The organism is Corynebacterium sp. LK2590, from assembly GCF_040946105.1.
Lineage (GTDB): Bacteria > Actinomycetota > Actinomycetes > Mycobacteriales > Mycobacteriaceae > Corynebacterium.
This window is the reverse complement of sequence record NZ_JAYWMH010000002.1, coordinates 1-55,818: the sequence shown is the minus strand read 5'-3', so window position 1 is coordinate 55,818 and position 55,818 is coordinate 1. Positions and strand designations below refer to the sequence as shown.

52 protein-coding genes and 1 tRNA gene (1 of these 53 only partly in view) are annotated in these 55,818 nt (G+C 66.5%); 30 read left to right on the top strand and 23 right to left on the bottom strand.

Annotated features, from left to right (window positions below):
- The 6 genes from rpmB to VVR85_RS02925 all read left to right on the top strand — a co-directional run.
- Positions 1 to 151, top strand: the 3' portion of a protein-coding gene (gene rpmB, locus VVR85_RS02950) for a 50S ribosomal protein L28 (RefSeq protein WP_070767892.1). It extends 86 nt beyond the left edge of the window; only the last 151 of its 237 coding nucleotides appear in the window; its start codon lies off the left edge, out of view; the stop codon is at positions 149 to 151.
- Between the two features lie 2 nt (positions 152 to 153).
- A complete protein-coding gene (rpmG, locus tag VVR85_RS02945; protein ID WP_005279910.1) occupies positions 154 to 318 on the top strand; it encodes a 50S ribosomal protein L33 in 165 nt (54 codons plus the stop codon).
- 3 nt (positions 319 to 321) lie between these two features.
- Complete coding sequence (rpsN, locus tag VVR85_RS02940) at positions 322 to 627, top strand: 30S ribosomal protein S14 (protein ID WP_070767893.1); 306 nt, start codon at positions 322 to 324, stop codon at positions 625 to 627.
- A 15-nt stretch (positions 628 to 642) separates the two neighbouring features.
- Complete coding sequence (gene rpsR, locus VVR85_RS02935) at positions 643 to 891, top strand: 30S ribosomal protein S18 (RefSeq protein ID WP_070767894.1); 249 nt, start codon at positions 643 to 645, stop codon at positions 889 to 891.
- Positions 892 to 1,132: 241 nt separating this feature from the next.
- Positions 1,133 to 1,906 (top strand): putative nucleotidyltransferase substrate binding domain-containing protein, encoded by a 774-nt coding sequence (locus VVR85_RS02930; RefSeq protein ID WP_368519477.1) that lies wholly within the window; start codon positions 1,133 to 1,135, stop codon positions 1,904 to 1,906.
- 87 nt (positions 1,907 to 1,993) lie between these two features.
- Positions 1,994 to 2,719, top strand: coding sequence for a TetR/AcrR family transcriptional regulator (locus VVR85_RS02925; RefSeq protein ID WP_368519476.1), 726 nt, complete (start codon positions 1,994 to 1,996; stop codon positions 2,717 to 2,719).
- Positions 2,720 to 2,766: 47 nt separating this feature from the next.
- Here VVR85_RS02925 and VVR85_RS02920 read toward each other — a convergent pair whose 3' ends face one another.
- The 6 genes from VVR85_RS02920 to VVR85_RS02895 all read right to left on the bottom strand — a co-directional run bounded on the left by VVR85_RS02920 (position 2,767) and on the right by VVR85_RS02895 (position 9,314).
- Positions 2,767 to 3,570: a hypothetical protein gene (locus VVR85_RS02920; RefSeq protein WP_368519475.1), complete on the bottom strand. Its 804-nt coding sequence runs from the start codon at positions 3,568 to 3,570 to the stop codon at positions 2,767 to 2,769.
- 87 nt (positions 3,571 to 3,657) lie between these two features.
- Positions 3,658 to 4,515 (bottom strand): hypothetical protein, encoded by an 858-nt coding sequence (locus VVR85_RS02915; protein WP_368519474.1) that lies wholly within the window; start codon positions 4,513 to 4,515, stop codon positions 3,658 to 3,660.
- On the bottom strand, positions 4,512 to 5,195 hold the full coding sequence (locus VVR85_RS02910) for a hypothetical protein (RefSeq protein ID WP_368519473.1): 684 nt from the start codon (positions 5,193 to 5,195) through the stop codon (positions 4,512 to 4,514). Before VVR85_RS02910 ends, VVR85_RS02915 begins: the two co-directional genes overlap by 4 nt.
- 110 nt (positions 5,196 to 5,305) lie before the next feature.
- Positions 5,306 to 6,847 carry a bifunctional phosphoribosylaminoimidazolecarboxamide formyltransferase/IMP cyclohydrolase gene (purH, locus tag VVR85_RS02905; RefSeq protein WP_368519472.1) on the bottom strand — a complete coding sequence of 514 codons (1,542 nt, stop codon included), beginning with the start codon at positions 6,845 to 6,847 and terminating at the stop codon, positions 5,306 to 5,308.
- 42 nt (positions 6,848 to 6,889) lie between these two features.
- Positions 6,890 to 7,558 (bottom strand): phosphoribosylglycinamide formyltransferase, encoded by a 669-nt coding sequence (gene purN, locus VVR85_RS02900; protein ID WP_409338175.1) that lies wholly within the window; start codon positions 7,556 to 7,558, stop codon positions 6,890 to 6,892.
- 40 nt (positions 7,559 to 7,598) lie between these two features.
- A complete protein-coding gene (locus tag VVR85_RS02895) occupies positions 7,599 to 9,314 on the bottom strand; it encodes a DUF6350 family protein (RefSeq protein WP_368519471.1) in 1,716 nt (571 codons plus the stop codon).
- 511 nt (positions 9,315 to 9,825) lie between these two features.
- Here VVR85_RS02895 and VVR85_RS02890 point away from each other — a divergent pair.
- A complete protein-coding gene (locus tag VVR85_RS02890; RefSeq protein WP_368519470.1) occupies positions 9,826 to 10,584 on the top strand; it encodes a M23 family metallopeptidase in 759 nt (252 codons plus the stop codon).
- 344 nt (positions 10,585 to 10,928) lie between these two features.
- Entirely contained in the window at positions 10,929 to 11,690 is a 762-nt protein-coding gene (locus VVR85_RS02885) for a M23 family metallopeptidase (protein WP_368519469.1), read from the top strand.
- On the opposite strand, the gene pcrA is transcribed toward VVR85_RS02885, so the two are convergent.
- Positions 11,687 to 14,218 (bottom strand): DNA helicase PcrA, encoded by a 2,532-nt coding sequence (pcrA, locus tag VVR85_RS02880; RefSeq protein WP_368519468.1) that lies wholly within the window; start codon positions 14,216 to 14,218, stop codon positions 11,687 to 11,689. The two genes, VVR85_RS02885 and pcrA, sit on opposite strands and share 4 nt — an antisense overlap.
- Positions 14,219 to 14,300: 82 nt before the next feature.
- Here pcrA and VVR85_RS02875 point away from each other — a divergent pair, with 82 nt between their 5' ends.
- From VVR85_RS02875 to pgi, 3 genes are all read left to right on the top strand, one after another.
- Entirely contained in the window at positions 14,301 to 14,618 is a 318-nt protein-coding gene (locus tag VVR85_RS02875; protein WP_368519467.1) for a chorismate mutase, read from the top strand.
- A 52-nt stretch (positions 14,619 to 14,670) separates the two neighbouring features.
- On the top strand, positions 14,671 to 16,023 hold the full coding sequence (locus tag VVR85_RS02870) for a Na+/H+ antiporter family protein (protein ID WP_368519466.1): 1,353 nt from the start codon (positions 14,671 to 14,673) through the stop codon (positions 16,021 to 16,023).
- An 89-nt stretch (positions 16,024 to 16,112) separates the two neighbouring features.
- On the top strand, positions 16,113 to 17,783 hold the full coding sequence (gene pgi, locus VVR85_RS02865) for a glucose-6-phosphate isomerase (RefSeq protein WP_368519465.1): 1,671 nt from the start codon (positions 16,113 to 16,115) through the stop codon (positions 17,781 to 17,783).
- A gap of 8 nt (positions 17,784 to 17,791) precedes the next feature.
- Here pgi and VVR85_RS02860 read toward each other — a convergent pair whose 3' ends face one another.
- The 3 genes from VVR85_RS02860 to VVR85_RS02850 are packed head-to-tail and all read right to left on the bottom strand — an operon-like array spanning position 17,792 to position 23,876.
- Positions 17,792 to 18,205 carry a YccF domain-containing protein gene (locus tag VVR85_RS02860; protein WP_368519464.1) on the bottom strand — a complete coding sequence of 138 codons (414 nt, stop codon included), beginning with the start codon at positions 18,203 to 18,205 and terminating at the stop codon, positions 17,792 to 17,794.
- A gap of 60 nt (positions 18,206 to 18,265) precedes the next feature.
- Positions 18,266 to 19,087, bottom strand: coding sequence for a DNA-formamidopyrimidine glycosylase family protein (locus tag VVR85_RS02855; protein ID WP_368519463.1), 822 nt, complete (start codon positions 19,085 to 19,087; stop codon positions 18,266 to 18,268).
- A gap of 13 nt (positions 19,088 to 19,100) precedes the next feature.
- A complete protein-coding gene (locus VVR85_RS02850; protein WP_368519462.1) occupies positions 19,101 to 23,876 on the bottom strand; it encodes an ATP-dependent helicase in 4,776 nt (1,591 codons plus the stop codon).
- Between the two features lie 35 nt (positions 23,877 to 23,911).
- On the opposite strand from VVR85_RS02850, the gene VVR85_RS02845 reads away from it, so the two are divergent.
- The 4 genes from VVR85_RS02845 to VVR85_RS02830 are packed head-to-tail and all read left to right on the top strand — an operon-like array spanning position 23,912 to position 26,312.
- On the top strand, positions 23,912 to 24,670 hold the full coding sequence (locus VVR85_RS02845; RefSeq protein WP_368519461.1) for a 3'(2'),5'-bisphosphate nucleotidase CysQ: 759 nt from the start codon (positions 23,912 to 23,914) through the stop codon (positions 24,668 to 24,670).
- Between the two features lie 9 nt (positions 24,671 to 24,679).
- Complete coding sequence (locus VVR85_RS02840) at positions 24,680 to 25,477, top strand: thymidylate synthase (protein ID WP_368519460.1); 798 nt, start codon at positions 24,680 to 24,682, stop codon at positions 25,475 to 25,477.
- Positions 25,478 to 26,023 carry a dihydrofolate reductase gene (locus tag VVR85_RS02835; protein WP_368519459.1) on the top strand — a complete coding sequence of 182 codons (546 nt, stop codon included), beginning with the start codon at positions 25,478 to 25,480 and terminating at the stop codon, positions 26,021 to 26,023.
- A 1-nt stretch (position 26,024) separates the two neighbouring features.
- On the top strand, positions 26,025 to 26,312 hold the full coding sequence (locus VVR85_RS02830) for a glutaredoxin domain-containing protein (RefSeq protein WP_368519458.1): 288 nt from the start codon (positions 26,025 to 26,027) through the stop codon (positions 26,310 to 26,312).
- A gap of 19 nt (positions 26,313 to 26,331) precedes the next feature.
- Here the strand turns inward: VVR85_RS02830 and VVR85_RS02825 are convergent, their stop codons facing one another.
- Positions 26,332 to 26,640, bottom strand: a complete 309-nt coding sequence (locus tag VVR85_RS02825; protein ID WP_368519457.1) for a hypothetical protein — start codon at positions 26,638 to 26,640, stop codon at positions 26,332 to 26,334.
- Positions 26,641 to 26,699: 59 nt separating this feature from the next.
- Here VVR85_RS02825 and VVR85_RS02820 point away from each other — a divergent pair.
- The 3 genes from VVR85_RS02820 to VVR85_RS02810 all read left to right on the top strand — a co-directional run bounded on the left by VVR85_RS02820 (position 26,700) and on the right by VVR85_RS02810 (position 28,837).
- A tRNA-Arg gene (locus VVR85_RS02820) sits at positions 26,700 to 26,772 on the top strand.
- Between the two features lie 74 nt (positions 26,773 to 26,846).
- Positions 26,847 to 27,752, top strand: a complete 906-nt coding sequence (locus VVR85_RS02815; protein ID WP_368519456.1) for an ornithine cyclodeaminase family protein — start codon at positions 26,847 to 26,849, stop codon at positions 27,750 to 27,752.
- 86 nt (positions 27,753 to 27,838) lie between these two features.
- Positions 27,839 to 28,837, top strand: a complete 999-nt coding sequence (locus VVR85_RS02810) for a DUF1906 domain-containing protein (protein WP_368519455.1) — start codon at positions 27,839 to 27,841, stop codon at positions 28,835 to 28,837.
- Positions 28,838 to 28,906: 69 nt separating this feature from the next.
- Here the strand turns inward: VVR85_RS02810 and VVR85_RS02805 are convergent, their stop codons facing one another.
- The 6 genes from VVR85_RS02805 to VVR85_RS02780 form a co-directional block, all read right to left on the bottom strand.
- Complete coding sequence (locus tag VVR85_RS02805) at positions 28,907 to 30,367, bottom strand: hypothetical protein (protein ID WP_368519454.1); 1,461 nt, start codon at positions 30,365 to 30,367, stop codon at positions 28,907 to 28,909.
- 75 nt (positions 30,368 to 30,442) lie between these two features.
- Positions 30,443 to 32,077, bottom strand: coding sequence for a cation acetate symporter (locus tag VVR85_RS02800; protein WP_368519782.1), 1,635 nt, complete (start codon positions 32,075 to 32,077; stop codon positions 30,443 to 30,445).
- 15 nt (positions 32,078 to 32,092) lie between these two features.
- The gene (locus tag VVR85_RS02795) at positions 32,093 to 32,374 is read right to left on the bottom strand and encodes a DUF485 domain-containing protein (protein ID WP_368519781.1); all 282 of its coding nucleotides are present in this window, start codon (positions 32,372 to 32,374) and stop codon (positions 32,093 to 32,095) included.
- Positions 32,375 to 32,732: 358 nt separating this feature from the next.
- On the bottom strand, positions 32,733 to 33,596 hold the full coding sequence (locus VVR85_RS02790; protein ID WP_368519453.1) for an aldo/keto reductase: 864 nt from the start codon (positions 33,594 to 33,596) through the stop codon (positions 32,733 to 32,735).
- A gap of 109 nt (positions 33,597 to 33,705) precedes the next feature.
- Entirely contained in the window at positions 33,706 to 34,065 is a 360-nt protein-coding gene (locus VVR85_RS02785; protein ID WP_070769354.1) for an FKBP-type peptidyl-prolyl cis-trans isomerase, read from the bottom strand.
- Positions 34,066 to 34,203: 138 nt separating this feature from the next.
- Complete coding sequence (locus tag VVR85_RS02780; protein ID WP_409338176.1) at positions 34,204 to 35,520, bottom strand: citrate synthase; 1,317 nt, start codon at positions 35,518 to 35,520, stop codon at positions 34,204 to 34,206.
- Between the two features lie 237 nt (positions 35,521 to 35,757).
- Between VVR85_RS02780 and serC the strand changes: the two genes are divergently transcribed.
- From serC to VVR85_RS02765, 3 genes are all read left to right on the top strand, one after another.
- Positions 35,758 to 36,912, top strand: a complete 1,155-nt coding sequence (gene serC, locus VVR85_RS02775; protein WP_368519451.1) for a phosphoserine transaminase — start codon at positions 35,758 to 35,760, stop codon at positions 36,910 to 36,912.
- A 72-nt stretch (positions 36,913 to 36,984) separates the two neighbouring features.
- Positions 36,985 to 38,115 carry a septation protein SepH gene (gene sepH / locus VVR85_RS02770; RefSeq protein WP_368519450.1) on the top strand — a complete coding sequence of 377 codons (1,131 nt, stop codon included), beginning with the start codon at positions 36,985 to 36,987 and terminating at the stop codon, positions 38,113 to 38,115.
- A gap of 15 nt (positions 38,116 to 38,130) precedes the next feature.
- Positions 38,131 to 39,003 (top strand): DUF6928 family protein, encoded by an 873-nt coding sequence (locus VVR85_RS02765; RefSeq protein ID WP_409338177.1) that lies wholly within the window; start codon positions 38,131 to 38,133, stop codon positions 39,001 to 39,003.
- Here VVR85_RS02765 and VVR85_RS02760 read toward each other — a convergent pair.
- The 3 genes from VVR85_RS02760 to VVR85_RS02750 form a co-directional block, all read right to left on the bottom strand.
- Positions 38,973 to 39,776, bottom strand: coding sequence for a TrmH family RNA methyltransferase (locus VVR85_RS02760; protein ID WP_368519448.1), 804 nt, complete (start codon positions 39,774 to 39,776; stop codon positions 38,973 to 38,975). The two genes, VVR85_RS02765 and VVR85_RS02760, sit on opposite strands and share 31 nt — an antisense overlap.
- 20 nt (positions 39,777 to 39,796) lie before the next feature.
- A complete protein-coding gene (locus VVR85_RS02755) occupies positions 39,797 to 41,221 on the bottom strand; it encodes an NCS2 family permease (RefSeq protein WP_368519447.1) in 1,425 nt (474 codons plus the stop codon).
- A 191-nt stretch (positions 41,222 to 41,412) separates the two neighbouring features.
- Complete coding sequence (locus VVR85_RS02750) at positions 41,413 to 42,075, bottom strand: DUF3027 domain-containing protein (RefSeq protein ID WP_368519446.1); 663 nt, start codon at positions 42,073 to 42,075, stop codon at positions 41,413 to 41,415.
- Between the two features lie 39 nt (positions 42,076 to 42,114).
- Between VVR85_RS02750 and VVR85_RS02745 the strand changes: the two genes are divergently transcribed.
- The gene (locus VVR85_RS02745) at positions 42,115 to 42,996 is read left to right on the top strand and encodes a glutaminyl-peptide cyclotransferase (protein WP_368519445.1); all 882 of its coding nucleotides are present in this window, start codon (positions 42,115 to 42,117) and stop codon (positions 42,994 to 42,996) included.
- Between the two features lie 11 nt (positions 42,997 to 43,007).
- Entirely contained in the window at positions 43,008 to 43,583 is a 576-nt protein-coding gene (locus VVR85_RS02740) for a DUF2771 domain-containing protein (RefSeq protein ID WP_368519444.1), read from the top strand.
- A 35-nt stretch (positions 43,584 to 43,618) separates the two neighbouring features.
- Here the strand turns inward: VVR85_RS02740 and VVR85_RS02735 are convergent, their stop codons facing one another.
- The gene (locus VVR85_RS02735) at positions 43,619 to 43,999 is read right to left on the bottom strand and encodes a cold-shock protein (protein ID WP_368519443.1); all 381 of its coding nucleotides are present in this window, start codon (positions 43,997 to 43,999) and stop codon (positions 43,619 to 43,621) included.
- Between the two features lie 380 nt (positions 44,000 to 44,379).
- Here VVR85_RS02735 and VVR85_RS02730 point away from each other — a divergent pair, with 380 nt between their 5' ends.
- Positions 44,380 to 45,000 carry a resuscitation-promoting factor Rpf1 domain-containing protein gene (locus tag VVR85_RS02730; protein WP_368519442.1) on the top strand — a complete coding sequence of 207 codons (621 nt, stop codon included), beginning with the start codon at positions 44,380 to 44,382 and terminating at the stop codon, positions 44,998 to 45,000.
- 205 nt (positions 45,001 to 45,205) lie between these two features.
- Here VVR85_RS02730 and VVR85_RS02725 read toward each other — a convergent pair whose 3' ends face one another.
- Positions 45,206 to 45,397: a hypothetical protein gene (locus VVR85_RS02725; RefSeq protein ID WP_070769344.1), complete on the bottom strand. Its 192-nt coding sequence runs from the start codon at positions 45,395 to 45,397 to the stop codon at positions 45,206 to 45,208.
- 65 nt (positions 45,398 to 45,462) lie between these two features.
- On the opposite strand from VVR85_RS02725, the gene VVR85_RS02720 reads away from it, so the two are divergent.
- The 6 genes from VVR85_RS02720 (at position 45,463) to VVR85_RS02695 (ending at position 54,222) form a co-directional block, all read left to right on the top strand.
- Positions 45,463 to 47,547, top strand: coding sequence for a helicase-associated domain-containing protein (locus VVR85_RS02720; protein ID WP_368519441.1), 2,085 nt, complete (start codon positions 45,463 to 45,465; stop codon positions 47,545 to 47,547).
- A gap of 134 nt (positions 47,548 to 47,681) precedes the next feature.
- A complete protein-coding gene (locus tag VVR85_RS02715; RefSeq protein WP_368519440.1) occupies positions 47,682 to 48,575 on the top strand; it encodes an ABC transporter ATP-binding protein in 894 nt (297 codons plus the stop codon).
- A gap of 4 nt (positions 48,576 to 48,579) precedes the next feature.
- Positions 48,580 to 49,758, top strand: a complete 1,179-nt coding sequence (locus VVR85_RS02710; protein WP_368519439.1) for an ABC transporter permease — start codon at positions 48,580 to 48,582, stop codon at positions 49,756 to 49,758.
- 46 nt (positions 49,759 to 49,804) lie between these two features.
- Positions 49,805 to 51,454 carry a DNA repair helicase XPB gene (locus VVR85_RS02705; RefSeq protein WP_368519438.1) on the top strand — a complete coding sequence of 550 codons (1,650 nt, stop codon included), beginning with the start codon at positions 49,805 to 49,807 and terminating at the stop codon, positions 51,452 to 51,454.
- On the top strand, positions 51,441 to 52,079 hold the full coding sequence (locus tag VVR85_RS02700) for a DUF3239 domain-containing protein (RefSeq protein WP_368519437.1): 639 nt from the start codon (positions 51,441 to 51,443) through the stop codon (positions 52,077 to 52,079). Before VVR85_RS02705 ends, VVR85_RS02700 begins: the two co-directional genes overlap by 14 nt.
- A gap of 178 nt (positions 52,080 to 52,257) precedes the next feature.
- Positions 52,258 to 54,222, top strand: coding sequence for a VWA domain-containing protein (locus tag VVR85_RS02695; RefSeq protein WP_368519436.1), 1,965 nt, complete (start codon positions 52,258 to 52,260; stop codon positions 54,220 to 54,222).
- 28 nt (positions 54,223 to 54,250) lie between these two features.
- Here VVR85_RS02695 and VVR85_RS02690 read toward each other — a convergent pair whose 3' ends face one another.
- Positions 54,251 to 55,576 (bottom strand): lyase family protein, encoded by a 1,326-nt coding sequence (locus VVR85_RS02690; RefSeq protein WP_368519435.1) that lies wholly within the window; start codon positions 55,574 to 55,576, stop codon positions 54,251 to 54,253.
- Between the last annotated feature and the right edge of the window lie 242 nt (positions 55,577 to 55,818).

Below are 55,818 nucleotides of genomic sequence, written 5' to 3'. Positions count from 1 at the left end.
GAACCCCAACGTGCAGCGTCGTCGGTACTACCTGCCCTCTGAGGGCCGTACCATCACCCTGAATGTCTCTACCAAGGGTATGAAGATCATCGACCGCGACGGCATCGAGTCCGTCGTCGCCAAGATCCGAGCACGTGGGGAGAAGATCTAAAGATGGCACGTAACGATATTCGCCCGATCATCAAGCTTAAGTCCACCGCGGGCACCGGTTACACCTACGTGACCCGTAAGAACAAGCGCAACAACCCGGATCGCATCACTCTGAAGAAGTTCGATCCGATCGCCCGCAAGCACGTCGAATTCCGCGAGGAGCGATAATCAATGGCTAAGAAGTCCAAGATCGCTAAGAACGAGCAGCGCAAGGAAATCGTCGCCCGCTACGCGGAGCGTCGCGCTGAGCTCAAGGCAATCATCAAGAACCCGAACACCTCGGACGAGGACCGTTTGGAGGCACAGTTCGAGCTGAACCGTCAGCCGCGCGACGCTTCCAAGTCCCGCATCCGTAACCGCGACGCCCACGATGGTCGTCCGCGCGGTTACCTCCGCAAGTTCGGCCTGTCCCGTGTCCGCATGCGCGGCATGGCTCACCGCGGTGAGCTGCCGGGCGTTCGTAAGTCCAGCTGGTAAAGGGGAATTGCAACAATGAAGCGCAATAACCACAAGAAGTTCCGGATGGAGCAGACCCGCCGTCCGAAGAAGAACCCGTTGAAGGCAGAGGGCATCGAGAAGGTGGACTACAAGGACACCAAGACCCTCCGTCTGTTCATCTCTGACCGCCACAAGATTCGTTCGCGTCGCGTCACCGGTCTGACCCCGCAGCAGCAGCGTCAGGTTGCTACCGCGGTCAAGAACGCTCGCGAAATGGCTCTCCTGCCGTTCACCACCCGCTAAACACTAAGTAGCAGGGTTTCAACAGCGCACTTTTGCCGCTGGCAAGTGTGACACGGTAAAAGAATCTAACCAACGCCGTCGCCGGCACCCCGCCCCTCGTGGGCCTGGGGTCGCCGCGGCGGCGTTTGGTTTTTCTCCAGCCCCGAGCCAACGCCGGGCCGGCCCCGCTACCCGTTAGACTGGAGCGTAATTGACCCTGCCCGCACTAGAGACAGTCCCTGTAAAGGAAGGCGCGTTGCTTATGGCCTTGCACCCCTCACTTACCGAGCTCGCCGAAGAGGCGGGGCGCTGCGAGTCACTGCCCGCCGCCCGCGGCATCTTGGCGGAGTCCCACGAGCTGGCCCGCAACGCCCTCCATCACCGCGAGGACGGCCAGGAGCTGGCCGCGTGGTATTCCCGCGTCGTCCACGGCGTGGTCTACTCCCCCGCGGTCGATTCCCCGGTGCGGCTGACCGGCCCCATCGCCCGCGGCGATGGCCTACCCGGCCTGCCGGTGGACTACCTGGGCCCCGCCAACGCGGACTTGGACGGCCTGCTGTCTTCCGTAGGCATCGAGCCGCGTGCCGTGGAGGACGCGGCTATCTACCGCGCCGACGCGGGCCTGCCGTTGCCGGAGGAGGCATCGGCAGCGCTGCTGCGGCAGGCACTGGGCACGCAGCCGCCGGCGCTGCAGTTGGTCAACGGGCTGCCGGACCCGGATGCCGCCGTGGACATCCACAACTTCCTGCTCGTGCCCATCGCCTCCCTCGCCCGCTGGGCCGCCCCCGCGCCCCGGCCGACGGCGGACCGGCTGGCCATCGGCGCGGAAAAGCAGCTGATTACTCCCGCCGAGGGCGAGGCGCTGTCGCTGGCGTGGCGCACCGGCCTGGAACTCTACCTGCGGGCCTGGCTCAACCACGCGGGCACCGCACAGCAGCGCCTGGCGGACCTGCCGCCGTTGGATCGCACGGCCTACGGTTCGGCGTGCCGCACGGTGTCGGCAATATTACAGGGCATCGCCGCCCGCGCGACTTAGCGCGATGGCCTCTAAGATATAAGGTTGATATGTTCTTTGGTTCTTTGATGTCCGACCCTCAGGCGAACAGGAAGGTGTGGTAGGTCTATGGCTGGTGCAGTTGGCAGGCCGCGGAAGAATTCTCCGCGTCGTCGGGGTAGCACCGCGCGCGAAGAGATCCTGGACGCCTCCTCCGAGCTGTTTACCACCCAGGGCTTCGCCACGACCTCGACGCACCAGATCGCCGAGGCCGTGGGCATCCGCCAAGCCTCACTCTACTACCACTTCCCGTCCAAGACCGAGATCTTTCTAACGCTGCTGAATTCGACCATCGAGCCTTCCCTCGACTTGGCCGACGACCTGGCCCAGCTGGAGACCACCCCGGAGCTGCGCCTGTGGGCGCTGGTGGCCGCGGAGTCCCGCCTGCTGCTGACCAGCGGGTGGAACGTCGGCCGGCTGTACCAGCTGCCGGTGGCGAACTCGGAGGAATTCGCCGAGTACCACCAGTCCCGCGCCCGCCTGGAGCACCATTTCCAGACCTTCGCCGCGGCGCTGGTCGGCGACGACGACCCGCGCACCACCTTGCCGTTCCACATCGCGCTCTCCGTTATTGAAATGCGCGGCAACGACGGCACTCCCCCGTTCCTGGCCTCCGACCAGACCATCCCGGACACCGCCGTCATGCTTGCCGATGCCTCCCTGGCAGTCCTCGACGCCGCCCTCCCCGACGACCGCGTCGCGGCCACCCTCAAACTGCTCGAGTCCCGCTCGGACTCCATCTCCGCGGCCGCCGCGGCTGCAGCCGACCGCCGCAAGAAGAAAAAGAAGCGCTAGGCCGCAGCTTCCTCGACGACCCGGCGGGTCTGGATCTCCCCCTGGAACTAACGGCCCACGAAGCCGGAAAACAGCAGGCTGCCCACCGCGGTGTGCGCCAGGAACGGCAGGGCGAACATCACCCAGTCCGCGGCGCCGACGCCTACCATCACGAAAAGCTCCACCACCGCGAAGCCGAGGGCGGCCACTGCCAGCACGACGTTCTGTCCGCCGCGCTGCGGGTAGAGCACGTCCTGGATAACGCGCAGAGACCACAGGATGTTGACCAGCACGAAGACGGCCAGCACCAGCAGGTAGAAGCTGGTCAAGGAGCTGTCGAGGACCGTCGCGAACTCGTCCAGAAAACCGCCGCCGGAATAGGCGCTGCTGCGGGCGCTATCGACGGCCGAGACAATCGCCATCAGCACAAAGCCCAGCGTCATCACCGCCGGCACCACGGCCGCTATCCCCAGCACGGTCTTCACCACGCCCGGCGCCAGCTTGAGGCGGGCCAGCGGACGGCCCGTGGGCTCGAGTTCTTCGACCTTGCGGGTCTCGATGGCGAAGGTCGCCGGCCGCGGTGCGGGATGCTGCGGCTGCGGGAACTCGCCGTGCTGCGCGAGGTAGATAAGGTCGCCGATGCGCATGGGCTGGGCCGCGCTATCCGCGAGCCGGGCGTCGTACTTGGCGCGCAGGCGCTCCTGGCCCAGAATGGTCCGGGCGGTGGCGGCCTCGTGATAGCGGGGATTGGACATGCTGGCGCCCTGCTCCTCGAGCGCCTGCAGCGCGGCGCTGAACTCGGCGGCCAGCTGGTCCGAGGACTCGGTGTTGTTCAGACCCAGGCTTTCGTAAAAATTGTAATGCTGCGTCATGCTCGTGGTGCGTCCTTCCCTAGCGGTAGTTCTTAGTCCAGACTAAGGGTGCTACCCGCCGCCGCCCTAACCCGGGCCGTGCCAGGCCTAGGAAGCTTGGGCGGCCGAGTCGGTCTTCTCACCGGTCAGCTCGTAGACCAGATGGTCGAGCTGCTGCTGGGCGGTTTCATAGGTGCCGTCCTCGGGCCGCGAGAAGATCGCCATGCCCAGCTCCTGCCCGTCCACCTTCACGTGGCCGAGCTGCACGACGCTGTAGAAGCCGTCATCGTCCGGGCCCCATCCGCCTTTGATGGCCGCGCCCGGGAGGGCGCGCAGCCCGTAGTCCTGCAGCGGGTCCGGGGTTTCCATGGCCTCGATGACCGCGTCGGCATCGTCCAGGCGCGGCAGCTGCGCCGCGAAGGCGGCCTGCTGCTTGAGCCCCCACTCGGTCTGGCCGAAGGGCGTGAACCCCTCCTTAGTCATCTTGCCCTGGACCTCCGTGACGGTGTCGCCGCCCTCGCGCAGCACCGTCTGGGTGCTGTCCACGGCGGTCTCGGCGACGCCCAGGCTGACCCAGAGCGCCTGCGCGGAGTCATTGTCGGAAAACGTAATGGCCGCCTCCACCAGGGCCGGATCCGCGGTGCCGGCCTGGCAGGCGGCGATGGCGATGGGTACCTTGGCCGTCGACCAGGCAGGAAAGCCCGTGGTCGTGCCGGCGCTGATGACCTCTTTGCGGGTAGCCACGGCGACCCCGGCGTCGCCGCCGTATTTCTTGGTGGCGGAGGCCACCGCGCGCTTCAGTGCCTTCTGGTTGATGCCGTCCGGGAATTTCTCGACGCGGGCCGTCGTCGTGACCCGCGTCTTCGTCGGCGGGGCCGAGTTTTCTCCCCCGCCGGTGCTGCTGCAGCCGCCCAGCAGGGCGCTGGCGACGAGCGCGCAGACGGGAACGGCCCAGTGCTTGGTCATGAGATATTCACCACCGCGCCGTTACCGCCGCGGCAGGTCACCGCGTTTGAGTTGCCCGTGCACTGCATCTTGTACCACTGCCCCGTGACCGGGCTGTAGGCCTCCACCGGGGTGTTCGGGTTGCCGGACTGGGAGTAGGCAGAGGTGAAAGCGGAATAGACGGAATCCGCGAAGGCGGCGGAGGTCTCCTCACTGCCGGGCGCGGCAGAGCTGTACTGCCGCGGCGCCGGCACCTCCTGGGTCGGTTCACTGTCACGGGGAGTCGGGTCCGCCGCGGCCGCCCGCGTGCTGGAGCGGCTAGAGGAAGGCTCCGACTGCGCGGAGGAGCGCGCCGAGGAGCTAGCAGAAGAGCTGGCGGACGAGGTCGCGGACTTCGTCGACGACGCCGAGCTGCTCGTTTCCGCGGAATCCTCTGCCTCAGTCGATGAGCTGGCCGCGGGCGCGGGGGCGGGCTCGTCCTCGTCGGTGGAGGACATGCCCAGCCACCCGCGCTGGAGGCTCAGCGCGGCCACGACCGCCACCGCGATGATGACCGCGAGTATGCCGAAGGCGCCGACAAGGGCGCCCCGGCCCGGGGTGCGGCGCGGCTTGTCCTCCGCGCCGACCACCGGTAGCTCCGCGGTGACCGGCTCGGCGGGGTTATTCCCCGCGCCCGGCCCCGCGCCTTGCGTGTGCGCCATGTTTCTCCCTTGTCTAGGTCTGCGATTAGTAAATCTAACACGTACCTAGCGCCCGGGCCTGGCTTGTCGACACAACAGGCCGCGGGCGCGGTGGGAGTAGGCGGCGCGGCCTAGTGGGCGAAGTGGCGGGTGCCGGTGAAGTACATCGTCACGCCGGCCTCCTGGGCGGCGGCGATGACTTCCTCGTCGCGGATGGAGCCGCCCGGCTGGACCACGGCGGTCACGCCGGCATCGATGAGCACCTGCAGGCCGTCGGCGAACGGGAAGAAGGCATCGGAGGCAGCGAAGGAACCGCGGGCGCGCTCCTCCCCGTCCTCGCTCAAGGTGTTGGCGCGCTCGACGGCCAGCTTGGCCGAGTCCACGCGGTTGACCTGGCCCATGCCCACGCCGACGGTGGCGTTGTCGCGAGCCAGCAGGATGGCGTTCGACTTGACCGCGCGAACGCTGCGCCAGGCGAACTCCAGCTGGGACAGGGCCTCGGAGTCGAGCTCCTCACCGGCGGCCAGGGTCCAGTTCTCGGCCTGGTCGCCCTCGGCTTGGTAGGCGTCGACGTCTTGGACGAGCACGCCGCCGGAAATCGGGCGCTCCTCCTCGGCGGCCTCGTCGCGCTCGGCGCGCAGGATGCGCAGGTTCTTCTTGGTCTGCAGCAGCTCCAGGGCATCGTCCGCGTAGCTGGGGGCGATGACGACCTCGGTGAAGACCGGCTTGATCTGCTCTGCCATCTCCAGGGTGACCTCGCGGTTGGCGGCGATGACCCCACCGTAGGCGGACATCGGGTCGCAGGCGTTGGCGGCCTTGTGCGCGGCGGCGATGTTCTCATCGTCGGCGCCGATGCCGCAGGGGTTGGCGTGCTTGATGATGGCCACGCACGGGCGATCGTGGTCCCAGGCGGCGCGCCAGGCGGCGTTGGCGTCCTGGTAGTTGTTGTAGCTCATCTCCTTGCCGCCGAGCTGCTCGGCGTTGGCCAGGCCCTTGCCGTCGCGGTTGCGCACCACGCGGGCGGCCTGGTGCGGGTTCTCGCCGTAGCGCAGGGCGGTCGTGCCGGAATCCGCGTCCGCGCCCTGGGCGCGGAACCAGCCGGAAACGTCCGCGTCGTACTGGGCGGTGTGGGAGAAGGCCTCGGCGGCGAGCTGGAAGCGCTCCTGCTGATCGAAGCCGCCGTTGGACAGCGCGTCGATGACGGAGTCGTAGCGGTTCGGGTTGACCACGACGGCGACCGAGGCGTGGTTCTTCGCCGCGGCGCGCACCATGGACGGGCCGCCGATGTCGATTTTTTCGACGCAGGCGTCGTAATCCGCGCCGGAGGCCACCGTCTCCGCGAACGGGTACAGGTTCACCACGACCAGCTGGAAGGGCTCGATGTCCAGGTCCTTGATCTGGGCGAGGTGGTCTTCCTTGCGGGTGTCGGCCAGGATGCCGGCGTGCACGCGCGGGTGCAGCGTCTTCACGCGACCTTCCAGGCACTCCGGGAAGCCGGTCAGCTTCTCGACCGGGGTCACGTCGATGCCCAGGTCCGCGATCCGGCTGGCGGTGGAGCCGGTGGAGACAATCTCCACGCCGGCGTCGGCTAGGGCGCGAGCCAGGTCTTCCAGCCCGGTCTTGTCGTAGACGCTAATCAGCGCGCGTTTGATGGGCTTGCGTTCATCGCTCATGGATTAGTCTTGCCTTCCTGACAGAAAAATAGACACCAAAATCTAGCAATCAAAGGTTATGCCGCCGGCGGCGGCGTCCGCGTCACGCACCGCAGCGCGCAGCACGCGGACGATCAGCTGCCGTTCCACGACCTTGATCCTCTCGTGGAGGCTAGCCTCGTCATCGTCGGCCAGCACCCGCACGGGCTCCTGGGCGATGATCGGGCCGGTGTCCACGCCAGCATCAACGTAGTGAACGGTGGAGCCGGTGACTTTCACCCCATACGCCAACGCATCCCTAACACCGTGCGCGCCTGGGAAGGCGGGCAAGAGTGCGGGATGCGTATTAATAATGCGGCCGGCAAACTGGTCGAGGAATTCCTTCCCCAGAATCTTCATGAAGCCGGCGGAGACCACCACGTCGGGCTGGCCCACCGCCGCGGCGAGCGCCTCGTTCCAGGCCGCGCGGTCCTCGCCCAGCGAGACAACCTCGCTAGCGATGCCGGCCGCCTCCGCGCGTTCCAGGCCCGGACAGGGCTTGTCAGCGACAACCTTGTCCACGCGGTAGGACTCGTCCTGGGAGTCCAGAATCGCCTGGAGCAAAGAACCGGTACCGGAGACCAGCACCACGACGCGCAGGGGCCCCGATGCCGCGGCGTCAGTCACGCCCGCCGGCTGGGCCCGATTGTCGGAGTCAATGAAATCAACAGAAGCATCTGCGGGTGAAGTCACGCCTAACAGACTAGCCCCAAAGGGTAGGCTCGCGGAACTTTCAGTCCTTTTGACTTCCCCCGCGCGTCACCCCATCAACGGACTCGGCGGCCGTATCCTGCGAGCCCGCGGCCTCTTCTTCCCCAGCCTCGGCCGCCTCAACCGGTTCCGCAACCTGCTCGTCCGCACCCTGCCCGGACTCAACCTGCCCGGACTCAACCTGCTCGGCACCCGGGTCCTCGGCGTCGATGACCTCGACGGCATCGTCGAGCTGGGCCGGGTCCGCCGCGGCCGCTGCGTCTTCGACGTCGCCGTCCTCCTCGGCCGCCTCGGAGGCTTCGACTACCTCGGCTTCTTCGTCCTCCCCGGCAACCTCGGCCGTGGCGGCAGGCTCTTCAGCGTCGTCCGCCCCGGCAGCGTCCACAGCGTCCGCGTCGGCAGGTTCCACGTCGACAGCGTCTGCGTCCGGGGTGGCGGCGGCATCGGCAGCCGGCGTGGCAGCCGGTGCGCTAGCCGGGCCGGCGGTGGCGCGGCGGTTTTGCCACAGCGCGATGCCCCAGGCGGCCAGGCCGATGGCCAGGACCCAGACGACGGCCAGGGCGCCGGCCATGGCGACCATGATGCCGGTGGAGCCGTAGACGCCGACTTCGCCGGTGCTAAACGCGGCGAGCAGGGCCACGGCAAGGCCGGCCAGGACGGAGGCCTCCACCGCGGTCCGCGGGCTGGGGTTCTTGCCCCGCCACGCCCACGCGGCAGCTCCGCCGGCCAGGACCGGCAAAACCAGGGCCCAGGCGGGCGCGCTGCCCGGGATAACACCCAGCAGCGGCAGCGGCGGCAACGGCACCAGGTGGATGCTAAACAGCGAAACGCTGGCCTGGCCCATGTGGAACTCCGCGCCCAGCAGGTTTGCCCCGGCCGCCAGGGCGGCGTTGGGCAGGTAGAGCAGGCTCAGGCCGTAGAGGGCGGCCGCGCCGGCAGCGGGCAGATCCGGGTAGGAGTTTAGGATTTCCCCCTGGCGCTGCCAGCCGAACAGGCCGACGACCAGCAGCACGGCCAGGCCGGCCACGAGCAGCGCCCCGATAAAACGGAAGGCGACCTGGGCGCTAGCCACCACCGTGACCGGCAGGCCGTAGCGCTTGAGCAGCGCGGTCCACAGGCGCGGGCCCATGCCGAGTGCGAGCGCTACCAGGTGGATGACCGCGACCCGCAGCACCGCGACGGCCACGTTCGGGGCGGACAGGTCGTAGACCTTGCTCGCGTCCCAGAGCATGAACCAGGCCACGAGCGTTATTAGGACCGGCACGCCCACGGCGCAGGCCAGCAGCAGCAATAGGTCGTTGACACTGACCTTGTGTTTAACCGCGCGGTGGATGCGCCCGGCCAGCAACCACACCAGGCCGATGGTGGGCAGGAAGGGCAGCACGGAGATGGTGTTGCCGCCGGCGTGTACCGGCACGAGGTTAATGACCATCCAGGCCCCGCCGATGATGGAGGGCAACCAGGCCAGCGGCGCGCTCGAGAGCAGGACCGCGGCCAGCGCGATGACCACGATGGTGCCGACCACGGCCAGGTTCGGCACGCCGACGGTTAGCAGCATGCGGATGAGGCGGGCCTTGGTGCCCGTCGCCTTGGGCGCGGTGCGGGACCGAGCTTGCGCACCAGCGCGGGAAGCCACGCGGGCAGCCGGCTGGGTGGCGCTGGAGGGGCTGGTGCGTCCGCGGGCCTGGCTGCGCGGGCCCGACGACGACCGCGAGTGGGGGCTGGTGTTCTTATTCATCGCCTCTACCTTGCCACGCCACCGGCGCCTTTTCGGGTTGGCACGGCCCACCGCTGGCGAATCACCCGCCCCGGCGAATCCCCTACCCCGGCGGGCCCGCACCGGAGGATGCAGCGGGGTTCCTATATATACTGTATTAACCCTCATGTTGAACTTTAGAGATTTCCGTATCTATCAGGTTTCCCCGCGTTCCTGAAAAGGTGGGAAGGAAAGCTAAATACCGCCCCAGTTTCCGTGCGCCTGACGGCACCGGTAGTGTTACGGGAGGGACGGAAGTCATCTGCGCCAAGAACGCACCCCCGCCAGTGTGACCTAGAAATTTACTGCACTGACGTGTGAAAACCCCCTCACGGCGGTTTTATAACATCGATTTAGCTTGCTTGGCCTTGTACGAACCGCTATTGTTACCAGACGTTGGTAACAAGAAGGTCACAATCGTGTAACCTTGAGCGAGATTAAGTAACGCGGAAGCAGCGTTGCGCGATTTAAGACAAGTACGGGAAGAAGTTTAATGCGAAGCAAGACCCAGCGAGCTGACGTGGGACGCCACCGCAAGACCACTACCTCGCAGACTGCCAAGGGCCGTATCGCCCTGGTGACCGTGGCTGCCGGCGCGGCCTCCACTGCGGGCGTAGGTGGCGCCGCAGCTGCCCAGCTGCAGGCTAACGCCGATCAGGAGACCAAGGCGCAGAGCGTCGACTACGACCTGACCACGGATTCCAACGAGCTGGCCGAAAACGGCGCAGCCGCCGTGGAAAACGCCGCCCCGCAGATCCTGGCTATCGCCGAGTCCAAGCCGGTCGACAACCTGTCGGAGCAGCTCAACAAGGCCATCGAGGCCGCCGACGCCCGCATCGCCGCGGACGCCGCCTCCCGCGCCCCGTCCATCGTGAAGCCGGCCGAAGGTGCCTACACCTCCGGCTTCGGCGCCCGCTGGGGCGCCATGCACAACGGCATCGACCTGGCCAACGCCATCGGTACCCCGATCGTCGCAGCCATGGACGGCATCGTCATCGACTCCGGTCCGGCCTCCGGCTTCGGCAACTGGATTCGCATCAAGCACGAGGACGGCTCCATCGCTGTCTACGGCCACATGGAAACCCTCGACGTCGCCGTCGGCGACCAGGTCCACGCCGGCCAGAAGATCGCCGGCATGGGTTCCCGCGGCTTCTCCACCGGCTCCCACCTGCACTTCGAGATCCACCCGGACGGCAACACCCCGGTCGACCCGATCCCGTGGTTCGCTGAGCACGGCATCAACATCTCCTAAAAGCCGCTAACTTCTTTCCAACCCGAGGCCCCTCGCTGCAACGCGCAGCGAGGGGCCTTTGCGCTACCCCCAGGCACCACCCCCACGTTCGCCACATTAAAAACATTTGCAACTTTAGTCCCAATTACAACACGCGTAACACGCTGGCATGTTCGACTATTTTCGAACAGAGTTGGCCTTCTACCTGCTCTTTTTGGCGTTGCGCTCCCCCGCCAACCGGGCTAACTTTTACTTCGTTGCCATTCGGCGGCCGCGCCGGCCTCAAGCGCCGGGCGGGCCCTAGCGGTACTGCCCGCTGACTGGCTTGCCACCACTTACCCTCATGTTGTTAAAGGACGTAGTCTATGAAGCGCACTCATCGCGCCCGCCGGGCGGCTGTGGCCGGTGCCCTGGCACTGACCACTGGCCTGGCTGCCACGCTTGGTGCCACGGCCGCCAACGCCGCTCCTGCGGCGACGGTGAACGTGTCGGACGGTTCCTCCGAACCGACCGTTAGCGACGTCAACCACGACGCCCTCACCGATGCCCTCTTCGGCCTTGCTAAATCCACTACCCAGTTGTTCAACGGCACGATCACCCCGTCCGTCAACCAGACCGAGGCAGGGCTCAACATCGTCCTCGACCCCGCGGCCGTGCCGGGCCTCGAGGACGCCTTCGCTCCCGAGGGCGACCACTCCGGCCTGAGCGCCACCCACTCGCAGGACGCCAACGGCAACACCGTCGTGTTCCCGACCACCGGCACCCTGACGTCTGGCTTCGGCTCCCGCTGGGGCGCGATGCACAACGGCATCGACATCGCCAACCCGGTCGGCACCCCGATTTACGCCGTCATGGACGGCACGGTGATTTCCTCCGGCCCGGCGCAGGGCTTCGGCAACTGGATCCGCATCCAGCACGACGACGGCACCGTGAGCGTCTACGGCCACATGGCCGCCAGCTCCCTGCTGGTGGGCGTCGGCGAGCGCGTCACCGCCGGCCAGCAAATCGCCTCCATCGGTAACGAAGGCGTGTCCACCGGCCCGCACCTGCACTTCGAGGTGCACCCGGGCGGCGGCGCCCCCGTGGACCCGATTACCTGGTTCGCGGAGCGCGGTATTTCCGTCTAGAGCTTTTCCATGGGAAGTCCGCCAATCAGCATCAGGCGGACTTTCCCGGCAGAGCCAAAATCCACGGTGACGGTCGCCCGCGCGCCCGAACCGTCGGAACTAATGACCGTTCCCAGGCCATACTTGGCGTGGTTGACGCGGTCGCCCACGGCCAAATTCAGGTTCTTGTTCTTCGGCATGGACGTAGCAGCCGCCGGCTTTTTCCGTTGCGATGGGGAAGACGCAGCGGAGCCGGACTTGCGCGACCAGCCGGACCAGGACGAACCGAAATTGCGCCCGTACTGATAGCTATCATCACCCCACGCGGAGTTGAGGGAGCTATCGTTTTCCTCCCGCCGCCAGTCGATGAGATCCTCCGGGATCTCGGCGAGGAAGCGACTGGCGGGGTTGGTCATCGGGTTGCCCCACGAGGAACGGATGATGGCGCGGGTGACGTAGAGCTGCTCCCGCGCGCGGGTAATGCCCACATAGGCCAAGCGCCGCTCTTCGCTCAGCTCCTTCGGGTCGCCCAGCGAGCGCATGTGCGGGAACTGCCCGTCCTCCCAGCCGGTGAGGAAGACGACCGGGAATTCCAGCCCCTTGGCCGTGTGCAGAGTCATCAACGTGACCACGCCGGAGTCTTCGTCCGGGATCTGGTCGGCGTCGGCGACCAGGGAGACCTTCTCCAAAAACGCCTGCAGGGAACCCGGCGCGGCCTGCCCGTCGTCGGCCGGGTCGGCCTCCGGCGCGGCATCGGAGCCGTCGAAGGCCATCTGATTGGCCGCCTCCGAGGAAAACTCCCGCGCGACGGAGACCAACTCGTTGAGGTTGTCCAGGCGCGCGCCGTCCTGCGGGTCGTTGGAGTTTTCCAGCTCGGCCCGGTAGCCCGTGGCATCGAGCAGCAAGGAAATCAGCTCGCCCAGGTCCGGCTGCCCGGTGACCTGGTTGGTCATGCCCGGCAGCTGGGCCTGGATGCCGTCCATCATCTCGGTGAACTTACCCACCGCGTTGACCGCGCGGGTGCCCAGGCCGTTTACCTGGCCGCCCGCCCCGTCGAGCAGGGCCTTGCCGAAGCTGACCCCGAGGTTCTCCGCGTGCAGCGCGATCTGGGCCTGGGCCTTGTCCCCGATGGCGCGCTTGGGCACATTGATAATGCGCCGCAGGCTCACCGTGTCATCCGGGTTGTCCAGGATGCGCAGGTAGGCCACGATGTCGCGGATCTCCTTGCGCTCGTAGAAGCGCGTGCCGCCCACCACGCGATAGGCGATCCCGGAGCGGATGAAGATATCCTCCAGCGCGCGGGAGGCGTTGTTGGTGCGGTACATGATGGCGATGTCGTTGAGGTTGCGGCCGCCGTCGACCAGCTTGTCGATCTCCGCGGCGATGAAGCGGGCCTCATCGTGCTCGTTGTCCGCGACGTAGCCGATGATCTTCTCGCCCTCACCGTGGGCGGTCCACAGGTTCTTCTCCCGCCGGTTTTCGTTCTTGGCGATGACCGCGTTCGCCGCGTTCAGGATGGTCTGCGTCGACCGGTAGTTCTGCTCCAGCAGAATGGTCCTAGCCTGCGGGTAGTCCCGCTCGAATTCCTGGATGTTGCGGATGGTGGCCCCACGGAAGGCGTAGATGGACTGATCCGAGTCACCGACCACGCACAGCTCCGGCGCCGGGACCGCCTGCTCCGGGGTATCCTGCCCGTCGCCCGTGGCGGCGCCGTTGCCCTGACCGACCAACGCGGCAACGAGCGCGTACTGGGCGTGGTTGGTGTCTTGGTACTCATCAATGAGCACGTGCCGGAAGCGGCGGCGGTAGAACTGCACCACCTGCGGGTGCTGCTGGAAGATCCGCACGACCTCCCCGATGAGATCGTCGAAGTCGACCGCGTTCGCCGCGCGCAGGCGGCGCTGGTATTCCGCGTAGACCCCGACCACGGTCGTGTCGAAGGGGTTCTTGGTGGCCGCGGCCTGCTCCGCGGCGCGCTGCGGGCCGACGAGCTCGTTCTTGTAATTCGAAATCTGGTTGGCCAGCACCCGCGGGGTGAACTTCTTAATATCCAGCTGCTGGTCCTTGGCAATCATGGACAGCAGGCGGCGGGAATCATCCCCGTCGTAGATGGTGAAGTTGGTATTCAGCCCGGGCACCAGCTGCGCCTGGGCGCGCAGGATCCGCACGCAGATGGAGTGGAAGGTGGCCACCCACATCCGCTCCGCGACGGGGCCGACCAGCTGGCCGACGCGCTCCTTCATCTCCGCGGCGGCCTTGTTGGTAAAGGTAATGGCCAAAATCTCCCACGGCGCCACGTTCCGCGAGCGCATCAGGAAGGCGATCCGGCGGGTCAGCACCGCGGTCTTGCCGGAACCGGCGCCCGCGACGATAAGCAGCGGCGAGCCGGTATGAGTCACCGCCGCGGCCTGCTGCGGGTTCAGGCCCTCGACGAGCGGGTCTACGTCAGGCTGCGGGGCCTGGCCGGGCTGGGACGCGGCCGCGGACGCGGCGGGCCGGCCGAAGGGGTTGCGGTCTGCGGGCTGGGAAAAAGGCGAGGAATCATTCATGATGACTACCAACCTACTAGCCGGCCCCGACACACAGCCGAGCGGAGTTACTTTTTGGCTGCCCAGGTGGCACAATTGGGTTATGTCAGACGCGGTACACAACGAGCTAGCCAACATTGAGGTCCGGACGCCCTCCGGCACGGACGATCCCCTCTCGGATCAGGAAATCCAGAAATACCGGGAAGAGATCAACCGCATGGACCAGATCATCCTGGAGGCCATCAAGCACCGCACTGCGGTCTCCCAGGCCATCGGCCGGACCCGTATGGGCTCCGGCGGCACCCGGCTGGTGCACACGCGGGAGATTGCCATCCTCAACCAGTTCCGCGACGAGCTGGGCGAAGAAGGCCCCGCCATCGCTTCCGCGCTGCTGCGCATGGGCCGCGGCCGCCTGGGATAATACTGCCTACCCCCGCGCCCGATTTGGGCTATCCGTACAGTAATCTATACGCATGAACGCCGTCTTAATAGCCGTCCTCGTCATGCTCGTCCTCGCGCTCCTGCGAGTCCATGTGGTCGTTGCGCTGTTCCTCGGCGCCCTCACCGGCGGGCTTATGGCCGGCATGGGGCTGGACGACACCATGCTCGCCTTCCAGGACGGGCTCGGCGGCGGCGCCAAGATCGCCCTAAGCTACGCCCTGCTGGGTGCCTTCGCCATGGGCGTGGCCTCGGCCGGGCTCCCCCACCTACTGGCTAACTTCCTGGTCAAGCGCCTGGGCAACCAGGACGGCGAGCTCAACAAGGCCGCCGTGGCCACCACCAAGTGGATCCTGGTGCTGGGCCTTATCGCCATGGCCGTGATGAGCCAGAACCTCATCCCGGTCCACATCGCCTTCATCCCGCTTTTGGTCCCGCCGCTGCTGACCGTCATGAACAAGCTGCGCCTCGACCGCCGCCTGATCACCTGCTGCCTGACCTTCGGCCTGGTGACCACCTATTTCTTCGTGCCGGTGGGCTTCGGCTCCATCTACCTCAACGACATCCTGCTGTTTAACATCTCCGAGGCCGGCCTGGACACCAGCAACCTGTCCATCATGCCCATCATGGCCATCCCGGCCGCGGGCATGCTGGTCGGCCTGCTCATCGCCATCTTTATTTCCTACCGGAAGCCGCGCGATTACGCCGATACCCCGATTTCGGACGACGCCCCGGCCTCCACGGAGATCTCGCCCTACCGGGTGACCGTCTCCGTCATCGCGATCATCGCGACCTTCGCCGTACAGGTCATCATGCAGGCGCTCGACTTCGAAGCCGACGGCCTCCTGGTCGGCTCCCTGATCGGCCTGGGCATCCTGCTCATTTCCGGCACGGTCAACTGGCGCCAGGCCGACGACGTCTTCTCCCAGGGCATGAAGATGATGGCGCTCATCGGCTTCATCATGATTACCGCCCAGGGCTTCGCCTCGGTAATGACCGCCACCGGTGAGGTCGAGACCCTGGTCGACGCCACCGCCGAAATCTTCGGCGAGCACCAGTTCTGGGCCGCCGGCGGCATGCTCCTGGTGGGCCTGGTCGTCACCCTGGGCATCGGTTCCTCCTTCTCTACCCTGCCCATCATCTCCGTCATCTACGTCCCGCTGTGCATGTCGCTGGGCTTCAGCCCCGCCGCGACCGTTGCCATCATCGGCACCGCCGGCGCGCTGGGCGACGCCGGCTCCCCGGCCTCCGACTCGACGCTCGGACCCACCGCGGGGCTCAACGCCGACGGGCAGCACGACCACATTCGGGATTCGGTCATCCCGACCTTCCTCCACTTCAACATCCCGCTGCTCGTGGCGGGCTGGACGGCCGCCATCGTCCTCTAACCACGCCCGCAGAACTCTTCGACTACGGTTGTGGTTAGCACCTAGCACGCGTTTAGACACCGGAAGAAAGGCCGCAGAAGCCAATCGTCATGGATTATTCCAATACCGCCTACGCCACTGGTTCGACCATCACCAGCACTGCCGAGTGGAAGGCTCTTCAGCAGCTGGCCGACGGGGAAACCGCCCTCAACCTCCGCGAGCTCTTCCGGGCGGAAGAATCCCGCGCGGACAACCTCTCTTTCGCCGCCGCGGGCCTGCACGTCGATTTGTCGAAGAACCTGGTGGACCAGGAAATCCTCGGCGCCCTCATCGCCCTGGCGGAGGCCGCCGGCGTGGAGCAGGTGCGCGACGCCATGTTCGCCGGCGCCCACATCAACAACACGGAGGACCGCGCGGTGCTGCACACCGCGCTGCGCCTGCCGGCCGAAGAAGACCTCACGGTCGACGGCCAGGACGTCGCCGCCGATGTCCACGAGGTGCTAGGCCGGATGCGCGACTTCGCCACCGCGCTGCGCTCCGGCAAGTGGCTGGGGCACACCGGGCACACCATCAAGAAGGTCGTCAACATCGGCATCGGCGGCTCCGATCTGGGCCCGGCCATGGCGGCCCGCGCGCTGCGCTCCTACGAGGTAGCCGGGATTAGCGCGGAGTTCGTCTCCAACGTCGACCCGGCCGACCTGGACGCGGTCCTGGATCGCCTCGACCCGGAAACGACGCTGTTCATCGTCGCCTCGAAGACCTTTACCACCCAGGAGACCCTGGCCAATGCCCACGCGGCCCGGCGCTGGCTGCTGGAGCAGTTCGACGGCGACGAGTCGGCTATCCGCAAGCACTTCGTGGCGGTGTCCACCAACGCGGAGAAGGTCGGCGAGTTCGGCATCGACACGGAGAACATGTTCGGCTTCTGGGAATGGGTCGGCGGCCGCTACTCCGTGGACTCGGCCATCGGCCTGTCTTTGATGTGCACCATCGGGCCACTGGACTTCATGCGCTTTGTGGCAGGCTTCCGGGCCATGGACGAGCACTTTGCGCAGGCACCGCTGAGCACCAACGTCCCGGTGCTGATGGCGCTGCTGGGTATCTGGTACACCAACTTCTTGGGAGCCGAGTCGCACGCGGTACTACCCTATTCGGAGGATCTCTCCCGCTTCCCGGCCTACCTCCAGCAGCTGACCATGGAATCCAACGGCAAGTCGGTGCGCCGCGACGGCTCGGCGGTGGACACGACCACCTCGGAGATCTACTGGGGCGAACCGGGCACCAACGGCCAGCACGCCTTCTTTCAGCTGCTCCACCAGGGCACCCACCTGGTCCCGGCCGATTTCATCGGCTTCGCCCAGCCGCACCGGGACTTCCCGACTGCTGACGGAACCGGCTCCATGCACGATCTGCTGATGAGCAATTTCTTCGCCCAGACCAAGGTGCTCGCCTTCGGCAAGACCGCCGAGGAGCTGGCCGCAGAAGGCGTCGATACCGAGCTTATCCCCCACAAGGTCATGCCCGGCAACCGCCCGAGCACCACCATCCTGGCCGAGAAGCTCACCCCGCAGGCACTCGGCGCGCTCATCGCGCTCTACGAGCACATCGTCTTTACCCAGGGCGTCATCCTGGGGCTGAATTCCTTCGACCAGTGGGGCGTGGAGCTCGGCAAGCAACAGGCCAACGACCTGGCCGCCGCCGTGTGCGGCGAGGACACCGCCGCCTCGGGCGACGCGTCCACCGACGCGCTCATTCAGTGGTACCGCGCCCACCGCGGCTAGCCCGGTAACTACATCCGGATCATCGGCTCGAAGCCGGCGGGGATGCGGTCGTTCGGCACGATCTGCTTGCCGAACGGGAAGCAGGTGATCGGGATGAGCTTGAGGTTGGCGATAGCCAGCGGGATGCCGACGATGGTGATCGCCTGGGCCGCGGCCGTGGTCAGGTGGCTGAGTGCCAGCCACACGCCGGCGACGATGAACCAGACGACGTTGGAAAACGTCGACATGCCGCTGGCCCCGCCCACCGGCTGGACCACGGCCCGGCCAAACGGCCAGATCGCGTAGGCGGCCATGCGGAAGCTGGCCACGCCAGCCGGGATGGTGATGATGAAGATGCAGGCCAGGATGCCGAAGATGAAATAGGCCAGCGCCAGCCACAGCCCGCCGAACAAGAACCAGATGATATTAAGCAACAAACGCATAGCCCCGATCCTAGCGTGCCCGCGGCTAATGCGTCTGCCTCTTGTGAGACCCTGGACGTCCTAGTATTTGGGCTGGCAGTGCGGGCAGAACCAGATGACCCGCTCCAGTTCCCCTTCGTCGCCGCCCTGGTCCGGCCCGCCCAAAAATCCCTTCTCGATGCGGGTGCCGCACCGCCGGCAGCGCGCCCGGTTGCGGCCGAAGACGTAGGTGGTCTCCCCTGCCCGGCGCACGCCGGTGGTCACGCGGATGGGGCTGTCGCGGTTGGCCCACATGATGCGCCGGGCAATGTCGATAACCGCCTCCAGGTCCACCCGTCCCACGGGCGTGGCCGGGTGGAGGCCGGCCAGGAAGCAGATTTCGGCGCGGTATTCGTTGCCGATGCCGGCCACGTTGGTCTGGTCCAGCAGCGCGGTCCCGATGGATCGCTCCGGGCGGGCCGCCAGCCGGCGCAGTGCCTCCTCGCGCCCGCCGGGTCCTTCCCAATCCGGGTCCAAGATGTCCGGGCCCAGGCCGGCGACCCAGCCGGCGTAGTCGTCGGCGGCCATCACCTCGACCAGGCCCAGCCAGTGGCCGACGAGTTCGATATCGCGCGGGTGGTGCGCCAGCTGCAGGACCACCCGCGCGCTGTGGCCCGGTTTGCGCCAGCGCTGCCCCGCATAATGGATGGCCCACTGCCCCTCCATCTTCAGGTGCGTGTGCAGCAGGCGCTGCCCGAACTGCATGAACAGGTGCTTGCCGTAGGGCCACACGCGCTCGCAGGTCTCCCCGTCAAAGCGCACGGTGGCATAGCGCGGCACCCGCAGGGAGCTGCGCGTGACCTCCCGGCCGCGCATGAACTGCAAGCGGTTGGATAGCTGCAGGACGGAATCGCCCTCGGGCATTACGCCTCCTTAACTAAAAATCCTCGAAAGCGTCATCGTCGAAGCTGGCGATCAGGTCGGTCACCCGCCGGCCCCGCCGCGACGGCACCGACCCTGTCTGCGGGCCCTGCTGGGCTCGGCGGCTGCCGCGGGCTGCACCGGTGCGGGGTGCGGCGGCGGTGGCGGCGATCCGCAGGCCGCGGGGGCTCAGCCCTGCTCCGGCGGCCCGCAGCGCCTCGGCCTCGGGGGCATGGAAAGCGGCGACGCCGTTGATCTTTTCCACGACCAGGGGCTGCAGGCGGCCGGCGGCGATGAGCTCGCGCAGCCCACCTAACGCCCGCTGCACTGCCTCGGCCGGGTCGACGCCCTCCGGCAGCACGTGCGGGAAGGTGGTCAGGGACTTGCCGCCGCGGCTTAAGTGCACGATGGGCAGCCCGTCGACCAGCGCCACGAGGGCGCCGGCGGCGCGGTTGGGCTTGCCGGGGGTCTCCGGCCAGGCCAGGGCCGCGCCATAGGGGTTGGCCGGGTCGCAGGCGGCGAGCACCACGGTGTCCGGCTCGTGGCCCGACGGCCAGCCGGTGACGTCGGGGCTGTCCTGCTCCCCGCGCAGGCGATCGATGACCGCGGGCACGGAAAACTGGGCCGCGCCCAGGCCCTCGATGACGTAGCCGCGCATGGCCTTTCCGGATTCCTCGAAGCCGGACAGGACCTTGTAGGCCAGGGCGAAACCGCCCAGCACGTCCTCGGCCACGACGCTGCCGCGGGTGACCACCCCGTAACGGTCCAGCCAGGCTTCGCCGTGCGCGACCGAGCGCGCCGTCGGGTCCTGTGCCGCCGGCGGAGTGAGCGCCCAGCGCCCGCCCACGTCCGGCGGGGTGCTCACCCGCTGCGCCTGTGCAAAGGAGGTCCGCCCCATCCGCAGGCGCGAGCGGTTCGGACGCCGCTTGGCGCGGTGGGCGGCCTTGCCGCCGGTCTTGCCGGCCAGGCGGGCGCGCACCGGGGCGAAGGAATCCGGGGAGACCGCGCCGGCCTCCACCAGCTGCCACAGCGCCTGGCGGACCTCTTCCTCGGTGCCCGGCGCGTCGGCGGCCAGCTCCCCGAAGTGGAAGGCCCCGCCCGTGCCCAGGTGCTCCAGGAGCGCACGCTCGAGGATGGAATAGCCCTCCGGCTCGGTCTGCGGCAGCAGCTGGGCGGCGTAGTCCGCCGGCAGCAGCATGATCCAGGGATCTGCCGAGCCGGCCTTGCCCGCGCCGACGATGAGGACCTCGCCGGACAGTGTGAGCTCGTCCAGGTGGGCGGGCGAATAATCCCCCACCCGGGCGGGCAGGATGAGGCTCTCCCAGGCCGAGGCGGGGGCCTTGACGCCAGCGAGCTGCTCGATGACCGCCAGCACCCCGTCGGCCCCGCGCAGCGCCGGGCGGGTGCCGGCCGGGGCGACCTGCTGCCAGGCGGGCAGGAAGCGGGCGTAGGCGGTGGCGCTGACCGGCTCGGTCGCCGCGCGGGCGGCGGCCAGCGAGCGGCTGCGGATTACCTTGAGGACCTCAGCCGCACAGTACTCGGTCTCCTCCACCCCGGCGCGGTAGTGGCCCTCGACCACCTTGTCCAGGCCGGTGATGACCCCGTAGGCCGCGGACACCGACAGCCCGAAGGCGGCCGCGGCCTCGCTGATGACGAATGGCCCGCGGGTGCGCGCCCAGCGGCTGAGCAGCTGCGGCAGCGCGTCGGTGACCGTGTCCACCTGGGCCGGCACCCCGGGCGGGACCGGGATTCCCAGGCCGTCGCGCAGCAGCGCGGCGTCGTTGACCTGGGCTAGGTGCTCGGTCCCGGCGATGCGCACGCGCATCACGCGGCCGGCCAGGGCGGCATCGATAGCGCTTAACGGAACGTCCGTGTGCGCCGGCAGGTCTGTGGTGGCCACCGGGCCCAGGGTGCGCAGCAGGTCGGCGACCTCCTCGGTGGTGCGGGCCCGGCGGTCGGGGGCGGTGCGCTGGAGCTGGGCGTGGACCTGGTCGATAATGTCGGCATCCAGCAGCTCGCGCAGCTCCACCGTGCCCAACAGCTTGGCCAGCAGGGACGGGTCCAGGGCCAGCGCCGCGGCGCGCTTTTCCGCCAGCGGCGAGTCGCCCTCGTACATGAAGGCGCCGGTGTAGTTGAACAGCAGGGTCGAGGCGAACGGCGAGGGGTTGTCCGTGGTGATTTCGGCGATCCGGATGCGCCGGTGGCCCAGCTCCCGCATGACCTCCTGCAGGGCGGGCAGGTCGTAGACGTCCTGGAGGCACTCGCGCACGGTCTCCAGGATGATGGGGAAAGACGGGTACTTCCGGGCCACGTCCAGCAGCTGCTCGGCGCGCTGGCGCTGCTGCCAGAGCGGGGCGCGCTTGCCGGGGTTGCGCCGCGGCAGCAGCAGCGCGCGGGCGGCGCACTCGCGGAAGCGGGAGGCAAAGAGCGCGGAGCCACCGACCTGCTCGGTGACGATGTCGGTGATCTCGTCGGCGTCGAAGTTAAACAGGCTGGCGTCCGGCTCCCGGTCGGCCTCCGGCAAGCGCAGGACGATGCCGTCGTCGCCGGCCACGGCCTGGGCGTCCATGCCGGTGTTCTCCGCCACGCGGGCGCCGACCGCCAGCGCCCAGGCGGCGTTGACCCCGCGGCCGAACGGGGTGTGCAACAGCACGCGCCAGTCGCCTAGCTCGTCGCGGAAGCGCTCGAGCAACAGGGTCGTGTCATCCGGGATGAGACCGGTGGCCTCGTACTGCTCGCCCAGGTAGGAAACGATATTGTCCCGCGCGCGGGCGTCGACGTCGGCGAGGATTCCCGGGTCCTGGTGGACGTCCCGGCGCCAGGCGCCCAGCGCCCGGCCGAGCTCATAGGGGCGGCCGGCGGCGTCCCCGTTCCAGAAGGGCAACCGCCCGGTGTGCCCCGGTGCGGGGCTAACGCGCACCTGGTCCCGGGTGATGTCCTCGATCCGCCAGGAGCTAGCGCCCAGGGTGATGATGTCGCCCACGCGGGACTCGTAGACCATCTCCTCGTCGAGCTCGCCCACTCGGCGCGGGGCCTGGTTTTCGGCGCCGGAGACCAAAAAGACACCGAACATGCCGCGGTCCGGGATGGTGCCGGCATTGGTCACCGCCACGCGCTGCGCGCCCGGGCGCGGGGTGAGCACGCCGCCGACGCGGTCGTAGACCACCCGGGGTTTTAGCTCCGAGAAATCCGTCGAGGGGTAGACGCCGCTGACCAGGTCGAGCACGGCGTCGAAGACCTCGCGCGGCAGGTCCCGGTAGGGCCAGGCCCGCCGGACCGTGTCGTACCAATCCTCCACCCCGAGCCCGTCCGGGGCGGCGGCGACGGCGGCCACGGTCTGCTGCGCGAGCACGTCCAAGGGGTTGGACGGGGTGTGCAGGCGCTCGATGAGGCCTTCGCGCATGCGCTTGGTGGTCAGGCTGGCTTGGACCAGGTCGGCGCGGTGCTTCGGGTAGAAGGAGCCGGCCGATACCGCGCCCACGGTGTGCCCGGCGCGGCCGACGCGCTGCAGCCCGGAGGCCACCGACGGCGGGGATTCGACCTGGATGACCAGGTCGACCGCGCCCATGTCGATGCCTAGTTCCAGCGAGCTGGTCGCCACCACCGCCTTGAGCGTGCCCTCCTTGAGCATGGTCTCGGTCATAGCGCGCTCGTCCTTGGACACGGAGCCGTGGTGGGCGCGGGCGATAACCGCCGGGGCCTGGCCCGCGACGTCGACCTGCTTCATCAGCTGGGCCGGGTCCCGGCGCGTGGGCGCGGACAAAGACTCCGGGTCGTGCTCCTGCGCGTAGAGCTCGTTGAGCCGGCTGGTCAGCCGTTCCGCGGTGCGGCGCGAGTTGACGAAGACCAGGGTCGAGCGGTGCCCCATGACCTCGGCGTAGACGTCCTGCCCGATAAACGGCCAGATGGACTTCGCCGTCGGCAGCGCGGATTCTTCCAGCAGGTCGTCCCCGCTGGTAATGCCGATGGAATCATCCACCGTCAGCTCCCCGATGGGCGAGCCCTGCTCCGGGGTGGGCAGGTCCGCCATGTCCTCCACCGGGCAGTGCACGGCCAGGTCCCAGCGCTTGCTGGCCGGCGGGGCGATGATTTCTACTGGGCGGGACCCGCCCAAAAAATGCGCCACGGTTTCCAGCGGGCGCACGGTGGCGGAGAGCCCGATGCGCTGGAAGTCGCCGGCCAGCAGCGCCAGCCGCTCCAGGCTCAGCGCCAGGTGCACGCCGCGCTTGGAGCCGGCCAGGGCATGGATCTCATCCACCACGACGGTCTCGACCGAGCTCAAGATGCCCGCGGCCTTGGAGGTCAGCATGAGGTAGGCCGACTCGGGCGTGGTGATAAGGATGTCCGGCGGGCGGCGGACCTGGCGGTTGCGCTCGGCCTGCGGGGTATCCCCGGAGCGCACGCCCACGGAGATGTCCGGGTGGTCTAGGCCTAGCCGCTCGGCCACGCGGGCGATGCCGGCCAGTGGCGCGCGCAGGTTGTGCTCGACGTCCACGCCGAGGGCCTTGAGCGGGGAAATATAGAGCACTTTCACCCCACCATGGGTGGAGGTGCGGCTGGCCTCCTGCCCGATGGGCAGGCTGGTCTGGCCGTCGCGCTCGACCAGCCCGTTGAGCGCCCAGAGGAACGCCGCTAGGGTCTTACCGGAGCCGGTCGGCGCGACGACCAGCGCGTGGTCGCCCTGTGAAATAGCCGACCATGCCTCCTGCTGCACCTCGGTGGGCTGCGCGAAGACCTCGGTAAACCAGTCCCGCACCGGCGGGCTGAAGCGCGACAGGATGTTTTCGGCCATGCCTTACTTTAACGCGGCGGCTAGACTCTACGGGTATGACCGTCCAGCTAGATGATGCCCGCCTGACCAACATGATCGCCGAAGGCTGCGGCGAGATCCTCAAAGGAGTCCGCAAGGGAGGCCTGCTGCGCAGCCGCGCCCTGGGCGACGCCGGCGACGAGCTCGCCCAGGAGTGGATCTCCCGGGTGCTGGCCCAGCACCGCCCCGACGACGGATTCTTGTCGGAGGAGGCCACCGACAACCCGGATCGCCTCTCCAAGGACCGCGTCTGGGTGGTCGATCCGCTCGACGGCACGAAGGAATTCGCCACGGGCCGCCAGGACTGGGCCGTGCACATCGCCCTGACCATCGACGGCCGCCCCGCGCACGCCGCGGTGGGCCTGCCGGACCTGGGCGTGACGTTCAAGTCCTCCGACGTCCGCGCGGTCACCGGGCCGCTGTCCCACAAGTTCGTGGTCTCTCGCAACCGCCCGCCGAAGGTGGCGGACTACATCTCCGAGAAGATGGGCTTCGAGACCATCGGCGTGGGCTCGGCCGGGGCGAAGGCCATGCACGTGCTGCTGGGCGACTACGACGGCTATATCCACTCCGGCGGGCAGTACGAGTGGGACCAGGCCGCCCCCGTGGGCGTGGCGCTGGCCGCCGGCCTGCACGCCTCCCGCCTGGACGGCAGCCCGATCACCTTCAACAACGAGGACACGTTCATCCCGGACCTGCTGGTCTGCCGCCCGGAGCTGGCCGACGATATCCTGGCCCACGCGGCGGACTACGCCAAAGAAAACGGAGGGTTTTAAACTAGCGCTATGGCATACACCCCGTACGAAGACCTGCTTCGCGACATCCTCGACCACGGCTCCCCCAAGGGCGACCGCACCGGCACGGGCACGACCTCGTTATTCGGCCGGCAGCTGCGCTACGACTTATCCGAGTCCTTCCCCCTGCTGACCACCAAGAAGGTCTATTTCCACGGGGTCATCGGTGAGCTGCTGTGGTTCCTGCGCGGCGACTCCAACGTGAAGTGGCTGCAGGACAACCGCGTGCGCATCTGGAACGAGTGGGCGGACGAGAACGGCGACCTGGGCCCGGTCTACGGCGTGCAGTGGCGTTCCTGGCCCACCCCGGACGGCTCCCACATCGACCAGATCTCGCAGGCGCTGGAAACCCTCAAGTCCAACCCGGATTCGCGCCGCAACCTGGTCTCCGCCTGGAACGTCGCGGAGCTCGACAAGATGGCGCTGATGCCCTGCCACCTGCTCTTCCAGCTCTACGTGGCGGATGGCAAGCTCTCGCTGCAGGTCTACCAGCGCTCCGCCGATATGTTCCTGGGCGTGCCGTTCAACCTGGCCTCCTACGCCGCCCTGACCCACATGTTCGCCCAGCAGGCCGGTCTCGAGGTCGGCGAGCTAGTCTGGACCGGCGGGGATTGCCACATCTACGACAACCACCGCGCCCAGGTCGAAGAGCAGCTCTCGCGCACTCCTCGGGACTACCCGCAGCTCAAGCTGCACAAGGCGGCGTCCATGTTCGACTACGACTTCGACGACTTCGAGGTCATCGGTTACGACCCGCACCCGACCATCAAGGCCCCGGTGGCGGTGTAGATGGCTAGCCTGGGCGCCATCTGGGCGCAGTCCTTAGACGGCATCATCGGCGACGGCACGGACATGCCGTGGCACGTGCCGGAGGACCTGGCACATTTCAAGCAGACCACCCTGGGCAGCCCGGTGATCATGGGCCGCAAGACCTGGGAGTCGCTGAACCCGAAGTTCCGCCCCCTGCCGGACCGGGAGAATTTCATCATCTCCTCCCGCACCCCCGGCGAGTGGTCCGCCGGCGGTGAGGTGCTGGCCGGCATCGATAAGCTGCCGGAGCTCGACTCCGCCTGGGTGATGGGCGGCGGGCAGCTCTACGCCGCCACGATCGACGACGTCGACGTCATTGAAATCACCTTGATGGGCGTTAACATCGGTAGTATCTACGGCGACGAGGCGGTCTTTGCCCCCGCGGTGCCTGCCCACTTCGGGCTCAGCCGCGACAGCGACTGGCTCACCTCCGACAAGGGCCGGCTGACCATCCCGGGCACCCCGCCCAGCGATCTTCCCATGAAGTACCGCTTTTTAACCTACGAACGAAAGGACGCTGCTTAACATGAGCGTTACCACCCCGGAAACCCACGATCACGTCACCATCTTCTACGCGGACTGGTGCCCGTTTTCTTCCCGCCTAATTAAGCGCCTGGACCGCACCGAGACCCCCTACACCCTGGTCGACGCAGAGGCCGAGGGCACCGAGGACATCAACGAGTGGATCAAGTCCGTCAACGACGGCAACCGGATCGTGCCGACCGTCCTCTACTCCGACGGCACCCACGAGACCAACCCGGAGGCCTCCGCCGTGCGCGCGAAGCTGCGCGAGCTGACCGGCGAGGAAGCCTAGTCTTCGCCGCCTAGCCCCCTTAGTCCTCTTCCTCCCCGAAGAGCTCCACCATATCCGCCGGGGACAAGGTGCCGGCCATCCCGGCCAGCTCCTTGCTGTAGATGGTGTTGAGGTAGGTCTCTAGCACCGCGCGCAGGCGCTGCGCATCATACTTATTGAGCAGCAGCACGCGCTTGCGCTCCCCGCCCGGCATGGCCTTGTCCACGGCGAGGACCTCCACCCCATCGCGCTGGATGATCTGGGTGAAAATCTCCCGGCGCTGGACATCCACGAATTCCGCGTCCGCCCTACGCTGCGCGCCGCCAACCTCACTGCCTCGGTGTTCCATACCGCCCACGCTAGCCGATTTCCGCGCCTTACGCGCCCTCGGGTAACCTAGCTTCCTAGGCCCCAGTAGCTCAGGGGATAGAGCACGGCTCTCCTAAAGCCGGTGTCGGTGGTTCGAATCCACTCTGGGGCACTCTTTTCGCGGCGCTGAGGGCTTTCGCTGCGATAAAGGCCCCGACAGAGGCCATTCTTTGCCATCATTGAGGCATGGATTTCCTCGATTATGACACCGTCTTTGCCCGTCTCGACTACCCGTCTGCGGTGGCCGCCTTGCGGGGTACGCTGCAGGACGGCTTCAACCCGGCCGAGGATCTCGCACGCCAGGCCATCGACGTCCCCGGTGGGGAGTTGTTGCTCATGCCCTCGGCCACCCCGGCCGGGTTCGGGATTAAGTTGCTGTCGGTCAACGCCGAGGCCCGCGGCAACGACCCGCGCATCCAGGGCACCTACGTGCTCTTCGACCAGCAAACGTTCGCGCCCAAGGCAACCATCGACGGCATCGCGCTGACCAACCTGCGCACGCCGGCGGTCTCCCTGGCCGGTATTGCGGACGTGTTAGATCCAGAGTCCACCGGCCCCCTGTCCGTCGCCATCTTCGGTACCGGACCGCAGGCGCGCGCCCACGCCGCGGCGGTGCGCGAGGTCTACTCCAGCCGCGAGGTCGAGGTGACCTTCCTTAGCCGCAGCCAGCCGGAGGATCTGGAGCCGTGGGCCCAGGCCGGTACCGAGCAGGCCGACATGGTGCTTCGCGGCGCGGAGCTCATCATCACGACCACCACGGCGGCGGAGCCGGTGCTGGACGATTCCGCGGTGCGCGACGACGCCGTCGTCGTCGCGGTCGGCTCCCACTCCCCGTCCGCGCGGGAGCTGCCCGGCGCGCTGCTGGGACGTTCCCAGGTCATCATCGAGGACCCGGATACCTGCTTCCGGGAGGCCGGCGACGTCATCCAGGCCGTGGACGAAGGCGCCCTCGAGCGCGAGCGCCTGGTCACCTTCCGGGACGTCGTGCGCGGCGAGGCGCACCTGGATAGGACCCGGCCGGTGGTCTTCAAGTTCACGGGCATGCCCTGGGAGGATTTGGTCCTGGCGGAGGCCGTCGCCAGCGCGCGTTAGCCTCGACGGAACTGGGCGGGCGTGATATGGTACCCCTGTTACAGATGTGACTATTGTGGTCAATTCTAATTCTTGCGAGGTCTCCTATGTCCACCCCATCCATCGGCAACCGTTCCCTGTCCCGGCGCGGCCTCTTTAAGGCCGGCGCTCTGACCGCCGCCTTCGGCGTTTTCGGCGCCTACAACCTGCAGGCCGCCCCGCAGGCCCAGGCCCTGGGCCCCATCCTGGGCACCGTGCTGGACTATTCCGCCGGCGTGCCCTCCGCCGCCGCGGTCAAGGCCGCCGGCCACCTCGGCGCGGTGCGCTACGTCTCGCAGCGCCGCCCCGGCGCGAACTGGATGCTGGGCAAGCCGGTCAGCCTGAAGGAAACCAAGGACTTCGCCGCCCACGGGCTGGCCACCGCCTCGGTCTACCAGTTCGGCCGGGCCGGCAACGCCGACTGGCTGGCCGGCGCCGCCGGCGCCGCCACCCACGCCCCGCAGGCCATCGCCCTGCACAAGGCGGCCGGCGGGCCGACCGGTCGCCCCATCTACATCGCCATCGATGACAACCCGACCCGCGCCCAGTACACCAACCAGATCAAGCCCTACCTGCAGGCCTTTTCCGCCGCGCTCAAGGCCGCCGGCTACCAGACCGGCGTCTACGGCAACTACAACGTGATCGACTGGGCTAGCAAGGACGGCATCGGCAGCTTCTTCTGGATGCACGACTGGGGCTCGGGCGGAAAGATCCACCCGCGCACCACCATCCACCAGCTGCCCAAGGCCCAGCAGCGCACCGTCGGCGGCGTGGTCGTGGACATCAACCACGTCTACGCCAAGGACTGGGGCCAGTGGACCCCGGGCCAGGCGGCCGGCAAGCGGCCTGCCCAGAACCGCCCCGCTGCCCCGGCGCCGCAGGCCCCGGCAGGCAATTCCACGACCGACGCCATCAACCACCTGAGCTCCCGCCTGAACGAGACGGTGCCGAACATGCCGAACCTGCCGCGCGTGGACGGCAACAGCATCAGCTACAACGGTTCCTCGATCTCCATGGACCAAGTCCAGCAGGCCGCGGACCTGGCCAAGCGCTTTAGCGGCCGCTAAAACTCACCAGCCAATCAGGGGCAGAAGAAAACCTTCTGCCCCTTTTTTCTATCCCTGGCCCCAGACGGCCTACTTGCCGTCCTTATCGTCGCTTGCCTTCTTCCCCTTGTCCCGGGAGCCGTCGTCGCCGGACTTGGCATCCTTGCCGCGCGTTTCGCTCCGGCTGCTTTTCTTGTCCTTCGAGTCCTCGTCCTTCGGCTCCTTGTCCCGCGACTTGGACTCACCGGACTTGTCGGATTTTTCTTTGTCCTTCTTCCGGTCCTTCTTGTCGTCCTTGTCCGCCTTGCCACTGTCCTTCGCCGTGGACTCGGACTGCTGCTCGGCGTCCTGCGGGTCTTCGGTCACGGTCACCGGCGCGGACTTCCGGGCGGCGGCGCTGGCTTGCTCCAGGTAGTCGTCGGTGACGTGAGCGGTGACGAAATCGGTCAGGTCGTCGGCGTCGCCGTAGTAGTTGGCCGCGACCACGAAGTCGTGCCCGAAGGAGACGGTCGAGTGCATGTCGTGCTCGTTGGACCAGCCGAACTTCGTGCCCACCACGTCGTCGAGCTGCGACGTCCCGTAGTCCTGGGCGTAGCCGTCCTCGGCAAAGCGGTCGCTGTGCGACATCGCCACCAGCACCGGGTGCAGCGGATCCTTGTCCATCAGCTGGGCGACGAAGCTGGCCACGTCAAAGGTCGAGGTCGTCGAGTATCCCCAGCGCTTATCCGGCTGGGTGGACTTGAGGGAGTAGCGCTCCGCAACGTCTTCGATGGAGTCCGGGTATTTCTCGTAGAGCTCCTCAGCGCTTTCGTCCGAGGAATTGGCCACCATGTCCAGGGCCTCAAACTGCTCTTCGGGCTTGCCGTTTTCCACCACGTATTCGGCGATGTAGAGCTTGATCAGGCTCAGCGCCGGCCGCGACTCCCGCTCATTGGCGGTGGCCATGTGCATGCCATCGCTCAGGCGCACGTAGGTCAGCTGGCCGGGCTGGTCCGGGAAGGTCTCGGCGGCGGAGCCTGCGGTACCCGCAGCGCCCGAGGTCGTGGTCTCCTCCGTCGAGGTCTCCTCCTCCGAGGTCCTCTCAGCCTTGCTGGAGTCTTTGCCAGCACTACCCTTGTCTTTTTCGTCCTTTTCGCCCTTTACATCCTTGGAGTCCTTGGAGTCCCTGGCTGTGGATTCTGCGGTCGCGGACTTGGCGGTCTCGGAGCGCTTTTCTTTCGAGCGCGGAGAGTCTTTGCTGTCCTTGCCGTCCTTGCTGCTCTTACTGTCTGTAGTGGCTTCGGTGGTCGTAGCGGCCTCAGTGCTCTCCGCGGACTCGGTGGTTTCGGAGTCTGCGGCGAAGACGAGGTCGGGGCGGTCGCTGTCGCCGAGGATGCGGGTCTCGTGCCAGGCTTCCAGCTGCGGGATTTTGTCTTTATTAGCGCTGGCCTGGGCGGGCGTGTTCTGCCCGTCGAAGCGCCCGAGTCCCCACGCGGCTGTCGCCAAAGCGGCGATGACCAGCACAGCGATGGCAGGCAGCAACAGGTGGCGCGAGGAGGATTTAGGGTTCACGGATTACATAATACAAAGAGGCACCGTGGGGGTATTGCCCACGGCGCCTCTTTCTAGCGAGTTGTCCGCCTATCTTTAGTGATCCACGGGAGCTTCCACGCCCACGCCGGTCAGGGAGCGAACTTCCATCTCGGCGGCGAGTGCTTCCAGGTGATCCGGCTTGCCCACCAGGGTGCCGATGTAGCCAGCCAGGAAGGCCAGCGGGATGGAGACCAAGCCCGGGGAGCTCAGCGGGAAGATGGCCCAGTCCGCGCCCGGGAACATGGAGGTCTCAGTGCCGGAGACGGCCGGCGAGAAGAAGATGAGCACCAGGCAGGAGACCACGCCGGTGTAGATGGATGCCACCGCGCCGGTGGTGTTGAAGCGGCGCCAGTACAGCGAGTACAGGATGGTCGGCAGGTTGGCGGAGGCGGCCATCGCGAACGCCAGGGAGACCAGGAAGGCCACGTTCTGGGTCATGGCCAGAATACCCAGGATGATGGAGGCAATACCCAGGACCACGACGGTGATCTGGGAGACGCGCACCTGCTCTTCCTCGCTGGCCTGGCCGTCGCGCAGCACGGCGTCGTAGACGTCGTGGGCGATGGAAGCCGAGGCCGTGATGGCCAGGCCGGCGACCACGGCCAGCACGGTCGCGAACGCCACCGCGGAGATGATCGCCATGAAGATGGAACCGCCCAGCTCCAGGGCGAGCAGCGGGGCCGCCGAGTTCGCGCCACCCGGCGCGTTGAGGATCCGGTCCGGGCCCACCAGGGCGGCCGCACCGTAGCCCAGGATGAGAGTCATCAGATAGAAGGCACCGATGATGACGATCGCCCAGGTCACCGAGCGGCGGGCCTCAGTGGCGGTCGGGACGGTGTAGAAGCGCATGAGCACGTGCGGCAGGCCGCCCACGCCCAGCACCAGGGAGATACCCAGGGAGATGAAGTCCAGCTTGGTGGTCAGGGTCGCGCCGTACTTCAGGCCCGGCTCCAGGATCTGCTCGGCCTGGTAGCCCTCCTTAGCGAGGTTCTCCGAGCCGGCGTGCATGTCGATGGCGTCCTGGAAGAGGGTGTTGAAGCCACCGCGGATGGAGATGAACACCAGCGCGCACATGATGACCACGCCGACGACCAGGAGCACGGCCTTGATCATCTGCACGTAGGTCGTGCCCTTCATGCCGCCGATCAGGACGTAGACAATCATGATGATGCCCACGACGCCGACCACGACGGCCTGCCAGACGAATTCGTGGATGTCCAGGAGCACGGCCACCAGGGAGCCGGCGCCGGCCATCTGCGCGACCAGGTAGAACAGGGACACGAACAGCGTCGCGATGGCCGCGGCGACGCGCACGGGCTTCTGCCGCAGGCGGAAGGACAGCACGTCGGCCATGGTGAACCGGCCCACGTTACGCAGGGGCTCGGCCACCAGCATCAGGGCCACCAGCCAGGCCACGAAGAAGCCGACGGAGTACAAGAAGCCGTCGTAGCCGGTCAGGGCGACTGCGCCCACGATGCCCAAAAAGGACGCCGCGGACAGGTAGTCGCCGGAGATGGCCAGGCCGTTCTGGCGCCCAGAGAAGCTGCCGCCGCCGGTGTAGAAATCGGAGGCTTCCTTGGTGGACTTGCCGGCGCGCAGCACCAGCCACATGGTCACCACTAAGAAGGCGAGGAAGATGGCGATATTGAGGAGCGGATTACCGGCCGAGGTTTCCTGGGCCACAATCATCGTCGAGTTCACGGTCTAGCCCTCCAGTTCTTTGCGAATCGCGGCCGCACGCGGCTCGATGTTCTTATTGGCGTATTTGACGTAAATCCACGTGATCAAGAACGTGGTCGCGAACTGCAACAGACCAAAGACCAGGCCGACGTTCCAGTTGCCGCCCAGGGATTGCCCCATAAAGTCCGGCATGAACACGGCCATCACCACATAGAGGACGTACCACACGAAAAACGCCACCGTCAAGGGGAAGGCGAACTTCCGGTAAGAGCCGCGCAGTTCAGAAAACTGCGGCGACTTTTGCATCTCTATAAAGTCTTCCGCTGTGGGTTCGCGCCGTTGGGTCGGCGGAGTACCTACTTCAGACACTGCTTTCTCCTTCACTAAACGTACTTCCTCGTCCGCGGTCGCAGCCGCGAACATTTCACACACGCTTCACAGATAACCGACAATGAGTTACCCATCACATCTGCGTTGCCAGGTAAGTTACCTTAGTCACACTGCAAGGTTGTGAAATCGGCCAAGTTTTTCGCCTTAGCAGAAATTAGCTACCCCCACTCCCCCACCTGACCTGCGTCAGTATTGCTTAGCAAATTACCCCCAGATACACGAAAGCCCCCGCTTGCAAAGGTTGCAAACGGGGGTTATGGCAGGGGTTTTGGACTTAAGCGTTCTCCCCCGGGAACTCGCGCGGGTCCTTAAACATGCGGCCGAAGCCCTGCTGGCCCTCCAGGCCATCGATGGCCTCGACATCTGCCGCCTCCAGCTCGACGTCGACCGTGCCCAGGTTCTCCTTGAGACGCTCGGACTTCGCCGACTTCGGGATGACCGAAATCCCCTTGTCCATAAGGTAGGCCAAGGCGACCTGGCCCGGGGTGGCGGAGTGCTTGTGGGCGACCTCCTCGATGACCGGGTTGCTCAGCACGACGCCACGGGCCAGGGGCGACCAGGCCTCGGTGATGATGTCGTGCTCGGCGTGGAAGCGGCGCAGCTCCGGCTGGGTAAAGCCCGGGTGCAGCTCCACCTGGTTGACCACCGGCACCACGCCGGTCTGGTCGATGATCTCCTGCAGCGGCTCCTCGTAGAAGTTCGCCACGCCCACGGAGGCGATCTGCCCCATGCCCTGCAGGCGGGCAATGGACTCGAAGGTCTCCACGAACAGCCCGCCCTGCGGCCACGGCCAGTGGATCATGTACAGGTCCAGGTAGTCCAGGCCCAGCTTCCGCAGCGACTCACTAAAAGCCTCCTGCACCTTCTCCGCGCCGTGGTGATCGTGCCATGCCTTCGAGGTCACGAACAGCTCATCGCGGGTGACGTCGCCAGCGCTGATAGCGTCGTTGAGCGCCTTGCCCAGCGCTTCTTCGTTTTCGTAGAGGGTGGCGGTGTCGAAGTGACGGTAGCCCAGCTCGATGGCCTCGCGCACCACGGAGATGCACTCCTCGCTGTAGAGCTTGTAGGTGCCCAGGCCCAGCTGCGGCATAGAGCGGTCGTCGTGGAAGTTAACTGATGGAACTGTCATAGTCTCCATTGTGCCTCGAAACCCCGCACCCGTGTGGGCTAAGTAGAAGAAAATTCCCCCTCCCGGATTTCCGGGAGGGGGAATGCACAGAATACGCGGTAGGCCGCGGGCGTCTTAACTAGGAGGCGCGCAGCAGGTCAATGATGAAGACCAGCGTACGACCGGACAGCGGGTGCCCGCCGCCGGCCGGGCCGTAGGCCTTCTCCGGCGGGATGATGAGCTGGCGACGCCCGCCCACCTTCATGCCGGGGATTCCTTCCTGCCAACCGGCGATGAGGCCGGTCAGCGGGAACTCGATGGACTGGCCCCGGTCCCAGGAAGAGTCGAATTCCTGGTTGGTCTCGTAATCCGCGCCCACGTAGTGAACCTCGACCAGCCCACCCGGCTGTGCCTCCTCTCCGTCACCGACGACGATGTCCTCGATGACGACGTCAGTCGGCGCCGGCTCCGTGTGGGCTTCGATCTGTGGCTTATCCATGGGGAGTTCTCCTTGGGAGTATTGGGAAGATTTGGCATGTTCAGTGGGGCTACCGCTGAACCAAATATTCCCTAGTATAAGGCAACTGCCCGCCCAGCCGAAGCCGGGCCGGGCAGCCGTCCTGCGGAATTGTGGGTTTTAGCGCTCTGCGCGCGGGGAAACCTTGCGCAGGGTTTCGCCGGTGTAGACCTGACGCGGGCGGTTGATCTTGGTGTTGATCTCCAGCTGCTCGCGGTACTGAGCGATCCAGCCCGGCAGGCGGCCGATGGCGAACAGGACGGTGAAGAAGTCCGTCGGGAAGCCCATGGCACGGTAGATCAGGCCGGTGTAGAAGTCCACGTTCGGGTACAGCTTGCGCTGGATGAAGTAGTCGTCGTTCAGGGCGATCTCTTCCAGCTTCACGGCCAGGTCCAGCAGGTGGTCGCCGCCCAGGTGCTCCAGGATCTCGTGCGCGGTGTCCTTGACGATGGCCGCGCGCGGGTCGTAGTTCTTGTAGACGCGGTGACCGAAGCCCATCAGGCGGACGCCCTTTTCCTTGTTCTTCACGCGGTTCATGAAGTCGGTAGCGTCGCCGCCGTTGGCGTGGATCTCCTCCAGCATCTCCAGCACGGCCTGGTTGGCGCCGCCGTGCAGCGGGCCGGACAGGGCGTTGATGCCGCCGGCGATGGAGACGAACATGTTCGCCTGTGCGGAAGCGATCATGCGCACGGTGGAGGTGGAGCAGTTCTGCTCGTGGTCGGCGTGCAGGATGAGCAGCTTGTCCAGGGCCTTGGCCACGACCGGGTCGACCTCGTAGGGCTCGGTCGGGTAGCCGAACATCATGCGCAGGAAGTTCTCGCGAGCGTTCAGCGCGTTGTCCGGGTACATGTACGGCTTGCCCTGGGAGGCGCGGTAGGCGTAGGCGGCCAACATCGGGACCTTGGCCAGCAGGCGGACGGTCGCCTTGTCCAGCTGCTCTTCGTCCAGCGGGTTCAGCTGGTCCTGGTAGTAGGAGGACAGAATGTTAACCGAGGAGGCCAGCACGGCCATCGGGTGGGCGTCGCGCGGGAAGATGTTGAACTGGGCCTTGAAGTCCTCGTCCAACAGGGTGTGGTGGCGGATCTCCTGGTTGAAGTGGGTCAGCTGCTCCTCGGTCGGGAGAGCGCCCTTGATAAGGAGGTAAGAGACCTCGTTGAAGGTGGCGTTTTCTGCCAGGTCCGCGATGTCGTAACCGCGGTGGCGCAGAACGCCCTCTTCGCCGTTAATAAAGGTGATCTTGGACTCGGTGGAGCCGGTGGAGGCGTATCCCGGGTCGAAGGTGACCAGGCCGGTCTCGTTGCGAAGTTTGGAGATATCGAAACCGGAGTCGCCTTCGGTGGACTGCTTGATGTCCATCTCGTACACGCCACCCGGGTAGTGCAGTACAACCTTGTTGTCTTCAGAAGCCACGTGCTTGTCCTTTCTGTAATCCTTCATGCGCTTGGGAGCCAGAGAAAAAGATGCGGTCGGCTTTACCCAGCGATACTATGCCCTAAAAGCGTTCGGGCATACCAGGCACCACTTTACCAATTATCTGTGACCCCTACTACACCAACCGGACAAGCGTCCTGTTAAATGCCGCTACCGCCTCGTTTCCCGTTACCGGTACACCCATTCTAGGTTAAATTCTAATAACTGACAGAAAATAGGTTGGTCGCCGTTTAGGCTATGCGCATGACGACGCCCGAGTTAACTTTGCCAACTGAACTTCTCCCCACCGACGGACGCTTCGGCTGCGGACCGTCCAAGGTGCGCCCCGCCCAGATCGACTACCTCGCCCGGCACGGCCAGGACATCATGGGCACCTCGCACCGCCAGCCCGCCGTAAAGAACCTGGTGGGCTCCATCCGCGAGGGCCTCTGCGCGCTCTTCCAACTGCCGGAGGGCTACGAGATCGTCCTGTCCCTGGGCGGGGCCACGGCCTTCTGGAACTCCGCGGCCTTCGGGCTCATCGAGCGCCGCAGCGCCCACCTAACCTACGGGGAGTTCTCCTCGAAGTTCGCCAAGGCCACAGCCAAGGCCCCGTGGCTGGAAGAGCCGGTCATCACCGACGCCCCGGTCGGCTCGGCCCCGTATCCCCTCCACGCGGACACCACGGACTGCGACTGCGTGGCCTGGGCCCATAACGAGACCTCCACCGGCGCGATGGCCCCGGTCGCCCGGCCGAAGGCCGACGGGGATCAGCTAGTACTGGTCGATGCCACCTCCGGCGCCGGCGGCCTGCCCGTCGACATCAGCGCCACGGACGCCTACTACTTCTCCCCGCAAAAATGCTTCGCCGCCGACGGCGGCCTGTGGCTGGCAGCCTTCTCCCCCGCCGCCCTCGAGCGGGTCGACAAGATCTCCGCCACGGATCGCTACGTCCCGGAGTTTCTGGATCTCAAGACCGCGGTTACCAACTCGCGCAAGAACCAGACCTACAACACCCCGGCCATCGGCACGCTGCTGCTCCTGGACGAGCAGGTCCGCTGGATGAACGACAACGGCGGCTTGGACGGCATGACGCAGCGCACCCGCGCCTCCTCCGAGATCCTCTACCAGTGGGCGGACGGCCACGCCCTGGCCCAGCCCTTCGTGCAGGATCCGGCGGCCCGCTCGCTGGTGGTCGGCACCATCGACTTCGACGAGACCGTCGACGCCGCCCGCCTGGCCGCCGTCCTGCGCGCCAACGGCATCCTGGACGTGGAGCCCTACCGCAAGCTCGGCCGCAACCAGCTGCGCGTGGGCATGTTCCCTGCCATCGATCCGGAAGACATCCGCACCCTGACCCAGGCTATTGACTACTGCCTGGAGGCCGGTGCCGCCAACATACCCACTGACTTGGCATAAATTCCGCCTTGGGTCGACTACAGTGGAGCCCATCACAAGTAACCCTGTCCTCCACGGCTGAAGGAGACTCGCATGCGCGAGCTGTTTTTAGTTAACAGCGACTCAACCGAATCATCCCTGGTGCTGCGCGCCAACGATGGGGAGGAGTTTTTCCTCGCCGTCGACGACGCGACCCGCTCCACGCTGGCCTCGACCATCCGCCCTACGGATGATGAGACCAGCGCCGGGGACGTGAGCGCTGATAGCTCGCAGGACGTCTCTGCCGCCGCGGGCAGCGAAGACCACGAAGGCTCCGCCACCGGCGAGGTGCACGGCCCCGCCGACCACGCCGGCGCTAGTGCGGCGGCCAGCACGCCGACGCGCCTGCACGCGGCGTCGCCGTCCGGGGCCTCCGGCACCGGGCGGGCACGGCCGGCCACGCACGCGGAGTCCAAGAAGGCCCTGCCGCTGCGCCCGGCGGAGATTCAGCACCGCATCCGGGCCGGGGCAACGGCAGCCAGCCTGGCCGAGGAGCTGGGCGTGGACGAGTCCCGCCTCGAGTCCTTCGCCCACCCGGTGATGCTGGAGCGCTACCGGGTAGCGGACCTGGCCAAGCAGGCCCACCCGGTCCGCGAGGACGGCCCGGCCAAGCTGACCCTCTGGGAGGTGCTGGCCACCGCCTTCGCCGCCCGCGGGCACACCCTGGCCGAGGCCGAGTGGGACGCCTACCGCGAGAAGGGCGAGCCCTGGGTGGTCTGCCTGCGCTGGCGGGCGGGCCTGTCCGACAACGAGGCCGAGTGGCTGTTCAAGCAGACCATGACCTCCGAGCCGACCGTCGAGGCCCGCAACTCCGTGGCCGCTGACCTGACCGACCCGGACTTTGCGCAGCCGGTGCGCTCGCTGACCTCGGTCGGCCGCGGCAACCGCTACGAGACCGCGGTGCTGGGCGACGACTGGGACGACGAGCACGACGCCGCGGCCGTGTCCGCCGCCAACGGCGAGTCCCTGCACGACGCCTCCGCACCGGAGGACTCCGGCGACGCCGATCGCGACCGCTCCGACTCCTCGGAGCACAGCGGTGCGGAGGAAAACTCCCCGGAGGAATTCCTCCAGAACCCGGATCCGGAAAAGAAACCGACCAAGCGCCGCCGCAAGGCCGTGACCCCGCACTGGGAGGACGTGCTACTCGGCGTGCGTGCCAACACCAAGCGCCCGAAAAACTAAGCGACTACCAGGACCATGGATATTTCCCGCGCCGTCATTACCTTGTGGTACGTGACTTCCCCTAACCCCGCTGCCGTTCTCGAAGCTGAGCCCAAGGCCGACCGCGGCTATGGCCGCAAGTTCCTGGCCCAGCTCACCCCGGCCTTCCCCATCACTCCCATCGGACAGTTCCCTTTTAACCGCTCCGCCCCCGCTGATAGCGCCGAGTACTACATCGGCGGCTACCCGGGCGTGACGGTGGTCCAGACGGTGATTGAGGGCGAGGGCATCATCCTCTCCCAGCTGCCGCAGGCCCTGCGCAAGGCGGCACCGTGGGACAACCTCTACGCCTTCGTCCACCACGACGAGGACACCTACGCCGGCTTCGCACACTTCCAGGGCGGCGAGCTCAAGCGCTCGCTGTGCTGCACCCGCATGGAGGTGCTGGAAGACTCCGGCCTGCCCGAGCCCTTCGAGGGCCCCTACTGGGCCGGCGAGCACAACGACTCCACCGGCGGCATCGCCCTGCCCTTCCGCCCGCGCGACCTGATGGAGGAGGCCCAGCGCAGTTGGCTGGGCGTCGACATCAGCGCCCAGGGCCCGGACCTGGACGTGGTGGGCTACGCCGTGGACGGGCGCCCGGAGCCGAAGATCGACAAGCCGAAGCGCCCCACCATCGCGCGGGTGACCTCGGCGTCGACGTCGAAGCTGGGCATCGGCCCGGGCAACACCGACTACGACGACTACGAGGACGCCGCGGCCGAGGAGGAATCCACCGGCGACGAGTTCCGCGCTCTGGCGCAGGCGTCTGCGGCCGCCGCCCGGCGCGTGGGCGCCACCGCGAACAAGTGGTGGTCCAAGGCCTCGCGCAAGGTCTCTCAGTCCCTCAAGGACCGCTGGCGCTCGTAGAAGGCCACGGCCGCGGCGGTGGCCACGTTGAGCGAATCCGTGTGCTGCGCCATGGGGATGCTCGCGCGCACGTCGGTCGCGCGCATCGCGTGCTCAGTCAGCCCCGGGCCCTCCGCGCCGACGAGCAGCGCCACCTTCTCCGCGCCGGCGACGGCGTCGGCGATGTGCGTATCCCCGCCCGGGGTCAGCGAGACCAGCCGGAAGCCGGCCTCGCGCAGCACGTCCAGCGAACGCTGCCAAGTGGTGTACCCGCCCTCGAAGCGGGCGAAAGGCAGGCGCAGCACGTGCCCCATGGACACGCGCACGCTGCGCCGGTATAAGGGATCGGCCGCGCCGCTGCCCAGCAAGACCGCGTCCACGCCCAGGCCCGCCGCGTTGCGGAAGATGGAGCCGATGTTCTCGTGGTCGCCCACCCCCTCGAGCACGACCACCGTGCGCGCCTTGTCCACCACGTCCCCGACTGCCGGCAGCGGGGCGCGGTCCGCGGCGGCGACAAGCCCGCGGTGCATGTCGAAGCCGGCGACTTGGGCCAGCGTGTCCCGCTCGACCTCGTAGACCGGGCAGCCGGGCTCGCCGTAGGTCTCGACGTACTGGTCGATCTTCTGCGGAAAGCCCACCAGGCAGCGCACCGGGAACGGGGACTCGACCAGGCGGGAGACCACCAGGTGGCCCTCCGCAATGACTAAACCCTCGCCGGATTTATCGGACTTGTTCAAGTCCCGGATATCGTCCAGGCGAGGGTCGTTCGGGTCGGCGATGAAAGTTCTATCCATGCCCCCTAATCTAGCTCACGCTATTCCACCAGCCCCATGATGGGATCCATGGCGAAGTAGACCACGAACAGGCCGGAGATGAGCCACATCAACCAGTGGATCTCCTTGGCCTTGCCGGCGAAGGTGGACATCAGGGCAAAGGAGATAAACCCGATGCCGATGCCGTTGGCGATGGAGTAGGTAAACGGCATCACGACGATGGTCAAAAAGGCCGGGATGGCCACGTACATCTTGTTCCACTCGATGGCGGTGAGCTGGCCGGCCATCATGACGCCGACGACCACCAGCACCGGGGAGGCGGCCTCGATGGGCACGACCTCATAGAGCGGGGTCAGGAACATGGCCAGGATGAACAGGACGCCGGTGGTGATGTTGGCCAGGCCGGTGCGCGCACCGTCGCCGATGCCGGCGGAGGAATCCGCGAAGACGGTGTTCGACGACGCCGAGCCCAGGCCGCCGACGACGGCGCCGAAGCCCTCGACGACCAGTGCCTTCTTCAGGTGCAGCAGGTTGCCCTCGGAGTCGGTCAGGTTGCCGTGCCGGCCCAGAGCCGTCATGGTGCCCATGGCGTCGAAGAAGTTGGTCAGCACCAGAGCGAAAACCAGCAGGGTCGCGGCGACCACGCCGATGCGGCTAAACGCCCCCAGCAGGTCGACGGCGCCAACGATCGACAGGTCCGGCAGCCCACCCAGGGAGTCCGGCACCTTCGGCACCGCCATGTTCCAGCCGCCGGTGTTCTCCGCGGCGGAGCCGGCGCCGGTCAGCGCCTCGACGACCATGGCGATGATCGTGGTGGCGATGATGCCGATGAACAGCCCGCCCGGCACGTTGCGGATGACCAGGGCCGCGCAGATGATAAGCCCCAGCACGAAGACCAGGCTCGGCCAGGTGGAGATGGAACCGTTAATGCCCAGGCTGACCGGCACGGTGGTGTTCGCCGCGTCCGGCACGCGGGTGACGAAACCGCCGTCGACGAAGCCGATCATGGCAATGAACATGCCGATGCCCACGCCCATCGCGGCCTTCATGGAGGCCGGGATGGCCTTGAAGACCGCGGTACGGAAGCCGGAGACCGCCAGGATGACGATGATGATGCCGTCGATGACCACCAGGCCCATGGCCTCCGACCAGGTCAGGCCCTCCGTGGCCACGAGGCTGACCGCCACGAAGGTGTTCAGCCCCAGGCCGGCCGCAAAAGCGAAGGGATAGTTAGCGATGGCGCCGAAGGCGATGGTCATCACGCCGGCCACGAGCGCGGTGGCGGCTGCTACCTGGGGCACTCCCAGGGTGTTGCCCTCGACGTCCTGGGAGGTGCCCAGGACGAGCGGGTTGAGGAGGATGATATAGGCCATCGCGAAAAACGAGACGGTCCCGCCTCGAATCTCGGTGCCAATGGTGGATCCGCGTTCGGAGATTTTGAAATAGCGATCGAGCGTCGCGCGCATGGAGCTGACTTCCCTTTACTAATGTCACCGTGCCCTATTGATTTACCGCTAACAGTTTCATACTTGTCAGCCCCGCGCACAAAATCCTCCACCCCCGCCCGGCTCCGGCACTGCCACCCCACCGCATCCGTCGCGCGCCGCGCCTGCCACCGAAGGCGGGCGGCAAGCCGCTACTCCAGCAGTGCCGGCCGCTAGTAGAAGGGAGCTTCGTCGTCGAAGACGGTGTCCGGGTCCACCGCCGGCTCCGGGGCGATGGTGGTCTGGGAGTGGGCGCCGCAGCCGTAGCGGGCGTGGACGGCGCGCCCGTCCGCGGAGTACTCGTTGGCGCACACGCCGAAGTCGTCCTTCAGCGGCAGGAAGAACGCGCAGGTCGCGCACTGCAGGTGCGCCTGGGCGGCCATGGGCGCTTCCGGCCCGTAAGCAGCCAGCCAGCGCTTCGCCGCCTCCTTCCAGCCGGCCTGGCTTAGCGTGCCGTCATCGCTCAGGCGGCTATCCCCCGGCGCGGGCGGCATGACGTCGCCCGGTTCTAGGTCCCCGGGGCGCACCCGGTCGGTGTACGGCACCCAGTCCGGCGCCTGCAGGGCCTCGCCGCCTGGGACGAGGGCCAGCTCGCTGACGGTGACCTCGTCGCTGCCGGCGGCGCAGGCCAGGACCGCCTGCCATTCCCACCCGTGGTAGCCGGGCACTTCGGCGGCGAACCGGTGGGTGACCGCGTGCGGGCTCAGCCCGCCGATGCCGATGTGGCGGCCGACGTCGCCGTCGCCTAGTTCTTCCAGGGCCCAGCGAGCGGTGTCGACGGCCGCCGGGCCCAGCAGCGGGTTGGTGGAGGTGGATTGGCGCTTTTTAGAGGACACATCGAATCATTATGGTGCATATGCGGCACAATATGGTGTATGGGTTCCCTCTTGTCGCCACTACGTCACCGCCAGCGCCCCCGCAGTCGTCAGCAACCGCGCCGGTTAGGCGCGCTTCTGGCCTGCGCCGGCCTGGCCTTAAGCGCCTGCAGCGCCACCCCGGACGCCGACCGCGGCGCCGATCCCGCTGCCTCCGCCCCGGAAGACGGGGCCGCCACCGCCGCGCCCACGGTCGAGCGCCTTCAGGCGCGGGTGGTGGAGCGCCTCGACTACGACGAGAGCCTGTTCACGCAGGGCCTCGAGGTGGGCAAAGACGGCAAACTCCTGGTGGGCACTGGGCGCTACGGCGAGTCCGGCGTACACCGGCTGGTCCCGGGCGAGACCTCCCCGCAGCAGTCGACCGCGCTGGCAGATGATCAGTTCGGCGAAGGCATCACCCGTAGCGGCGACACGCTCTGGCAGCTGACGTGGAAGTCGGGCACGGCACTGTCCTTCGACGCGGATACCCTCGAGCCCACCGGCTCCGCGGAGTACTCCGGCGAGGGCTGGGGCCTGTGCGATATGGGTGACCGGCTGGCGCTCTCCGACGGCTCCTCCACGCTGCGCTTCGTGGACCGCGACAACTTCGACGAGCTGGACCGTGTCACGGTGACCTTGGACGGCGAAGAGATCGATGAGATCAACGAGCTCGAATGCGTCGACGGAAAGATCTACGCCAACGTCTGGTTTTCCACCGACATCCTGCGCATCGACCCGGCCACCGGGACGGTCGACGCCGTCATCGACGCCTCGGGGCTGGCCAATAACGCCGCGCCTAACCCCGACAACGTGCTCAACGGGATAGCGCATATCCCGGGCACCGACGAGTTCTACTTAACCGGTAAGCGGTGGCCGGATCTCTACCGCGTGACCTTCGAGTAAGATCTATGCCCATGGCCACCCGCAAAGAGGCAAAACGCAAGCAACTGATCCAGGTCTTGGCGCTGATCATCGCCGTCATCGTCATCGTGGTGGCGGTGGTGCTGTTCCAGAATTGGTGGAACAGCCGCCCGGGCCCGGAGCCGGAAGAGGTAGCGGTTACCGCTCACGTCGGCGACAAGGAGCTCGAGGTCCACCCGTATATGTCCTGCGAGCCGGGGACCGAGTGCGAGGAAAAGGACGTCCCCAACCTGGAGGTCGGACCGGACGACAAGCTGGTGTTGGATATCCCGGAGGCCATCCATAACCACGAGTGGCGGGTGCTGAGCATCTACGACGACCCGGCCGCCAACGACGAGACCACCCACGGCGCCTACGACACCGAGACAGTAGAAATCCCCGGTTCCGTGGATCCGATTGAGGAATCCACGTCCGGGGACAAACAGGAACGCCCGAAGCTGATGGTGGTAGAAGTCTCCTCCATCATGATTGGCACGGACGCCAACGGGGAGGAAACCCCCTACACCACGGTCTGGTCGCTATCGACGATGTCCGAGGCCGAGCGCGCCGCGCAGGAGCAGAACAACTAGCTGCCCAGGCGCTGGACTTATCGTCCAGCGCGGATCTAGCTGTCCAGGTCCTTGGCGATGGCACGCAGGATCTCTGCGACCTGCCGGCCGGTCTTGCGCTCCGGGTAACGCCCGGCGCTTAAGGCCGGCTGTACTTGTGTCTCCAGCACGGTCATTACGTCCGAGATCATGCTGCCGAGCTCTTCCGGCTTGCGGCCGGGGCTGCGGCGGCGCGGACTATCCAGCACCTTCACGCGCAGCGCCTGCGGGCCGCGGCGGCCGGCCGCGAAATCGAATTCAATACGCTGGCCAGGGTGCAGCTCGGTCACGCCCTTGGGCAGCACGTTGCGGCCGATGTAGACGTCCTCATCCCCCGGGTTGGAGGCAAAGCCGAAGCCCTTCTCCGCGTCAAACCACCTGACCTTACCGATGGGCACGTTGGTTCACCACTTTCTTCTTCTCATAATGGAACTCACCATTCTAACCCCTGGCGGCCCCAAAAATGAAGTCAATAATCGGTCCACAATAACACCGCGGTGATCCATCTCACATGGATAAATTTTCCCTGGGAGCTGATCGTCTCACCTGCGGTTTTCGCTTTAAGGTTTTCACACGCGCCACTCGGGGCCCGTCGATGTGTGTCGAAAAGTGTCGAGAACGTGACACTTTCGTTATAAACCGATACTCTGTCGTCTAGGCACTTGGCCGCCGCGTTGGTCGAAGACATCCCCGACTAACCACCTTCCCGCGCTGGCGGCCAAATTTTTACGTGCAAAAGAATTGTAACCGACCGGGGAAATAGAGAGGACCTTCAACAATGGGACGCCACTCGGCAAAGACTACTTCCGTAGCCACCAAGTTCGCCGCTAGCACCGTCGCTGTCGGTGCCGCCGCTGCCATTTTGGCACCGACCGCCTCGGCCGCTCCGGACTCCGACTGGGACCGCCTGGCTCAGTGTGAGGCCGGCGGCAACTGGAACATCAACACCGGCAACGGCTACTACGGCGGCCTGCAGTTCAACGCTGGCACCTGGCAGGCCTACGGCGGCAACGAGTTCGCCCCGACCGCCGATGGTGCTACCCGTGAGCAGCAGATCTTCGTCGCCGAAAAGGTCCTGGCTAACCAGGGCTGGGGCGCATGGCCGGCCTGCTCCGCTAGCCTGGGCCTGAACTCCGCCCCGACCGACCGCGCTCACCCGAACGCCGCCCCGGCTCCGGCCGCTCCGGCTAACGCCCCGGCCGCCGTCAAGGAGGCCGCTAACGCTGGCTCCAGCGAGCTCGCCGTCGACGCCCTCTACAACGCCGTGAAGTCCAAGCTGGCCACCTACGGCATCCAGGTCCCGGCCCCGATCCAGCAGTTCTACGAGGCCAACCGCCACGACTTCAACGCTTTCTACACCGCTAACCGCGGCCAGATCGACTCCATCCTGAACCTCTAAGAAAGGTCCACGCCGGCCCCGCCCCGGCCGGAGTCATCTCCAACAGGTAAAAGAAAAGGCGCCACCCACCCCGGGTGGCGCCTTTTGGCATCTCTCCTGCAGCACCTGGAGCCACGTGCCCGGATGAACCCCGCGCCGCCGGCGCAGGGGTGGCTAAGGCATAGAAAAATGCCCGGTCACCAGACCGGGCATTGCTGCGGGTGAACTACTTGTTGATGCGCGTGTAGGGGTGCACGTAGTTCAGCTTGTCTGCCGGCAGCGGCAGGACGGTGTCGTCACCGTACGGGCTGGAGGCACCCGCAAACGGAGCGGTAACTTCGGTAATGGCGTGTTCGCGGCCTTCCATGTTCTGCGGCCAAGCCGGAGAAACAAAGCCCTTCTTCTCTACATTCGACATACTCCTTATTGTGCCAAACCCGCGCGAAAAAAGTAACTCAAATGGCACTAAACTTGTCTTCTACGATGAGTATCACCCCTTCTGGCCCCAGCCGCACCGCGCAGTACCGGGATTTCCTCGCTAATTTGGACTCGGATCAGCTCACTACTTTGTTCGGGCACCGCCCCGACGCCGCGGTCCCTCCCCCGCCGGGGCCGGCGCCACTAGCCACCCGTTTGCTGCTGCGGACCTCCATCGCCCGCGCGCTGGGCAACTGCTCGGCTGACCTGCTAGCTGCGCTGGAACGCGCGGCCAACCTCGGAGCGGAGCTAGAAGAGGTCGGCGCCGGCGAGGTCGCGGCGACTCCCATCACCGACGCGCTGTGCGAGCGCGCCCTGCTGTATCGCACCGGCCCGGACAAGGTGATGCTGCCGGCCGAGGTGATGCCGGCGCTGCCGACTGGCTGGTCGCTGCTCAACCAGGTGGAAGTTACCCCCGCGGACCTGGCGCAGCTGCCGGAAGAGCAGCTCGAGGTAGTTCAGGGGATTGCCCACGCCGGCGGCGCCAGCGCGGCCAGCACGTTCGCGAAAGAGCCCGTGGCCAACCTCGAAGAGCGCGGGTTCGTCCTGCGCCCCGAGCCGGGCACGCTGCGCCTGCCGCGGGCGGTCCTGGGGGCCGTCCACGGGCGCGCGCACCCAGTCATCCCGCTCGAGCCGATCGCCCCGCCCGAGGAACCACACCCGGATCCGGCCGCCGATGCCGCCGGGGCTGCCAGCGGACTCGACGTCGCCCGCGAGCTCGAGCGCCTCATCGAGCACCTGGGCCGCAGCCCTGTCAGCCTGCTCAAGGACAAGTCCGTGGGCAAGGCGAGCGTGAAACAGCTGGCCAAGGCGCTGGGCCTGCCGGAGCCGGGCATCACCCGGCTGATCCACCTGGGCTATAGCGCCGGCCTGCTCGGCCGCGGCGAACCCACCGGCTACGAGGGCAACTTCCTGGCCCCCACCGCGGCCGCGACGGACTGGCAGGATCTGGCCCTGGGCGAGCGCTGGCAGGCGCTCATCGAGGCGTGGATGGCCAGCCCGTGGCAGTCGTGGTCGGCTGAGCGGCCCTTGGACAAGGAGGCCGTCGACGCGCACCTGCCCGACTACCGGCAGCGCGTCCTGGAGGTCTACCGGCACCGCGCCCGTGCACTCAGCGCAGAGGAATTTTACGCCGAGCTGCGCTTTTCCTCGCCGCTTTTCGCGCTTCTTACCGGCGAGGAGACCATCAACGCCCTCGCCGCGGAGGCGCAGTGGCTGGGGCTTATCGCCCGCGGGCGCGCCACCACCGCGCTGACCGGCAACGCGACCGATCTCGCGCCGGAGGAGATTTCCTATTTCCTCCTGCAGGGTGATCTCAGCGTCATCGCCCCGGGCCCGCTGACCAGCCCCGTCCAGGCGAAGCTGTCCCTGATTGCCGATCTCGAATCACCCGGCCTGGCCAGCACCTACCGGCTCAGCGAGGAGTCGCTGCGTCGCGGCTTCGATGCCGGCTGGTCGGCCGCTGACTTCCAGGATTTCTTTTCCGAGCACTCCGCGAACGAGGTCCCGCAGCCGGTGAGCTACCTGGTACGAGATAGCGCCCGGCGCCACGGCGCCCTGCGCGCCGGCCCGGCCAACGCGTACCTGCGCAGCGACGACCCGGCGGTGCTTGCTCAGGCCGTCAGCGCCGTGCCGGAGCTGCGCCTGCTCGCCCCCACCGTGGCCGTATCCCAGCTGCCGCTGCGCACGTTGCTGGACAAGCTCCACCGCGCCGGCCTGAGCCCTGCCGCCGAGGACGCCGCCGGCGCCACGGTGCAGGTCGCCCCGCTGCGGGCGACCGTGCCCCCGCCCAAGGCCTTCCACCCTTCGGCGAGCCAGCTATCCCCGGCTGCCCTAAACGCCGCGGTCGACGCCGTCCGCGCCGGCCGCCCCGACGAGCCGACGGCGGCAACCGGCCCCGACCTGGATCTGCTGCAGGCGGCCGTGCGCTCCGGACGGGCGGTGGTCATCGGTTATGCCACCAAGACCGGGGCGCAGAAATCCTTGCGGGCCACGCCGCTGACGGTCTCCGGCGGGCAGGTCGACGCCCGCGCCCAGGTGCGGACCGTGCGCATCCCGCTGTCCCGGATTACCTCGCTCGCCCTGGACTAATCGGGCCGACCCGGCCCTTCCGCGCGGCACGCAGCGAAGCTACTCCGGCGGTAATATTGCAAGTGCCCTTGACGCAATGTTGTGTTTATGCAATATTTTACTACGAACATCGACCCGACCCGGAAGGCCCTCTTGTGCCACGACTGGAAATAGACCAACTCAACAAGTCCTACGGTGACCACCGTGTCCTCCACGATCTTTCGCTCAACGTCGACGCGGGTGAGATTTATGGCTTCGTCGGCTCCAACGGCGCCGGCAAGTCCACCACCATGCGCATCGCGCTGGGCGTGCTGTCCACCGACTCCGGCCAGGTCCGCCTGGACGGCGAGCCGCTGGATGACAGCAACCGCCGCCGGATCGGCTACATGCCGGAAGAGCGCGGCCTCTACGGCAAGGAGTCGCTGATAAGCCAGCTGACCTTCTTCGCCCCCCTCCACGGCATCCCGACCGCGGAAGGAAAGGCCAAGGCCAGCGAGCTGCTCGAGCGCCTCGGCCTGGGCGAGCGCAAGGACGACAAGCTGGACGATCTGTCGCTGGGCAACCAGCAGCGCGTGCAGCTGGCCGCCTCGCTTATCCACTCCCCGGACGTGCTCATCCTGGACGAGCCCTTCTCCGGGCTGGACCCGGTGGCCGTGGAGGTCATGAGTGAGATGCTCGTCGAGCGCGCCCGCTCCGGCGCGGCCGTGCTCTTCTCCTCCCACCAGCTGGACCTGGTCCAGCGCCTGTGCGACCGCGTAGGGATCCTCTCCCACGGCCGGCTCGTCGCTGAAGGCGGCGTCGAAGAGCTGCGAAACTCCGGCCCGGTGCGCTACCGCGTGGCCACGGAGGCCCGCGGCTGGTACCCGCCCGGCTGCGAGGTCGTCGAGGAAGGCCCCGAACACGTGGTGCTCACCGCGGAGGGCGTGGACGACCAGACCATCCTCCGCGCCGCCCTCCAGGCCGGGCCCGTCCACGCCTTCGGCCGCGTGGTCCCTGACCTGACCGAACTGTTCCGCGACGTCGTCTCTTCGACCAACCAGGAGGCCTAAACTCATGCGCTATTCTTCCCCCGCCACCATCTGGACCGTGGCCAAGCGCGAGATGGCCATCACGGCCAAAACCCGCGCCGTCCAAATCACCGTCGCCCTCTTGCTGCTAGTAACCATCGGCGGCATCACCGCCGCCAACTTCTTCTTAGGCTCCGATGACGAGCCAGATACCGTCGCCGTCGTCGAGATGCCCACCGAGGCCTTCGACAACAGCGGGCTGAACGCCCGGGCGGCTGACGATGCCGACCAGGCCGCCGAGCTGGTCCGCAACGACGACGCCGAGGCCGCCCTGGCCCCCGGCGAAAAGGGCTGGGACCTCATCAGTCAGGACGGGAATCCCAGCCAGACCATGACCGCGACCATCAACCAGGTCGTCGAGGCGTATTCCAGCCAGACCGCCTTGCAAGAGCTCGGGGTTAGCCCCGCCGACTACGCCCAAGCCTTGCCGGAGACCACGGTCAACCTCGTCAGCGTGGACGAGGCCGACGGCACGGCCAGCAGCGAGGACGACATCGTCTCCGTGCTGACCGTGCTGGCCGCAGCGATGATCATCATCTTCTCGGTCATCACCTTCGCCAGCCTGGTCGGCGGACGCGTGACCGAGGAGAAGTCCTCCCGCGTGGTGGAGATCATCCTCTCCTCCGTCCGCCCGCTGGACTTCCTGGCCGGCAAGATCCTGGGGGTTACCATCTTCGGCTTCGTGACCACCCTGGTGCTCGTCGGTGCCGGCGCCGCCGCTCTGGCGTTTACCGAGTTCTCGGACCGCTTCTCGCTCGACTGGGGCCTCTTCGGCGTCATGCTGGTCGGCTGCCTGCTGGGCCTGCTCTTCTTCGGCAGCCTCTACGCCGCGGCCGGCTCCCTCATCCAGCGCACCGAGGACCTCCAGTCCACGCAGACGCCGATCCTCATCCTGCTCATCCTCACCGCCTATGTCCCCGCCTTCGGCTGGAACAACCTGGACTCCACGCTCATGCAGGTGGCCGGCTGGCTGCCGCCGTTTTCCATGCTGACTGCCCCGATGCAGTACGCGGTGGGCAACTTCGGCGCCGCCCAGCTGGCGCTGTCCTACCTGCTTTTCGCAGCAACCACCGCCGCGGTCATCTGGTTGGTTGCCCGCATCTACCGCGGCGCTATCCTCAATAACGGAAAGAAAATGACCTGGCGCGCTGCCCTCAAGAGTTAAGCCGCGCTGGGTTGTCCCGACCGTTTTCGAGGAGAACCACCGCCCCATGCCCGGCCCGCTCATCGTCCAATCCGACAAGACCGTCCTGCTGGAGGTCGATCACCCGGAGGCCGATAGCGCCCGCCGGGCGCTTGCCCCATTCGCAGAACTCGAGCGCGCGCCGGAGCATATCCACACCTACCGCATCACGCCCCTGGCGCTGTGGAACGCCCGCGCCGCCGGCCACGACGCCGAGCAGGTCGTGGACGTGCTGGAGAGCTACTCCCGCTTCCCCGTCCCGCAAGCGCTGCTCGTCGACGTCGCGGAGACGATGTCGCGCTACGGCCGCGTCAGCATTGACAAGCACCCAGCCCACGGCCTCATCCTCACCTCGGCGGAGCCGGCCATCTTCGCGGAGCTAGAGCGCCACAAGAAGATCGCCCCGCTCCTGGGCGCCCGGATCGACGAAAACACTTTCGCGGTGCCGCCGTCCCACCGTGGCCGCCTGAAGCAGGCGCTGCTGCAGGTCGGCTGGCCGGCCAGCGATACCGCCGGCTACGTCGACGGCGAGTCCCACCCGATTGCCCTGACCGAAGACGGCTGGCAGCTGCGCGAGTACCAGCGCCAGGCCACGGATTCCTTCTGGGAGGGCGGCTCCGGCGTGGTGGTGCTGCCCTGCGGCGCGGGCAAGACCCTGGTCGGCGCCGCCGCGATGGCCCGCGCCCAAGCCACCACCCTGATCCTGGTGACCAACACGGTGGCCGGACGCCAGTGGCGCGATGAGCTGCTGCGCCGCACGAGCCTGACCGCCTCGGAGATCGGCGAGTACTCCGGCGAGAAGAAAGAGATCAAGCCGGTAACCATCGCGACTTACCAGGTGGTCACGCGCAAGACCCGCGGGGAATACGCCGCGCTGGACTTGTTCGACTCCCGCGACTGGGGCCTAATCATCTACGACGAGGTCCACCTTTTACCCGCCCCGGTCTTCCGCATGACCTCCGACCTGCAGTCGCGGCGCCGTCTAGGCCTTACCGCCACCCTCATCCGCGAGGACGGCCTGGAGGGTGACGTCTTCTCGCTTATCGGACCCAAGCGTTACGACGCCCCGTGGAAGGACCTGGAAAACGCCGGATATATCGCCACCGCCGAGTGCACCGAGGTCCGCGTGGAGATGACTCCTGAGGAGCGCATGACGTACGCGACCGCGCCGACACAGGACCGCTACCGGTTAGCAGCCAGCGCGGAGGCGAAATACCGCGTGGTCGACCAGCTCGTGGCTGCCCACCCGGGTGTTCCAACGCTCATTATCGGAGGCTTTATCGACCAGCTCAAGACCATCGGTGAGCGCCTCGGCGCGCCCGTTATTGACGGCCGGACCTCGACCGCCAAGCGCGAGGAGGCCTTCCGCTCTTTCCGCACCGGTGAGACCACCACCCTGGTGGTCTCGAAGGTGGCAAACTTCAGCATCGATCTCCCGGAGGCCGCCCTGGCCATCCAGGTCTCCGGCACCTTCGGCTCGCGTCAGGAAGAAGCCCAGCGCTTGGGCCGCCTGCTGCGCCCCAAAGCCGACGACAACGAGGCCGAGTTCTACACCGTGGTCACTCGCGACAGCGTGGACGCCGAGTTCGCTCTTCACCGGCAGCGATTCCTCGCGGAGCAGGGATATGCTTACCGCTTGGTCGACGCAGTAGACTTGGGTAGCGATGAAGATCTTTAAATTTGAGGTCGATGAGGCCTTCGCGAAAAAGCACAACGAACTGCTCCGGGACTCCAAGCGGCTGCTGATGTCCGGGCTCATCATGGGCGTGCTCTTGGTGATAATCGGCGCGGCGCTGTGGTACTTCGTCGAGTCCGCATGGGGCTTTACCGTCGGGCTGGGCATCATCCTGTTCGGCATCATGTGCGCCGTGGTCGGCGTGCTTTCCTCCCGCAAGGTGGGCACCGCCCAGCAGCTCTACGACTCCTACCCGCTCGCCCCCGGTGTCATCGCTGAGGTCACCGACCGAGAGATGTACCTGCTGGCCCTGGTCAACACCAACGTCGATCCGGAAGCCGAGCCCCGCTGGGGCGCCGCGCTGCGCCGGGTAAATTCCATCCCGGGCGTGGACCGCAAGGTCGGCACCAAGGTCCCCGTCGCCGCGATTGGCGGGCACCACACCAACTCGGACAAGAACCACTGGCAGCAGATCTCCCCGATGCCCATCGCCTGGGGCACCCCGGACCAGGAGGTCGTCGACATCGCCCGCAAGTCCATCCCCCAGGACCAGTGGCAGCGCCTCGAGCGCGCCCGCAAGCGCCTGAGCGACGTCAAGGCCACCAAGTTCGACCTGCTGGTCCTCTAGCCTCCAGGGCTCTCTTAACCCCGGCTCAGCAACCGCCCGCACCACCCGTTGGCGCGGGCGGTTTTGCGTATCTAAGCATTGTTACAAAGCCGTAACCGGCTTTAAGTAGCGACAGTTGTCTGGTCAATATATGTTTAATGTGCCCCATCTCACTAATGAAATTAAAAAGAGGCACACCATGACACGAACAGGACAACAACCACAGCGAGTCACCGCCCTGGTCGCGGTCCTCGCTCTGGTGGCAGCCTTCACCGGCATCTGGGCACCGACTGCCACCGCACAAGACGACGCCAAAGGCGACGCTCAAGCCTCCTCGGTGCTCATCATGGACGCCTCCAGCTCCATGCTCCAACCCGACGGCGACGGCACCCGAATGGATTCGGCCAAAAAGGCCGCCCACACCCTCGTCGACGAGCTACCGGATACCGCCACGATGGGTCTAGTCGCCTACGGCGCCAACGAAACCGACGCTCCCGAAAACCACGAGGCCGGTTGTCAGGACATTGAGACCCTGGCCCCTGTGGCCGAACTCGACCGGGACAAGTTCAACGACGGCATCGACGGGCTCACCCCCACCGGCTACACCCCGATGGGCAACGCCCTGCGCCACGCCGCCGACGAGCTGCCCGACGAAGGAGACCGCTCCATCATCTTGGTCTCCGACGGCATCGATACCTGCGCGCCACCGGAGGTATGCACGGTCGCTGAGGAACTCGCCAAAGACGGCGTGGGCCTTGCCATCCACACCGTAGGCTTCAAAGTCGACGACGAAGCCCGCGAAGAACTGGAATGCATCTCCCAGGCCACCGGCGGCGAGTACCGCCAGGCCGACGACGCCGACAAACTCGCCGAGGACCTGAAGTTCCTCGCCCAGCGCGCTGTGAACACCTACAAAGCCGCCGGCACCGAGTTCGAATTCGCCGACACCGTCGAAGACGCCAAATGGCTGGGCGAAGGTCGCTACCACACCCGAGTGACTCCGAATTCAAAAAAGGACCAGGGTCTTCACTACATCCGCGTCGCCGTCCCCGAAGGCCACACCGCCTACGTCACGCTGACAGCCTTCCCCGACCGCAACACCAGCGGTGATGGCGGCAGCAACACCGGTTTTGGGGATAAGCTCAATTACAACCTAGATGAACTAGGCAACACTTCCAACGGTAAGAACTGCCCCGGAAAACGAGGGGGAGTGGCGGAAGGAGAATCTAACCTCGGCCCATGGGATCCGCTGAACCCCCTAGTCGCAGCGATCGAAGAACCCCAGGGCGACGACTGCGACACGGCACAGTGGTACCTCGGCTACGACATGTTTTACAGCGACAGCAGGGTCGACCGTGATGCGTCCGTCGAGGTTCAGGTCGCTTTCGAGCCCGTCCCCGACGAAAAGCCTGCGGAAAGTCTCCCTGAAGGTGACTCTAGCGGTGGCCAGAAGAGCCAGGAGGACCTCCCCTTGGACGACACCACGCCGGTCACCGGCGGCACTGGATTCGCCGACGCCACCGAGGTCAAACCCGGCGCCTACTCCGACACGATCGTCCCCGGCGAGTACCGCTTCTACAAGCTCCCGATCGACTGGGGTCAGCGCCCCGTGGTGACCATCCGCACTGGTAAATCCGAGCGCGAGAAGCAAGACCACATCACGGGTGCCATCTACTCACCCCACCTCCACAAAGCCCGAGACTTCGAGCTCCGGCTACCTGTGAACGAGGGATCCGAGTCCGCTACCATGACGATTGACAAGCCGGTCCTCTACAGCAACCGCGGAGAGAACACGATGGGTGGCACGTTGTCCCTGGCGGGCGATTACTACGTGGGAATCGCCATGGACTACGGGGATGGCAGATGGACTTCCGGTATCGACCAGCCCTACAAGATCGCCTTCGACGTCGAGGGCGAACCTGTCGAGGGCCCCGAATGGCGCATGGTCAACGCCGACGGCCCGCCGCCGTCCGACACCCCGCCGAGTGCCGAAGAGGAAGAGACCGAGACTGCTGAGGCCGAGGAGCCCGAAAACGCTGACACCGACCAGCAGGCTCAGGAATCCGAATCCGACGAAGGCGGCATCAACCTGATGTGGATCGCCGTCGGCGGCGGCATCCTCCTGCTCATCATCCTGGCAGCCCTTCTGCTCCGCCGTAGGTAAATCCCCTACCGCTTTATCGCCCGTGCTACTAAATGGCGCGGGCGATTTCGCTTGCTAGGCCCGTATAGTTCTCCGGCCGTTGGATCTGCGTCAGGTCCACAAACTTCAGCTGGTCGGCGACCTCGGGGCGGCCAGCGATAAAGTTTTCCAGGCTAATCCCCGTGTCCCGGTACTGGGTAGCAAAGTCCTGGACTAGGTCGTGGGCCGCTCCGTGGCCAATGACCTTGGCGAACTCCATCATGATGGCTTCGGTCATGGTTAACACGCCCTCGGCTTCGACGTTGGCGCGTAGGGCATCCGCATCGAAGGAGAGGTTGCCGAGTAGCTTCTCGAGCTTTCGGCCGGCACCTTCCACGGCGGCGAAGATACGCGGCAAACAATCGCGTTCGACCTCGATGGAGCGGTGGTCGCGCTCATCCGCGCTAGGAGTTTGGGTCAGCATGGTAGACGCCGCGCCCGCCGCCATACGCGCGGCGGCGGAGATTTTCATGGTCGTAAACGGGTTCCGCTTCTGCGGCATAGTGCTTGAGCCAGAGAAGTGCGGGTCCAGTTCCTCCTCGGCCTCGCCGGCGTCGGAGCGCTGCATCTCAAAGAGGTCTTCCGCGATTTTGGCCAAGGTCTGGCCGTAGATGCTGACGATACACGCGAGCTCCGTGATCGTGTCTCGCTGAGCGTGCCAGGCGATTTCCTCGAACTCAAGGCCTAAGCGGCGGGCGACCAGTCGTGCGACAGTCGAGCCGTACTCTCCCATTGCGGCATAGGTGCCCACCGCGCCGGAAAATTGCACGAGCAACACGTGATCGCGAGTGTTCTGCAGCCGCCCGTAGCAACGGCGCAGCGCCTTGACCCACGTAGCCACCCGGTAGCCAAAGGTGGTTGGCAGAGCATACTGTCCATTGGTACGCGCGACCATCACCGTATCCGCGTGCTCGTGCGCCAGGTCCACGAGTACGTCGATCAGGCGACGCAGGGTATGCATGATCAGATCCAGGCTCGCCTTGATCTGCAGCGCGCGCCCGGTATCCAGAATGTCTTGGGTCGTCGCCCCGAAGTGAACCCAGCCGCGGGCGTCCTCGGGTAGCTCCGCGCGGAGCGCATCTAGGCCTAGGGTGAAGGGGTTGCCCATCGCACCCCGGCTGATAGCCTCCTCTACCTCAGAGCTGACCGAGGCGTTGTCCACGATGGCAGTCGCCGCGGATTCCGGGATCATCCCCACCTGGCCCTGCGCCGCTGCCAACGCCGCCTCTACGGCGTACCACCCGGCGATGGTCTCTCGGACGGACCACACCTTCTCCATTTCAGGGGTGACGTAACCGCGGCTACTAATCGCATTGTCAAAAGAGCTAAAGGGCATGGTGTAAATCCGAACTTTCTCAAGAAGTAGACAATAGTTCGTCATTGTAGACCCGCCGATGACGGCGACGACAATCACCTAGGCGCGCTAGCCCAAAACCGGGTTAGCGCACAAGCAAAGAACGTCGATACAACAGAGACTCGTTTCCTTTTGCGATGCAATTTGGGCGCATACAGACGTCCGGGCATGCGAAAGCACCCGGTAGAAACCTTGTTTCTGGCTTCTACCGGGTGCTCCAGTGC

Bases quoted from the DNA above. Each gene is read 5' to 3' on its own strand.
- VVR85_RS02725 (WP_070769344.1), bottom strand. From the start codon at position 45,397: ATGTCGAATGTAGAGAAGAAGGGCTTTGTTTCTCCGGCTTGGCCGCAG.
- VVR85_RS02890 (WP_368519470.1), top strand. From the start codon at position 9,826: ATGCGAAGCAAGACCCAGCGAGCTGACGTGGGACGCCACCGCAAGACC.
- VVR85_RS02915 (WP_368519474.1), bottom strand. From the start codon at position 4,515: ATGACCAAGCACTGGGCCGTTCCCGTCTGCGCGCTCGTCGCCAGCGCC.
- VVR85_RS02830 (WP_368519458.1), top strand. From the start codon at position 26,025: ATGAGCGTTACCACCCCGGAAACCCACGATCACGTCACCATCTTCTAC.
- pcrA (WP_368519468.1), bottom strand. From the start codon at position 14,218: ATGAATGATTCCTCGCCTTTTTCCCAGCCCGCAGACCGCAACCCCTTC.
- VVR85_RS02850 (WP_368519462.1), bottom strand. From the start codon at position 23,876: ATGGCCGAAAACATCCTGTCGCGCTTCAGCCCGCCGGTGCGGGACTGG.
- VVR85_RS02840 (WP_368519460.1), top strand. From the start codon at position 24,680: ATGGCATACACCCCGTACGAAGACCTGCTTCGCGACATCCTCGACCAC.
- VVR85_RS02920 (WP_368519475.1), bottom strand. From the start codon at position 3,570: ATGACGCAGCATTACAATTTTTACGAAAGCCTGGGTCTGAACAACACC.
- VVR85_RS02780 (WP_409338176.1), bottom strand. From the start codon at position 35,520: ATGAAGGATTACAGAAAGGACAAGCACGTGGCTTCTGAAGACAACAAG.
- VVR85_RS02765 (WP_409338177.1), top strand. From the start codon at position 38,131: ATGGATATTTCCCGCGCCGTCATTACCTTGTGGTACGTGACTTCCCCT.
- VVR85_RS02885 (WP_368519469.1), top strand. From the start codon at position 10,929: ATGAAGCGCACTCATCGCGCCCGCCGGGCGGCTGTGGCCGGTGCCCTG.
- serC (WP_368519451.1), top strand. From the start codon at position 35,758: ATGACGACGCCCGAGTTAACTTTGCCAACTGAACTTCTCCCCACCGAC.
- sepH (WP_368519450.1), top strand. From the start codon at position 36,985: ATGCGCGAGCTGTTTTTAGTTAACAGCGACTCAACCGAATCATCCCTG.
- VVR85_RS02895 (WP_368519471.1), bottom strand. From the start codon at position 9,314: ATGAATAAGAACACCAGCCCCCACTCGCGGTCGTCGTCGGGCCCGCGC.
- VVR85_RS02710 (WP_368519439.1), top strand. From the start codon at position 48,580: ATGCGCTATTCTTCCCCCGCCACCATCTGGACCGTGGCCAAGCGCGAG.
- VVR85_RS02825 (WP_368519457.1), bottom strand. From the start codon at position 26,640: ATGGAACACCGAGGCAGTGAGGTTGGCGGCGCGCAGCGTAGGGCGGAC.
- VVR85_RS02700 (WP_368519437.1), top strand. From the start codon at position 51,441: ATGAAGATCTTTAAATTTGAGGTCGATGAGGCCTTCGCGAAAAAGCAC.
- rpsR (WP_070767894.1), top strand. From the start codon at position 643: ATGAAGCGCAATAACCACAAGAAGTTCCGGATGGAGCAGACCCGCCGT.
- VVR85_RS02690 (WP_368519435.1), bottom strand. From the start codon at position 55,576: ATGCCCTTTAGCTCTTTTGACAATGCGATTAGTAGCCGCGGTTACGTC.
- VVR85_RS02785 (WP_070769354.1), bottom strand. From the start codon at position 34,065: ATGGATAAGCCACAGATCGAAGCCCACACGGAGCCGGCGCCGACTGAC.
- VVR85_RS02810 (WP_368519455.1), top strand. From the start codon at position 27,839: ATGTCCACCCCATCCATCGGCAACCGTTCCCTGTCCCGGCGCGGCCTC.
- VVR85_RS02835 (WP_368519459.1), top strand. From the start codon at position 25,478: ATGGCTAGCCTGGGCGCCATCTGGGCGCAGTCCTTAGACGGCATCATC.
- VVR85_RS02740 (WP_368519444.1), top strand. From the start codon at position 43,008: ATGGCCACCCGCAAAGAGGCAAAACGCAAGCAACTGATCCAGGTCTTG.
- purH (WP_368519472.1), bottom strand. From the start codon at position 6,847: ATGAGCGATGAACGCAAGCCCATCAAACGCGCGCTGATTAGCGTCTAC.
- VVR85_RS02930 (WP_368519477.1), top strand. From the start codon at position 1,133: ATGGCCTTGCACCCCTCACTTACCGAGCTCGCCGAAGAGGCGGGGCGC.
- VVR85_RS02870 (WP_368519466.1), top strand. From the start codon at position 14,671: ATGAACGCCGTCTTAATAGCCGTCCTCGTCATGCTCGTCCTCGCGCTC.
- VVR85_RS02815 (WP_368519456.1), top strand. From the start codon at position 26,847: ATGGATTTCCTCGATTATGACACCGTCTTTGCCCGTCTCGACTACCCG.
- VVR85_RS02705 (WP_368519438.1), top strand. From the start codon at position 49,805: ATGCCCGGCCCGCTCATCGTCCAATCCGACAAGACCGTCCTGCTGGAG.
- VVR85_RS02760 (WP_368519448.1), bottom strand. From the start codon at position 39,776: ATGGATAGAACTTTCATCGCCGACCCGAACGACCCTCGCCTGGACGAT.
- VVR85_RS02755 (WP_368519447.1), bottom strand. From the start codon at position 41,221: ATGCGCGCGACGCTCGATCGCTATTTCAAAATCTCCGAACGCGGATCC.
- VVR85_RS02845 (WP_368519461.1), top strand. From the start codon at position 23,912: ATGACCGTCCAGCTAGATGATGCCCGCCTGACCAACATGATCGCCGAA.
- VVR85_RS02910 (WP_368519473.1), bottom strand. From the start codon at position 5,195: ATGGCGCACACGCAAGGCGCGGGGCCGGGCGCGGGGAATAACCCCGCC.
- VVR85_RS02855 (WP_368519463.1), bottom strand. From the start codon at position 19,087: ATGCCCGAGGGCGATTCCGTCCTGCAGCTATCCAACCGCTTGCAGTTC.
- rpsN (WP_070767893.1), top strand. From the start codon at position 322: ATGGCTAAGAAGTCCAAGATCGCTAAGAACGAGCAGCGCAAGGAAATC.
- VVR85_RS02800 (WP_368519782.1), bottom strand. From the start codon at position 32,077: ATGATTGTGGCCCAGGAAACCTCGGCCGGTAATCCGCTCCTCAATATC.
- VVR85_RS02720 (WP_368519441.1), top strand. From the start codon at position 45,463: ATGAGTATCACCCCTTCTGGCCCCAGCCGCACCGCGCAGTACCGGGAT.
- VVR85_RS02860 (WP_368519464.1), bottom strand. From the start codon at position 18,205: ATGCGTTTGTTGCTTAATATCATCTGGTTCTTGTTCGGCGGGCTGTGG.
- VVR85_RS02695 (WP_368519436.1), top strand. From the start codon at position 52,258: ATGACACGAACAGGACAACAACCACAGCGAGTCACCGCCCTGGTCGCG.
- VVR85_RS02925 (WP_368519476.1), top strand. From the start codon at position 1,994: ATGGCTGGTGCAGTTGGCAGGCCGCGGAAGAATTCTCCGCGTCGTCGG.
- VVR85_RS02795 (WP_368519781.1), bottom strand. From the start codon at position 32,374: ATGCAAAAGTCGCCGCAGTTTTCTGAACTGCGCGGCTCTTACCGGAAG.
- VVR85_RS02875 (WP_368519467.1), top strand. From the start codon at position 14,301: ATGTCAGACGCGGTACACAACGAGCTAGCCAACATTGAGGTCCGGACG.
- VVR85_RS02745 (WP_368519445.1), top strand. From the start codon at position 42,115: ATGGGTTCCCTCTTGTCGCCACTACGTCACCGCCAGCGCCCCCGCAGT.
- pgi (WP_368519465.1), top strand. From the start codon at position 16,113: ATGGATTATTCCAATACCGCCTACGCCACTGGTTCGACCATCACCAGC.
- VVR85_RS02730 (WP_368519442.1), top strand. From the start codon at position 44,380: ATGGGACGCCACTCGGCAAAGACTACTTCCGTAGCCACCAAGTTCGCC.
- rpmG (WP_005279910.1), top strand. From the start codon at position 154: ATGGCACGTAACGATATTCGCCCGATCATCAAGCTTAAGTCCACCGCG.
- VVR85_RS02790 (WP_368519453.1), bottom strand. From the start codon at position 33,596: ATGGAGACTATGACAGTTCCATCAGTTAACTTCCACGACGACCGCTCT.